A 56,030-nucleotide genomic window follows, 5' to 3' on the forward strand; every position below is an offset into this window, starting at 1 on the left:
TCGCGCGGTTGGAACCCGGACCATCGAGTGGTGTGGCCGTTCCGACACACTAGATGTCGGGAATGCCGAGCAGTTCGCACAGATGGTGCTCCCTCGGTGAGCGACAGGTGACCCACGTCGTACGGAGGTCCCTTCGCCTGCGCGACCAAGTTGGACGATTCATACCGCGGTACTGCAGTGCGGGAACACTTTCTCGCGGGATCTGTTGGTAGTCTGGGACCACCACTGGTCGAACCGAGAACCGTCGGCACGGATAGTCATCAGTATCTCGAGACCGTCAGTTGTGTTGCGGCCAACCGGAGATGTCTGGTCAGTCTCTTGTGTGCACTGCGCTTCCTATACGAATGTCTTCGAGATAGCCCACCAGCGCTCTTCGTCCTTCACGACGACGACGAACAGCCATGACCCATAGTTGGGTGTTCACGCCTGTATCGACCGTGTCACGACACCTCTATGGGATGTGGTGACGGAAATCATTAAGTGATGGTAGAACAGTTACAGGTTTGGAATGGCGACTAATAATAGCCAATCTGAGGGTGGAGAGACGTCGCGAAGTCGCGCGCTAGGTCTCATCGACCGGATGCGAGAAACCCTCGAAGACGGTGAGGTACCGATGCAGATACTGAACGATGAGGCAGTTCATCAACTGGAACTCGAACGGATATTCGGACAGAACTGGGTGTATGTCGGCCACGAGTCCGAGGTTCCCGAACCGGGCGACTACCGCCAACGGACCATCGGTGAGGACCCGTTCATTTTCGTCCGCGGTGAGGACGGCAAGTTCCGGGTCCTGTTCAACAGCTGTCGGCACCGGGGGCGAACGTCTGCCGAGCGGAGAAGGGCAACACGTCTCACTTCCGGTGTCCGTACCACGGCTGGACGTACAAGAACACAGGCGACCTCGTCGGCGTCCCGCAGAAGGCTGCCGGTTTCGACCACCTTGACGCGGAGAAACGCGGCCTCCACGAGGCACCACACGTCGAAGAGTACAAGGGCCTCGTATTCGCCTGTGTTGCCCCGGAGGTGGAGCCGTTGGAGGAATTCCTCGGCGGGGCGACCTGGTTCCTCGATCTGTACTTCGACCTCATCGACATGGAGGTCATCGGCGACCCGCACCGCTGGGAGGTGGAAAACGACTGGAAGACGCCGACCGAGAATTTCTACGGGGACAACTACCACATCCCGATGGGTCACAAGTCAGCCATCGACGCCGGCGTCGGCAGCGATACGGCGACCGGCGAGAAGGAGAGCAACCTCATCGGTGTCGCGGACTGCGACGGTCACGGGTTCAGTTTCTACCAGATCGAGTCCGAGGAAGACAGCTACTGGGGTCACCCACCAGAGGTCGTGGAGACGTTCAACCACGACGCGCTGTCAGACGAACAGCACGAGGTCGCCCGGAAGTCCGGCGTGACGCTGGGAACCATCTTCCCGAACCTTTCGTTCATCTTCTTGGGCGGCCGCGACGACCCAGAGAAGGACTCCGTCGGCACGTTCCTGTTACGGAAGTGGGAGCCCCGCGGCGCAGGCAAGATGGAGGTCGTCAACTGGATTCTCGCCCCGAAAGCCGCGTCCGAGGAGTACAAGGAGCGCGTCTACGAGGTCGGTATGTCGAACTTCAGCCCCTCCGGAAACTTCGAGGTTGACGATGTCGGCATCTGGTACGGCATCGACGACGCCGCGGGCAGCGTCTTTGCTCGCCAGAACGACGACGTGAACACGCTGTTCACGATGGGTCGCGGCGAGGACCCGGCAGCGACTGTCTACGAGGACTGGGTCGGCCCCGGCACGGCGTACCTCGAGGGGGGCATGACTGACGAGAACCAGCTCGATTTCTACCGAACCTGGCACGAGGCCATTACCTCCGACGGGGGGCTGTAGATGAGCGAGACCGTCTCGAACCCGCAGCTCCGGGCCAGGTGCGAGGAGTTCCTATACCACACGGCCGAACTCCTCGACAATCGTCAGCTCTCCGAGTGGCACGATCTCGTGACCGAGGACATCGACTACAGGGTTCCCATCCGCACGACTCGCGAGCGGTCGAACCGCACGGAATTCAGTGACTCCTCGTTCCACATGAAGGAGGACTGGGGAACCCTGGAAGTGCGGACCGAGCGCATGCAGAGCGACTTCGCGTGGTCCGAGGACCCGCCGTCGCGCACCCGCCGTCACGTAAGCAACGTCCGTATTGTCGACGACGATGGCGAGGAGGTCCGACTCAAGAACAACCTCCTCGTCTTCCGGCAGCGGGGCGACGAGACCGAACCGGAAATCCTCTCGATGGAGCGGCACGACACGCTCCGCCGTACCGATGACGGGTTCAAGATCGCCAAACGGCTCGTCCTGCTCGACCACACCATCATCCCGACGAACACGCTCTCCATCATCCTATGACAACCGATACCACAAACGACCCGACGATCACGCTCCGAGCGGACGACCAGGCGGTATCGCTCACGCGGGAACCCACACCGGCCGGCGAGCGCCTCCGCGTCGATTCGAACGGCGACACGACGCGACTCGACGCCCTCGCCCTCGAGAGTCTTACGTGGCAGGACGACGAGTTCTTTGCGGAGTTGACTGGGGAGGAACACACCGCCGGCGAGAACGTGGAGCGAACCGACGAGTCACTCCAGATCGGCAACGAGTACACCGTCGTTCAACTGGCCGTGCTGGACACAGACGCCGGTCCACGACTCGTGATCGACTCGCCCAAGCTAGGCTACTCGTGTCAGCTCTCCGTCGCCGAACTCGCGGCACTGAGCCGACAGGAGATGGACCTGTTTTCCGATCTCCTCCGCACCCCGCTGGGACCCGTTGACGAGGAGGACGAGCATCCGCTGTTTCACCACTAACGTAGCCGGCTGTTTTATCAGTGATCACGTGCACGCTTGATGAACGACACCGTGAGCTCTGCAACCCGTCGTTCGTTGCCCGTGAAAAAATGGTCAGCGGCGATGGGCTCGACCTCGACGAGCGGACTCGCGGTAGCCGTCTCGGCAATCTCCTCCGCTTCGGTCGGCGTGACGTTCCGATCCGAGGAGTGCGGCACGAGCAGGATTGGAATCTTAATGTCGGGCGTCCAATCGACGGTCGCACACTTGCTCTCCGGAGAGCGGTACGACAGGAACGACGCAGCCGTCATCGGGATGTACTCGATCTCATCCCCGACAGGCCGTGGGAGGGCGACGATTTCGTTGCCACGCCCCGCCTCGACGAGGTTCCGAGCTCGCTGGACGAACGTCTCGTACGCCTGGTCTGGATCATCGGAGATCGCCGCGAAGTAGCCTCTGGTTGACCGCTCACGGATGTCGGCGAACGGTGCCGCGAGGACGACAGCATCCACGTCTGGGTCGTTGCGCAGCCCCTGGTAGTATGCGGCTTCGGTCGCACCGAGGCTCCGACCCCAGATGACGATTTCCTCACAGCCCTGTTCGGTCAGTCGTTCGACCGCTCCGCGAATATCGCGATCTACCTCGGCGAAGTCGGACGTCTCGTACAGTTTCCCACTGTTTCGCTTGTTGATCGTGAGACACCGCATGCCCGCCCGGGCGAGCGGGTAGGCGACGGGCGAGATGCCGCCGCCGAGTGCGAACCCCCGAAGACCGTGGAGAAACACGGCCCCGGTCTGTCGCCCATCGAACGTGGTCTGTTCGCTCGTCATCTCGAATCCGTCGAACTGACGGCCGTCCTCGCTTTTGTAGTTGATCGCGCGCAGTTGAATGTCGTCTGGTGTCGGCTTCATTACAGGCATTGGTAAGTCGTGAATAGCGTGGTGATGCTAAATACTGTTGTTTGTCGTCGCTACCAGATTTTCCGTGAGACGTACTCGGCTTTGGGGTCGGTGACGATGTCGAGGACGACGTGCTCGTCGGCCGCGAGCGCTTCTTCGAGCGCCGGGCGGACCTCCGAGGGGTTCTCGACGCGGATTCCCCGGGCGCCGAAGCCGTCGGCAATCGCTGCGATGTTCGTCTGCGGGATGTCCGTTCCAACGGAATCGTAGCCGCTGTTCCGCTGGTAGTTCCAGATCATCCCGTATTTTGAGTCGTTCATCACGATGGTGACGGCGTCGGTGGCCGTCTCAACCGCCGTTGCAAGTTCCATGTTGCACATGAGGAATCCACCGTCACCGATGAGATTGACGACCTGTCTCTCGGGGTCAACGAGTTTCGCCGTGTTCCCGGCCGGAATCGGGAACCCCATCGAGTCGTACAGCCGTGAGTGCTGGAACGAGTTCGGCGCCCGGTACTCGAACGCGTCGTTCGGCCAGGCACCCCCGGCGGCTCCCGCGTCGCCGGTGATAACGATGTCGTCGTCGGCAGCGTCACGAAGCTCGGTCATGATAAGAAGCGGGTGAATCGGCGTCTGGTCGCGAATCTCGTCGAGATACGCGTCCGTGTCGACCGCGACGCGTTCCATCTCCGCGGCGACAGTCTCGCGGTACGAGCTATCGGTCGATCCGTCCCCAGTTTCGATATGTTCTCCCGTGGCTTTGAGAATCCCATCGAGTTCCCCGGCAACAACAGAGTTCGCCTGCGTCTGGGGATGCTCTCGGGCCCCCGCGTGGAAATACACGATCTCCGTGTCGAGACCGGTCCGATCGCCGAGGATGGCTGCTTCGTGCGAACTCGGGCGGACACCAATTGAGAGCACAGCGTCGGCGTCTGCGAGTGCACGGGTCGCCGCGGGGTGGTCCGCCATGCCGACCGTTCCCGCGAACAGTTCGTGGTCGTTCGGGAAGGAGTCCGGATAGTGCCGTGGACAAACCACGGGGCAGTCGAGTTGCTCTGCGATAGTGACCACCTCGTCCCACGCGAACGCTCGCAGAACGCCCTTGCCAACGTACAGGGCGCGGTGCGTCGTGTCGAATAACGGGCTGAGTGCGTCACCAACCGCGTCCGCGGTCGGGGGGGCGTCCTCCTGCCGTGTCAGTCTAAAGGGCGGATCTGTGATGTCGACTTCCTCCATGAGAATCGTTTCGTCGATGCCGATGAAAACCGGTCCCGGTCGCCCGCTCATTGCGATATCGAACGCGCGATCGACGACCTCGGGCAGCAGATCCGGATCGTGGACCTGTGTACTCCACTTTGTGGCTGGCTTGAACGCCTTTTCGAGGAAATGCTGGTCGTCGACGCCGTGGAGCGCTTCGGTTGGAGCGTCTTCCGGAAGGACAGCGCTGATGCAGACCATCGGGGACGCGGCGGTGTAGGCCTGTGCGACACCGGTCAGCGCGTTCGTCCCACCGGGGCCCGCGACGGTAATCGCGACGCCAGGATCGCCTGTGAGACGCCCGTACGTATCAGCCATGACGGCGGCATTGTATTCGTGACGTGCAGTGACGACAGAGACGTCACGCTGGTCGAGACCGTTGACGAGACTAACAGTCTGGTTGCCTGCGAGAGTGTAGACCTCCGAGACGCTGTTATCGACTAGAAGCTGTGCTACAGTATCTCCTCCAGTTGTCATGTATAGCCAACGTTTGGCTTCCATAATAAATGTTTCTTTGGAAAAAACCCCGAAACAAGGATAGCGTCTACACTACTCGCGGGCGAGCCGGCGGGGGACGCACATCAGTCGACGAGGTCGCCGTCCTCGACGACTGTCTCGCCGTCGAGTGTGACCGTACAGCCCTTTTGCGCGATGTCGTAGTGACACGGCGTGTACCGCTCCTGGTGGGTGTTCGGCCCCGTACTCCAGAGCATGTTGCCGGACCAGACACGGCCTTCACTCGCACTGACACCAGTTTCGTCGGGTTTCCGGTCATGGATCGCCATGTTGTAGAACCGTCCGTTCTTGTTGAGTCCCCAGCCGAAGTGGCTCGTCGCGAACACGTCACGGTCGTCGTAGCTCCCCATGTGTCCACGCATCAGTTCGGCGTCGCCACCCTCACCGTTGATTTCGACGATGTAGCTGTCTTCGACGACGCACTCGACCGGCGCATCGTAGTAGTCAGCGAACGGAACAACGTTGTAGTCGCCCGGTCCGATGACTATTGTCCCGTTGACGTTTGTCGGGTAGTTCGACACCATGTTCTGGCCCCAGACGTCCCACTTCCCGGGTTCGTCGACGAACCCGTAGGAAGCAAACGCTGTATCGGGTTCGACCTCCATCGTGAGATCGGTCCCGTGGGACGACGTGATGCGCATCTCGTCGGCAGCAGCAAGTCGCTCGCTCGCTGCTGTCACCCGTGCTTTGACCTCCGCTGCCTCCTCGCTCGTCCAGGGCATCAGGCGCCGAAGCACGAACGGTTCGCGTGCACCGACCCGAAGGATACGCGTCCCCGCGTTTCTGATCGCGGTCCGCTCGGGAACGTGGATGAACCCTTCGAGCGTAAAGTCGAACACCAGATCGGCGGCCTTACACGCTTCGACGGGGCCGCCGGGCAGTCGCAGCGTTCCGCCCTGGCCGGCGGACACCTCGGCGCCGACGGAGTTCCGACCGTACTCCGGAACCTTCACTTCGAACGCGTCCGCTCCGATATCGTGTGCGGCCGCAAAGCTCGCACCAACGAACTCACGCTTGCTCTTGACGTCTGTGACGAGTGCCACAGTCTCATCCTCGGTCACGTTGCAGTGTTCCATCTGCCGACGGAACAGCGGCACTAGTAGGCCTGCTTCTTCCATGTTGCCAGCTGATTGTTTCGGAGCCAGTATGATAACGTTTTCCAATTCTATAAATTTATTGATATATAACTGCGCTTTGGACTACCCTTTCGTTCACAGAAGTCAGAAGAGCCCGTGATAGCCGAATCCTTTTTCAATAGGTGTAACAGTATCAGCAGTATGCCGCGAACAGTAGCCTTGCTCGGATTCGGGACTATCGGTCAGGAAATTGCCCGCGCGATCGACGATGGGACGATCAGTTCGTCTCTGGGTGCTATCTACGACAATCAGCCGGACCGCGTCGAAGAACGGATTCGACAGTTCTCGGTGGAGCCACGGATCGTCACGGAGATGCACCAGTTGACAGCCTCGGCAGACCTCATCGTCGAAGCAGCGGGACAGTCTGCAGTCAAGGAGTACGCCGTATCCGTGCTCGAATCCGGCTGTGACCTCATGCTGCTCAGCGTCGGCGCACTCGCGGATGCCGACCTCTGGAAGCACCTGTCGACGACTGCCGAACGGACCGGAGCGTCGATCTACGCCCCCTCAGGTGCTATTGCGGGAATCGACGCGATCAAAGCCGCTTCTCGTGTCGGTGCACTTGACTCGGTGTCGCTGACAACCATAAAGAACCCGAGCTCATTCGAAGGGGCGCCCTACCTCGACACGCTTGATTATCAAGTCCAGTCGTTGAGCGAGCCGAGGGTCGTATTCGAGGGGACCGCCACCGATGCTGCGGCAGCTTTTCCCTCGAACATCAACGTCGCTGTCATCCTGAGTCTCGCGGGACTCGGAACGGACCGGACGAGGGTTCGCATCGTCGCTGACCCCAACGAAAAAAGTAACGTGCACCAGCTCGACGCTACCGGCAGGACTGGTACGATTGAGACGACAGTTCGAAACGTACCTTCACCGAACAATCCTAAGACGAGCTATCTCGCTCCGGGCTCTGTCATCGAGAAACTGCAGGACTTGGAATCGACTTTCCACATCGGAACATAACGACTCATGTCGGAAGTGATTGTCCCGATGGCACTTGCCCTCGGGACTGCGATTACGTTCGCATTGTCCGCGGTGCTCGTTAGGGTCGGCGTCGAGAAATCCACACCCCTGTCTGCGTTGTTCGTCACACTATCGGTCAACCTCGTCGTACTGTGGACGCTCAGCTGGGTCCGATACGAGGTGTCCTTCGACGTCTGGAACTGGCGGCACTTCGTCATTGCAGGGTTGTTCGCGCCGGTTCTCGGACGTCTCTGCAACTATACCGGTATTCAGCGGCTCGGCGTTAATCTCAGTGTCCCGATTAGCAACGCGAATCCCATGGTCGCCGTCGTCTTGGCGTTCGTCTTTCTCGGTGAAGCGCTCTCTCCATTCGGGCTTGTCGGTGCAGCAGGCGCAATCGCCGGGGGGATGCTTCTCGGGACGGTCCGCGGAGGCGAGAGATACACCGTCAACCGACGCGATTTCGTCTTTCCAGTCCTTGCCGCGATGCTTTTCGGGGGCGCACAGGTACTCCGGAAGGTCGGATTGGACCTCGTCGCCGCTCCGGCAGTAGGGGCTGCGGTCAACACGACAACATCGTGGGCACTCGTGGTCATCTATCTCACGCTCACCGGAAACTACCGGCAGCTCGAGCTACGAAATGGGGTCGGACTCTTCGTGCTCTCGGGCCTTGCATCGAGTACGGGCATCGTCTTCTTGTACATGGCACTCCAGGGTGCACCGGTCGTTCTCGTTGCCCCCATATTGAACGCTTCACCGCTGTTCGCACTCGTGCTCTCGGCTGTATTCACCCGTGAGCTAGAGATGTTCACGCCCCGCGTCACAGTCGGGACCGTACTCGTCGTCGCTGGGATCACTGCACTTGTGCTCGCGAGCTGAGCAGTCGGGTCGTACCCACACTTCGGTCGGATCAGAACAAACTCTACCGAAAACTTCATACCAGTCGGGGGATATCCTGTGAGTCATGGTAGTACAAAACATGGGGCTAGACCATGTCGCTATCAAAGTCCGAGACCTCGAATCGTCAGTGGCGTTCTATCGCGACGTCATGAATATGGGAGTATCAGACCGAATCGGTGATGCGGTCGCGTTCCTGCGAACGCCGGCCGATGCCGAGGATTCACAGCACCATGAACTCAACCTCACACAGATGTCCGAAGAGGAGCTGAGTGTGCTTGAAGAACGTGGTGAGCGTGAACTCGACCTCCACGAGTTCGAACGGGACCTCCACGAGGACGGCCCGCCGATGCTGCCGGCTTCTGGTCCGATATACCATATCGCGTTCGAGGTTCCGAACTATCAAGCGATTGTCAGAGCAGCAGAGGGACTCCGTGAGCGGAACCACCCGATCTACCGAGGACCAGGGCGCCACGGACCGGGGAACAACATCTTCCTGTACTTTCCAGATCCCGACGGCTACCCCATCGAATTGACCGCAGATATGGAAGAGGCACCGGAAGTTGGAGGAAAGAAGCCGAAGCAGTGGCCCCAGACGAAGGAGACTTGGAACGTCTGGTATCACACGCAGGACCTCGACGAACCAGAAGAATAAACCCGCATAGACCGAACCGTCTCTCTTCACACCGTATCTCCGAACCGTTAGTTGGCGCTCAGTCCCGAAGTGAGGCGAGCAAATCGTACGACGCGGGTGCATAACCCATATGAGTTGGTACCAAATCGGCCGACAGGCCGTTTTAACATGCAAAACATTGATTGTCTAGGCTCTTGTGTACTATTCGCATGAGCTCCGAAAAACGGTCGAACATCCCGGTCAAATCGGTTGTGAAGATGTTTTCCATCCTCGATTCCCTTCAGGAGTTAGACAGCGCGGGCCTGAGCACTGTCGCAAAACACGTCGGAATCTCGAAGACGACAGCGTACAACCACCTCGAAACACTCGAACAGCTCGAGTACGTCGTTCGTCAAGATGGCGAGTACCACCTCGGCTTTCGGCTCCTTGACCTCGGTGGGTACGTTCTCTCGAGAGATCCGAGATTGTCGTTGGTCAGGCCGAAAGTCCGTGAGATAGCGATGGAGACGGAAGAACTCTGTCAATTCTTCGTTGAGGAACACGGTCAGGCAATCATCGTGTTCCGTGAAGTCGGTGAAAATGCGATTGAAACCCGCACGCGATTAGGGACGCGACTTTACCTCCACCAAGCCACCGCTGGCAAGGCTATCCTCGCCAACCTCCCTGAGGGTCGGGTTCAAGAGATCATTGACAAACACGGGCTTCCCCAGAAGACCGAGCAGACTATCACGGACATCGACCGACTGTCGGCCGAGCTCGATGAAATACGGAAACGAGGGTACGCTTTCGACCAGGAAGAACACATCAAACGAATGTACGCGATTGGTGTTCCTGTGCGCGACTCGGAGAACTCCGTACTCGGCGCACTGAGCGTCGCCGGTCCGTCACACCGCATCAAGAATGAGGAGAGGGTCGAAGAGATCTCCGAATTATTGCTCGGCGTTGCAAACGAACTTGAGCTTAGCCTCAGTTTGCGATAGTGTGATTTTGTTTTCTAAAACGTTCTTGATTATCTTAAGGTCGTTCGAGAACGTCGGTGCCATCCCACGATTCTGAGGAGGTCCTCGTAATCAGATGATCAACAAATGTGAATCTCCATCACATGAAGTGTTGTTTTACGAAACAAACCGTCGTGTGAGGACAGTACACATGAGTAAAACCGTGATGCAACCATTCCTGCGCTGACACTCCCGTCCGTTGATCAAGGTTACAGAGTGAAGGCACGAATGTCGTCAGTATCTTCCTCCATAACCCACCACGCAAAATAAATTACAAATATAGATGCGTAATGGTCTTCGAATCATGGCAGAAACACACGATCACATTCTGGCAGTGGGTGCATCGAATGGCTGATAGCGTTCCCGACCCGCCGTCGTTCACGAGAGCAAAGCTCTCGTGCAGCCCATCAGAAATCTTCGATTTCTGAGGACGGCGCAGCCAACGCGGGTCGCGGTCAACGAAACCGCTGTCCGGATCAACGGTGATCTGTCTTGTCTGTACTCTACAATATAACTCGACACAAAGTTACTGCTTGGCGTCGACCTCTCCGAACGGCGAGGCACCGGTCCAGCAACTGAATTCCCTCGGCAGCTCACCAAGAAACATGACCTCTCAGACACCGTGTTTCTCGTCGATAGTTATGGTTATCTGACTGCCCTCTATCGATTAGACTTGAGCGAACATCTGGATTACATTGACCAAAACCTCATGGAAGAGTGATTTCATACGCAACACGAGGATTGACCGCTTCCATAACTCGTGGGTCGGCAGTCGAGCTGCCGTCGCCCAGAGTCTTGCACAATTCTCGTACTACTATAACGTCTAACGACCGCATCAAGCGCTAAATGATCGAACACCAGCTGAGGCTGTTAACTAGACAGTGACCTTTCATTTGAATTATCAGTTTCTCTATGCCGTCTGTGAGAAGGATCTATCAACGTACTCGCAGTCGCCGTGGACGACGTATTCACGAGGGGATGCGTCGTCGTCTTCAAGCGGCTTGTATGCCCGAAAGTATCAGTGCCTGATGCTGGTGGACGGGCAGTCGCGACGGGAGCAATTACACTCGTGACGAGGAGTGCAACCACCAGCAGGGACACATCTCGGTCCATACAGTTCGTGGAGTAGCTAACGTGACCCGGTTACCAGGGGACGAGATCAACACACTGCGCCAGCGGGAGGCCCATCATCGACCCGGTGACCGTGTACAGCGGGCCGAGGATGACGAGGATAACAGCGGATTTCATCGCCGACCGCTTGTGGCGTTTGAGTCCCTTCTTTTGCTCTGGGTTGAGAGTGAACATCTCGACGAGAGAGTCCGCCTGCCAGACCACGGCGAGACCGACGATGCCGAGGCCTGTCGTCAGCTGGAAGAAGCCCTCGATCATTCCGGGCAACTGGTCTGCATTGCAGACAGCATTCTGAGCGGCGGCAGGCTGGACAGCAAGGAGACTGAAAAGGATTGTACTGATCGCCAGCTTCCGAATCAGTCTCTTACTCGACGTCGATTCAACTCCTGTACACAATTCAGCTTCAGTTTTCGGGGTGTCGTGTTGGGCCATTTCGATTATATGTTCTGGTTTTGAATGTGCTTGCACTGCGGTCTGTTTCAGGCTGACTCGTCGGATTCACGGATAGGTGCCGTCTGTTGTCCCGGACAAGGATGTGAATCGATACAGACATCTCCGTTATCACAATACAGAATTAGATTTGGTAAGTATTTTCTGATGTATTGACTAGTAAAGTTCGTTATGATATTTCATAGACTACTAACCGATTCTGATTTTCGTTTTAGCAGATCGAGGTATATCGTCCTCTGTTTAACCAACATAGAATCTTTTGAGATTAGTGTTGGTTAATCAAATTTCAACTTATTTACTCACCTATTCGATCTGGATCGGACCGGTTCCCATTTTCGACATTATACGAGCGCACAATCTGTAAGCCCCGGTATAGCCAGTTGGTCAATTTGTTCGGGTCTATTCCTGAGGATTCATTGCCCCGTCTACAATCTCAACTAACTCTGGCATCGAGAGCGGATCTACGTCGACACGGTACCCCTGCGCCGTGTAGAGGATTCCTGCAGTCACGTCCCGGTTAGGGAACCATTCGGCCAACACGTGATAGTACACGCTGAGTTGCTTCCGATACTCGTCCTCGGCGTGCCGTCCGAGGTCGGTCTTGAAGTCGATTATTTCGACAGTATCGGGACGAATGTGAACGAGGTCGACGATTCCCGAGATGGTGACCTGCTCGCCATCGACAGTGAGCGGGAGATACGCACCCTCCTCGACTCGTAGTTCTCCATCGAGAGAGTTCAGGAACGACTTGATGTGCCGTTCGTCGTCGTTCGAGGGCTCGACGTCTCCCTCCAACACGTATCGCTCAGCGAACTCGTGGGTCTGTGTTCCGAACGCGGTTCCTCTCCCGTCGTCGACGTCCTCGAACACATCGTCGCGCATGAGCGTGTGCGGCGAGTGTCCGACCGGGCCGTCCGGCGTCGGCACAGCAATCTGCAAGTGCGCCTGCGTCGTTTCGCTGATATCGTCTTCCTCAACATCAGGTTCCAGTTCCTCGATGTCGACTGGAAGCTTCTCGATGAACGTGTTCGGGCTCTCGCCTGCCGTGAACACGAGGTGGCTCTCAGCCCGTGTCATCGCGACGTAGAGCAAGCGTCGCTCCTCGTCGTATCCACGCGGCAGGCACTTCCGAAGGACGTCACTCCGCCAGTTGTCGTGAATGTGGGGATACCCGTGGTCGTCGGCGTAGAGTTTCCGCTGGCGTAAGCCAATTGGGTCGTCGAACGTGATCGCGTTACTGTTCCCGCCCGACGGTGGGAAGCGGTGTGAGTTCATGTTCGCGAGCACGACAATGGGGTGTTCGAGTCCCTTGGCTGCGTGGATGGTCTGGACCGTCACCGAGTTCATCCCGGCGCTCGCGTGCACCTCGTGGGTGCTTCCGTCCTCGATGCCCCGCTCGATGAACCGGATGAGGTCACCTCGTGTCAGCGTCGTCGCGCTGTGGACGGACTGTATCGTCGTCAGTAGCACGTCGGCATACGCCCCGTCGTAGTCGTACTGGGAGAACACGCGCTGGGCAACCCCACCGACCGTCTCCAGTGTTCCAAGCTCCGACTTGAACGTCTGCATGTTGGCGGGGTATTCCTTACTCTCAAGGACGTGTTTGACTTCGTCGAGCGTGTAGCCAGCTTCCTCGAGGACGACGGCCCAGCCCCGATCCGCGTCGGATTCGAGAATTCGCAGCCACGCCAAGAGAAGCTTCGCCGGGTCAGACCGAAACAGCTCGATGCCGCCCTCGTACGCCATCGGCAACCCGTACTCCTCGGCGACAGACAGAAGTTCCCGGCCGAAGTCACGAGTCCGGGTGAGCACGACGATGTCACCGTATTCCGGCAGACGAAGTTTATCGTCCTCTTCGACTTGATACGCGTCGTTCCCGGCGATCTCCTGTATCTTGGTCAGAACGGCCTCGTGTTCGTCTTCGTGTTGAATCGCCTCGATGCGGGAGTTCTCGTGCGCAGCGTTCGAGGAGAGCGACACGATGCGGTCTCGGACGGCCGCCTCGTCGACGTCGTCCTTGCTTGCAGCGGGTGTGACCAGGCTGTGCTCGGAGAAGTCGAGAATGGCCTGCGTCGACCGGTAGTTCTCGACGAGTTCGATATCGATGATCGGGCGTGTCGCCCATGACACTCGCTCGTGGTCCTCGTTGAGTTCGTCAACGAATCGGTCCAGTCGAGATTCGAACTCGGTGATGTTCTCGACGGCGGCGTACTGGAACGAGTAGATGCTCTGTTTCCAGTCACCGACGACACAGACGTTGTTCGTATCCGCGAGAAGGAGTGCGAGTTTGAACTGGATCTCGCTGGAGTCCTGGAACTCGTCGATCATCACGTACTCGAAGGCGACGTCGTCGCGGAGTCGGTGGTCGTCACAGAGCAGGACGAACGCAAATAGTTGAAGAAAGCTGAAGTTGAGGTAGTTTCGACTGAGCGCGAACTCCAGATACTCGTGATAGACGTCGTGGACGAAGTTCTTGAGGCCCTCTCGCGGTTCGTCAAACGCCAGTCGTGCAACGGCAGCGGGAATTTGCTTCTCTCCCCATCCGCCACGGATCTCATCTTCTTCGGGCGCGTCTGGGAGGTAGCATTTGTCGTTCCCGTAGCCTCCGAGTTTCGAGCGAAGCTTGGACTGCTTGTTCCCGTCGTTCCGGGGCTGATTCAGTTCGTCGAAGATCTCACGGAACGCCTCGAAGTCACCATCCAGGTATCGCTCGCCATTCCGGTACCAGCCATCAACCGTCGGGAAGACGCCTTTCGCCGCGAGTTGATTGATCAATCCGAGGAGTTCGACTGGCTCCTTGACGGCGCGAAAGAAGTCATCGTACTCGGGGTGGTCGTCGCTGAATCGACGGATGAACTCGCGGAACTGCGCCTTCTCGACGTTCTCATCTTCGAGGACGCGTGTGGACCCCGTAATTCGGTCGTCGATGCCGAGGAGCGTCGGGGCCTCGAATCCGTGTTCCATGAGGATGTCGTGACAGAGGCTGTGGAACGTCTGGATCGGCGCGTCAGCGAGTTCACGCATCCCGTAGTCACAGTTGGTGACGATTCGCTCTCGCATCTCCGTCGCCGCGTTGTTGGTGAACGTCACGAGGAGGACGTCCTCCGGCTCGACGTCGTCTTTGTCGACGATCTCTGCGTATCGTCGGGTGACAGTGAACGTCTTCCCCGTCCCCGCGCCGGCGTCGACGACGTGGATGCCCTGTGTACTGTCGATGAGGTCTTGCTGTTGGTCGTTCGGCTCGGTCATCGCGAACCACCCTCCAGGATGCAGTCTCGGTTATCCACGTACCGATAGTTCGGGTCGCCGCCGAGTCCCAGAACCGGGAAGCGCTCGTCACCGGCACGGCGGTCGTTCAACTCCGAAAGGCGATCTCGGACGAACTGCTCGAATACGTCCACGTCGCCAGTGAAATAGTTCTGGTTACGAATACGGAGCAAGTGTCTCAGGGCCTGCTTACAGCCCTTCTTCACGTACTTGTAGTCGCCAACGCTCTCCTTCATCTGTTCCGTCAATAGGCGAGCAAACATGGAGTCCAAGAGTTCACTCTTGTCTCTCGTCTCCGGGAACTCGTGTACGTCCAAGAACTCCGAGTACTCTTCGTACTCCACCTTGGAGAAGGTCTTGTTACAGTCGTTCGCGGCGTCTTCCTGCAGTTCGGTGAAGGTGTCTCGCCTCGCGATGTATCCCTCGTACGTAACGGGATAATACGTCACCGTCGTGAGGCAGTCCTCAAGCGACCCATCCCCAGTTACCACATCGTCGAGCGTTTCGAGGAAGTGGAAGAACGTGAATCGAAGTTCCTCATCCGGGCGCTCAGTACGCTGGTGAGCAAGATACAGCAATGCCTGGAAGTTCGGTTTGTCGCTCGGTGGGTCGAGCGAGGAGTGCTTGACAATGGAGTATGCCGACTTCTTTGAGCCACTCTTGTAGTCGAGGAGTCGAGTCGGGCTGTGAACAAGGTCGATTTTCCCCTTCAATCCGAGGTCGGTGTTCTCAAACCACCGTTCGGTGTGCGACGTATCGATGGGCTGGTCGTAATACTCGGCGAAAAAGTTCTCCCCCCAGCCACTGTCCGGTGTCGTCAAGCCGTCGCCCTGAGGCGGGTTTGCATCGAGGAACTCGACGATGGTCTGGAGACCGACACGGTATTTCGTGAGTCGGACCTCCCGGTCGACGCCGCGGAGGAATGGGTCAACCTCGTCGAGAATGGCTGCGGCGACCTCGTCGAGGGTGTCTGTGCTGATGGCATCCGGATGTGAGACGTAGAACTCTGCGAAGTCGTGGAACAGGTTCCCTTCTTTGAAGTGCTCCTTGTCCGGGTTGTCGACGAGTCGACTGAAGAAGTAATCACGAGGAGAGTTGACGTAGGTGTTCAGACTCGACTGGCTCAGTGCGGTGACATCCTCTGGAGAGACGTCGAGTGGTTCTCTCTCGAACCCGTCCTGCGTCGTTCGAAATGCTCGTGAATGCTGCAGCGAGTTCAGGTCACTGAATCGGTCGAATTCCTCGTCGATCAGCTCTTCGAAATACAGGCAGGGAGTGACAGGCGTCCCACCGGCGGTGTCCTGCACAAGATAGTACTGGTCGACACCGTTCTGCAGGAGGAGTTGGAACTGCCTGATGTTCCGCTCGAATTCCTGGCCTCGGTCGACCCACGGGCGACGAGGCGACGAATGCGTCCACCCTTCGTCGAGGCCGAAATAAAACACGACGGCGCGGTCGACGTGCGCGGCCGATTTCGCATCGGCCAACAGGACACCTTCGTTTTCGCGGTCCACGGGGACTTCGTACGACTGCAGATAGAATTCGAGTCGGTCGACTGCCTGTTCGGTGACGGCCTCGTCGAGGAGGCCAAGCGTCGAGAGTTCGTCTCTGAAGGCGTCGATGGTGGTGTCTGTGACGCCCTCGTATGCGTCGATGGCCTCCTCGAACGTACTGGAACGAATCTCATCACGGAACTCGTGGAGCCAGTCTACTTCCGAACGGTCGAGGTCGAAGAGACGCTTCTCGTCGTGCTCGATATCGATGGGCATCCCGAGCTGGGTGAGGAGTGGTCGAACGTCGCCAACCCGCGTATCTCGGCCAGTGTGCGCACTTCGAAGCAGCTGCAGGAACGCTCGGTGACGCGCATCGTCGGTGAAACCCGGCCCACCGTAGTATGGGATATCTGCGGCTTCCAGCGCCGACTCGATGAGCGATGAGTACTGACTAGCTGCATCGAGAACAACAGCCACGCCTTCGGCGTTTTCGGGGGTAACCGTATCGAGGACGATGTCGACGATTGCGGCCGGCGAATCGAGAATTCGGAACGGTGGATGGTCGAACGACTCTTCGGTGAACGGGTCGACCGTTTCGTAGTCTGGAGGAAGGATCGAGCGTTCGAGTTCGGTGAGCTGCTTGAATCCGACGACAGCCACCGACGTGTCGGCATCGATGCTGTACTCGGTGAGGCGCGTGGACGTCGTGTCCATCTCGGCGATGCAGTCGACAGCGGTGTGCGTTGCCTTCGTCGCGAACTGGTCGTAGTCGAGAACAGCCTCAGCCGTCCCCAGGTACTCCCAGCACTGGAGGATGTTCCCGACCACATAGGACGTCTCCTTCCAGTTGAGATCGGTCGTCTCGATGATTTCGAGAAACGCGAGTCGGTCCTCGGCCTGCTCTCGCCGTCGAGCCGCCAGGCGCCGTGGGGGAATCGCGAACGGCCCGAAGTGGGGTTGGTCGAGACGCCGGTTCAGGGCGCTTGCCATCGGCGCGTCCGGCACGAGCACAAGGTCGAAATCCTTGCATTCCTCGTAGAGAGAATCGAGAGACTTCGCTCGTGTAATTGACACGGACTATCGGACTCGGGTGGGTTTCAAAAATGTGTCGTCGGAACACCCAATTCAGGAATTCGAGCCTCCTCAGAATGATTTAAACAAACCGGCCTATCGACCCAACGGAACGCCCGAAAATGTGTATCGCAATATACGGTTTATTCTCAACGTGCATAATCTCGCCTCAACTAGCGTGGGTTTAGCAGACTCTCTCGGTCAGCCGAGCCCACAAACTGATAAGGTATCCGACTGAAATGCTGAGTAACCCGAATATGCCACTCTTAGAATCGCCATACTGCAGCGCGATTGGGCTTCTAGCCAATTTCTACAGCCCAGTTGCGAACGGTCGAAGCCTGCAGAGATCACTATCATGAGTCGATCAGATGCCGAACAGGAGGGAGAAACCGATGCTGAGCAGGTGCCATCATTCGATGGTGTCCGATGGACCTCGTGTTCGCTCGAGGACTTCACGGACCTGTACTGGGACGAGGTCGCCCCCTGCCTCGAAGCAGAGGATATCGACCCGTCGAGCGAGAAACCCACCCATCAATGGTTTCGAGATCACGATGCACGGTCATTCCTCGCGGCTCTCCGTCGCCATCACGACCGTTCGTTCGGTGAGTTCTGGACCGAGGACCTCGGGCTTGGCGACGGTGAAGAGGGCTACTCATGGGCAACAACGAATGATGCGACAATCGACGCCCTCGAACAGTTCCTGAACCGACGGAAATCACGATACAGTCTTGCGACGTCGTCCGTCGACGCCCTCCGAACGCGACTGAATCTCTACGTCCGTGCCTACCGAGAGGCGAACGGTACAGACGATCTCCTCACACCGATTCAACGAGACCAAGAGAATCCAGCCTACGAAGCCGTTGACGCGGTCTATGCAGCATTCGACTGGTTGAACGAGGGAACCGAACACGAGTACAGTGCCCAGACGCTCCAGCGTGTGCGACGCGTCGTCGACGCTTGGTATCAGCATCTGGTCGGTCGACGGGCCGCCTCGATGAACCCTGCGAGCGGCCTCTACGACGAATTCAAGTGGGAGGTCGAAGATTCTCCGACACCGTCCCTTTCGGCTAGTCATATTCGGAAGCTGATGCAGGCAGCGGGGACGACGAGAGAACAGTTGCTCGTAATGGCGTTGGCTGGCTGGGGACTTCGAGCGAGTGAGGTCGCAGCACTCCACGTCTCGCAGTTCCACCGTGATGTTCCCGAAGACGACGTCCCCTTCGTCACGTTCGAGAGCCGCAAAAACGGGCCCGGTGAGGTGTCTCTCCTGTACGGAATGGATGTTCTTGATTCACGAATCGACGAACTAGCGGAAGACGAAACGTGGACTGGATACCTGTTCCCCTCTTCACAGGGAAAAGCGCCGTACGTGACCCGTGATACAGTCCGTAACTGGTTCCAGAATCTCGCATCGAACGCCGGTCTACCAGACCGAATCGAAGGAGAGCGGCCGAGTCCACAGCTCTGTCGGCGCTTCTGGTACGATACCTATACCGCAGTCCTCGAGGGCGTGCTCGAAGGCGTCGACGAGATCGCGGCAGAGCAGGGTAGTAGCGATCCTCGGGTGGTGATGCAAAATTACCTCTCTGACTCGCGTTCTCGTCGAGTCCGACGTGAGTTCATGCGAGAACAGCTGGACGAAGCCTTCGGAGAGAGGTCGTAGCATCAACCGCCGTCTCTCCAGTTGTCTTTCCCTGGTAGGGATTGAATCATTGAATCAGTGAATCATAGATTCCATGAAGAACTGAGTGCTGGAAGTGAAGAATCCGAGATTGCATGAGTCAGGGAATCAGTGGAAACGTGAAGACGAGAAAAACACTGAATCTATGAGTTCATGAATCCATGAGTCACTGAATCAGTGAGCAATTGAAGCATTGAAATGAGGACTCAGGAACTCGCACTACGGTCAATGAATAATTGAACCAATGAATCAGTGAAATAGTGATTTATAGATTCAATGAATCCATGAGTCAGGGAGTCAAAGACAGAATTTAATAAGTATCGAAATGTAGACACAGTCCGCTAACTGCCCGAATTCAGTATGTTTGGGATCGAGAGAAACGCAACTGAGCGTCTGACGTAAGTTTATGAATCAGTGATTCAATGATCGAGTTATGACCGAGCCACCTCGTGGATGGGGCGTCACGTCATCGACTGGCATCCCCACGATCGCCTTCGGCAATCAGAAAGGCGGGACCGGGAAGACGACAGCGACAATCAACAGCGCAGCAGCGCTCGCCACTCGCGGCCACGGTGTGCTGGCGATCGATATTGATCCCCAAGCAGACCTAACGAAAGGACTCGGGCTGGGTCCAGGCGACAACAACGATTCGTCAAGCCCGAAGAACGATCTTCCAAACGTACTGGTCACCGACGACGCGAACCTCCTCGACGTTCTCGTCAACAATCCGCGGACGCACGATACCAGGCTTTCGGAGATTGTGATTGAGGCCGATGAGTACGACCATCTGAACTTCGACCTGATACCCAGTCACAAGGATATGGGCCTCGCACGAGACTGGATGGACGATGCAAGCGCTCGGCTCTCGTTGAAACTCGCTCTTGATGAGATGGTTGACGACGGACATGACTACGATTTTATTCTGATCGACTGCCCACCGGACCTCTCTGTTCTGACGGATGCGGCGTTCATCGCGGCCCAGAACGTCTTCCTGGCTGCACAGACCCAGGCGACGTCGCGGGATGCGCTTGACGACCTGTGGGACCAGCTGGAGTCCATCGAAGACAACCAGCAGATCGAGATTGCGATCGTGGGACTCCTAGCAAATATGTACCGGGACGACGGCCAGTCACAGAAGTTCCTCAACGCCTTCGACGAGTCCTTCGCGTCGATGGCGCCGATTTTCAAACTCCCGATGCGAGTAGCGATTCAACGCGCGTGGGACAACGGACGAGACATCTTCGAGTGGGAGGACCCGAACGACCAACAGGTGGAGCGTGATGTCTTCCTCGAGATTGCAGAGACGATGGAACGGGCCTTCGACAAGACACAGGTGGAGGTGTAAACATGCCCCGGGGAATGGACGAGCGGTTCGAGGACCCTTCCGATGAAGAGGAGAGCGATGACGCTAGCACCGAGGATATCACGGAGACGTCGACTGAATCAGAAGCGGAAGGTCGCGATACTGGATCTGAGCAGCCGTCGAATCAGCAAAGCGCGACGTCCACGACGGCCACTGAATCGTCTGCGAGTAGTCCAGGAAAGTCAGACAGCGAACCGCTGAACATCCGCGAGGATTGGGATTCAGCCACGATATACGTGGAACCGGAACAGAGTGAGGACATCGAAATCACGTTTACTCGCCTGAAGAAACAGTTGAAACGCGAGGACATCACGCTGGAGAAAAACAAACACTTCTACCGCGGCGTCTTCGAGGTGGCGTTCGGCGAGTACCGAGAGGAAACGAAAGAAAAGATTCGCGAACTCGCAAAGCAAGACGCTGATCAGTGAATCACTGATTTACTAGATTCTGTACATCGGTTGTACTATACGCCGAATTAGCTTTGGTGAAAAATTCGAAAGTAGCGAGTTTATAGTACCATAACAAATTAGAAGCACGAATCGATCAAGAGGGAAGTCATCGGACGTTCACGACATCCGGTATTTTGGACTTTAGCACCCAGTATCAAGCGCTATTACTGATGGATATCTAAGATGGTTGCGAAAAATCCAACGCCACGGAGTGGATCATCTGAGCAGCGCATCCTCAGAGAACTGTTCTTGACCAAGGAAGACGGCTTGGCTCCGGGAACGCATAGCGAAAAGTACGGCCGTGTGTTTCATCGAAACTGTACGTCGCCAATCGATCTAACTGGATACACGCTCTAATCGGTGTCCCGAAACGAACGGTCTGCTAGAAAAAGCACGAATCGGACGTTTTTCCCACAGTTGGTTATTTAATTCGAGAATCATCTCTGCTCGAGGGGGGAGATTGAAGCGCCTGAGCCAAGTCGTGTCCCCAGTTCAGTAGATGTTCGCCTGTGTTATAACGGGTTATGCACTGTACACCCATGGGTAACTCGCCAATCGTGTCACCCGTCGGCAAGCCGAGTGTTGGGAGGCCTGCATGTGTCCACGGGAGGTTCATCACGGGGTCGCCCGTGGAATCGATTCCCTCGGGTGCGGGACCACAGGCAGCAGGCGCAATCCAGATGTCAACATCGGAGTCGTCCATCACCTCCGTCAGATTGTGGCGAGTCTCCACGCGACTGGTTCGACCGACCGCGATTTCACAGGCCGGAACGCTATATCCCTCTTCGATGAGCTCAGCGGTTCGCTCGGCGTACGATTCACTGTACTCTTGATACCACTCGTGGTGCGCCAGTGCGGCGTCAGCAGCAACGAGTCGTTCGTGATACTCGTTGAGCGTCTCGATGTCAGTCAACACCGGTACTTCTGTTATCTCGTATCCGGCGTTCTCCAGTCGGCGACACTGCGCCCGGAAGTGTTCGAGTCCTTCTGTACTGGCCTGCTGGAGATACGGTCCCGTGGGAACCCCGAGAGTCGGGCGCTCTGTACCATCTGGAATCGTCTGCCAGTCTTTGCAAAGCACACCAGCAGCGATGTTGGCCCCCTCTACGTCTTGCGTGAAGAATCCAACGTGGTCGACCGATCGCGAAAGTGGGATGACGCCATCAGCGGAAACCCGACCATAGCTCGGTTTGAAGCCGACGACACCACAGAACGATGCGGGTCTGATTATTGAGCCAATCGTTTGCGTTCCAAGGGCGAGCGGACAGATCCCAGTGGCTACCGCGGCGGCTGACCCGCTGCTTGAGCCCCCCGGTGTGTGGTCCGTGTTGTGGGGGTTCCGAGTGGGACCGGGCTCCGAGTACGCGAACTCGGTCGTCACGGTCTTCCCCAAGACGAGTGCACCAGCGTCTTTGAGCTGTCTTACCACCGTCGCTTCGGCTCCGGTCAACTGCGCTGGTGGGAGAGATGAACCAGCCTTGGTCTCGAAGCCGTTGGCGTGAATAATGTCTTTCACCCCCACTGGAACGCCGAACAACGGTTTGTGAGTCGACGTTCGTGTCTGTTGCGCTTCCGACTCCTCGGCAGCGGACACCAGACGAGACCACCGGTTGGGCTCGGGAAGCAGCGACTTAACCTCAGGTTCGACGGTTTCTGCTCGCATTTGAAGCTCCGCTAAATACTCTTGAACGGTGGGAGAGCCTCGGTGAAACTTTGCGACTGTTTCTGCTAAGTGGTTTGAGTGGATCATCGACTGGTCTTGCGCCACACGTGGATTGGCCCGTGTGTACAAGACGTGTAGGATCAACCGTCCCAGAATGCACGCTGCCTGGCTTCAATCTCGGCAAGAGCCATCGAGAGGACATCACGCCAATCACTGGGATGTGATGAATCATCTCCGGGTGTCGGTGCATCCGGGCCGGGATGGATGTGGTCACGAGCGTTGTGGTCTGATGGATGGCGGTCCCATCGATGATCGAACGTTCCCTCTACGTGATTCTCGTAGTAGTGTAGCGAGAAGTCGCCGTTCTCGAACCAGACAATCTCTACCCGAGCATTTTGAACACTCGATGGGTAGAATCGTGTATCGTACACACAGACCAGCCGTTCAGAGGCGAATTCAGGTTGGTCGACTATCTGAGTAAACCGCTCGTCAGTAGCAAATCTATCTCGGATTAGATCCAAGCGGTCAAAATCAATTGGGGCACTGGAGACCGAGTTAGATTCACTACTCGCATCCTGCCCTGTCATACCGCCGTTCGCTGATCAGCGGCGTCACCCGACTCGGTTGCTAATGCCCGTTCGAGAAGGTCAACCCGTCGGCGAGCCGTCTTCCACGCAGAAACAGCCACCCAAACATCCTCTATCGATTGGTCAGTAGCCGATGCGTGCTTTGAAATAGAGACCGCTTCCGGCGACGCGACATCGAACTCCTCGGCCAAATCATCTACTCGTGCTGCCTCAGCTTTCAAGAGCTCAAGGATTTCCGCTGTCGAATACTCGTCTTGGAGCATCTGGACCCGCCGCCAGTTGAGATATGATTGGTTACGCTCGTACGTGGCCGGCGACTCAGTAACCTGTTTCACGATACCCATCTGTTCGAACCACTCAAGATACTCTCTCGCAGCGTCGACGCCGTGGCCTGCGAGGTCAGCAACTTCGCTGGCGGTCGCTGGATTGCTGAGCCCAAGCACAGCGTCAAAAAAGTCATCTCGCGTCCGCTCCCCACGAACCAGTTCCTCTGGTGAGGTCAGAGCATCGAAATCTGGTGATGTAGTTCGCTCTTCGGCATCAGCCTGTAGTTCAGAGCGCGGTTCTTCCATACTCACACTACGTAATTAGCAGGAATAAGTCTTTCTAGCACGGATTATTCCGTCCACATGATTTGGAAGGAGAATGTATTAACCAACACATATTGGTCTTTTCAGGTTACAACAAGACATCGACGTTGGGAACACCCGGAATAGACCATTATCACACTCGTCGAGAGAGGGGAAGTTACAGTTCTCCCGAAAAGACAAGAGAGTCAACAGCATAGATTTGTTGGTTAAGATTACATCAGACTGTTTCCCGTGAATTCTTTCCTCCAGTGTAACCAGACTCGCAAAATCCCGTATGTCGTCAGACTGAACTCCTTCGGCACAATTTTAGGATTCCTGTCACTTTCGGATACAGGTCGGTTGAAGCAGGATACAGAATTTTCACCACCTTACATCGCAGCGAACTCTTCGCCAGAGTCAGGAAGGTACTCGATGATACTCCGGTGGGCACCGAATTCACTGATGCACGATTCTCTGGGAGAACTACGACGAATTTCTCGCGCAGACCGAGACGGAGATCGACGTGGAGGGGTTCCACGAAACCGGCCTCGCTCGGTTTGTTGTGTTCGACCTCCAGTTCCTGCTCACGGGCCACCGCTTCTACCTCTTCTCCGAGGAACTCGACGTAGTCTCGCCGACGGAGCTGTGCTGTCACACGCTGCTCGTCGACGACGGCAGCCGCCACCGCTCGTACTGTCTCCTCCTGCTCAGCCACGTCGACGTCGACGAGGACGGCCTCCGAGAGCAGGCGGCGAAGTATGGCCTCGAAGACGAAATCGACGCTCTGCTCCGCTACCTCGAGACGCACGGCGAGGTCGACGACGACCGGCTCCCCGACTGGTCCGAGTTCCAGAGGCTGGCGGCTGACTACGAAATCGAACAGTGATCAAGTGCTGACACGGAGCCGATTCTGCAGGAGTTACGCGCCGTCCGGGCGGGGGGCGTTCTCGTACTTGACCATCTTCTCGGGCTTGTCAGCGATAGTGTCGTAGATTTGTTGGAGCGTCTCCTCCGCGGCGAGCAGATTGTGCTCGTCGAGGAAGGTTCGGCCCTCCTCTGTGAGACCGTAGAACTTCCAGGGGTAGCCCTGCCGTCGCTGATCGTCATCGAGGGCGACCTCTTTGACGATACCTGCGTCGATCAGCTTCTGGATGTGTTTGTAGACAGTAGCGTCGCTCACGCTGGGGTTGAGCTCCTCGAGATCGTACATTGAGGGGAGCTGCTCGGGATGCTGGAGGATGTTGTTGATCAGCGCGAACCGCGTCTGTTGGGTAACGAAGTGGACGAGTTCGCGGGATGTCGTGTCGTCGCCGACACTCGAACCAGCGTTCATAACGATGTGTTCAACCGGGCGTAGTAAAGTAGTTTACTTGAGAGTAAACTACCAAATCGACTCATTCTGATGGGTGTGTAGCCGGGCGAGGGGGGCAGGCTCGTTCACCGTTCCCCACTTGATTCCCACTCCGGACGTGGTGTTGGGGACGGGAGGTCGCCAACCACAGTGCGGAGTTCCTCCTCTGTCGTCCACGGGAAGCACCGATTGTGGAGTTCGAATTTGCGGAACTTGTTGAGATGGACCCAGCTGTACGTCGCTGGCTCTGCTCCCTTATTTAGCCGCTCGTCGATCACATCCCAAACCTCCTGTTCGTCGATGCCAAACCCGCTCTCTCGTGCGCGATCAACAAGCGAATCAACCTTTGATTGGACTTCATCCTCCGACAAATCGTCTGCGAACGCAATCTCGAGAGCGGCCTGAATGACGTGCTGTTTCGAGTCAAGGTTCTCGTCAGTCACCCACGCGTAATCGCGCGGGAACACGTACGACTTGTCGAAATATGGCGGGTCATCGATCTCGCCCAATTCAGGAGCCTCCCCACCACTCTCCTTCTCGAATACCCCGACGATGTAGTCGCTGTAGGTCGCGAGCAACGAAAACATAATATCGAACGTATTGAGCCGGTCAGTGGGGAGTTCGAGGAGATCACCCATGATGAACGGATAGGCACCGAGCTGCTTCGTGAGTTCGTTCTGGACGGCGCGGAGCCGGCGGAGATAGGGGTCGCGATAGCTCCCCAGGATAAAATACGATGTCCGCTGACTCCAGAGGTACGGCAATTCGCGCTGTGTGAACCGCCAAATCTCTCGTTTCTCTGCAGGCTCAAGTTCGATGCCCCCGACGGCCTCGTGAACAACGGTCATAATGTCCCCAGCGTCCGGCGGAGGGCTTGGGTCGGTCATTAACTGCCGATTCAAACCACACCTCCTTATCCTTTCTGAATCACTTTGGTTTTTTCTGATTTAACCAACTTGGATGACCCTAACTGTTATAGCGCCCTACCCCGTACCATCACATATGAGCGAAACCGACACTGGCGCGGCCGATGCAGGGCCGTTCGCGGAACAACAGCGGCTGTTCAAGCTGCTGTCCCAGGATACGCGCCATCTCATCATCCAAGAGCTGTTGGGCCACCCCGCACATCTGATGTCGCTCGCCGAACTCGAGTACATGACTGGGAAGAGCCAAGCAGCTATCAAAGATCAGCTGGAGACGTTGATCGACGCCGGGCTCCTCGCACGCTACACGTACGAACCAAGTGAGGGAAAACGTGATCTCCCTTCCCAGTTCTACGGGTTCACGGAGCGGGGCGTCGAGATCCTCCACGACTACAAGTATCTCCGTGGCCTCCCGGTCGCACGCGCCCTCTACGAGAACACGCGGAAGACCGAGAAAATCGAGCGCCACGAATCGGCGCCTCGGCCGGAGATTCCGGATGCTGTCGCGCAAGCCCTCGAGTTTGACGAGCCCGATCTCGGCACCGTCGATGGTGGGACAACCCGATAGTTCGTCGGCGAACCACCGCTTTCAACACTCAAACCTGAAGGATCGTTGATTTCGAACCGTCCTGTGGAGTAGCTCAATCGCTATGCTACGGGGAGGGAAGCCGTGGTCGTGGTCACAGTCACTGTTCTCGTGGTAGCTCGGTGAGTTCTCGCACTCCGAGCACTGTTTCGTGATGATCGGTGCCCAGATCCAGATCGCGCTTTCTCCCTCCTGGACGTGCCGGTCAAAGTCTTCTTGCCATGTCGGATAACCTGCCACGCGGGACGCCTCGGGACACTGGCGCTTGATCAGAGCGTGTTTCGGTGCGAATAGTCGTGGAAACGACTCTGGACATCGAGCCACTCCTAGAACTCCTCGCTGGCCTGCGCGTCGTCGGCGCCGGCGACGAGGTCGTCGACCCACTGTTCGAGGGTGCTGTTCATCTCGTCGGATCGCGTGTCGGTCTCGTCGAAGGAGACCGACGAGTCGCTGGTCGTAGACATTGTTCGTCGAAACGAATTCACGGCGATTCCGGCCACTTCGGAATGCGCCGCACCTCTCAGGGGCGTACAAAAACACCCCACACTGTAACTGACGGGTCTAGCCGCTCTGGTCGGTCACCGATGGGAACTTACGCCTGCTACCACCATCTCTACAAAAAAGAGGCGACTTGGATTGCTCACCGTCGCTACTGGTTCCCGTTCCACTCATCTATGACTACACTCTCGAAACAGTGGATTCAGCACAATCAGGTCGCGATCTACGCGGTCGCCGTCCTCCTCGCGATTGGGGTCGGGCTGGGGCTCCCGAGCGCGAGCTCGGTGCTGGAACCGCTCATCAACCCCGTCCTCGCGGTGCTGTTATACGTCACGTTCCTCGAGATTCCGTTCGTCCGGATTCGGCGGGCCTTCCGGAACGGCCGGTTCATGGCGGCGGCACTCGGGCTGAACTTCCTCGTCGTCCCGGTCGTCGTGTTCGGGCTCACGCGGTTCCTCCCGCAGGAGCCAGTCATCCTCGTGGGGGTGTTCATAGTGTTGTTGACGCCGTGTATCGACTACGTCATCACGTTCACGGAACTCGCGGGCGGTGATGCAGAGCAGATTACGGCTGCGACGCCGGCGCTGATGTTGATTCAACTCCTACTGCTTCCGCTGTACCTCTGGCTGTTCATGGGTCAGCAGGTCGCTGAGTTCATCGAAGCCGGGCCGTTCATCGAGGCATTCGTCATCATCATCGCGCTCCCGTTGACGCTCGCATGGGCGACTGAATACTGGGCGGAACGCTCCGAGCGCGGCGCTCGCTGGCAGGACACGATGGGATGGTTGCCGGTCCCGATGATGGGGACGACGCTGTTCGTCGTCATCGCATCCCAACTACCGCGCGTCCAGGATTCGATCACACAGATTGCCCCGATCGTTCCGGTCTACGTGGCGTTTCTGGTCATTATGCCGCTGCTCGGTCGTCTGGTGGCGGGAGTGCTCGGGATGGAGACTGGTGAGAGTCGGGCGCTCGTGTTCACCTCCGTCACGCGGAACTCGCTGGTCGTCCTTCCGCTGGCGCTCGCACTGCCGTCGGGCTACGAGCTTGCCCCGGCGGTCGTAGTCACCCAGACGCTCGTCGAACTGACGGGGATGGTCGTGCTCACACGAATCGTCCCCGCGTGGTTGGTTCCGGAGGCTCCCGATCAACTCCTTGCTCTTGAGGTTAGACGAAGCGACTGAATTGTACTCAAGACCGCACTGCTGGGTACGAGCCGTGATTACCGGAGTTCGTGGCGTTCGTCACGTGCGTCCTCTATCGAGGGATTCGGTAAGGGAAGACCACTCCGCCAGATCTTGATGTCAAAAAACTCTCACTGAGGATGGCACTGTTCAATTGCGTCGTGGACGGCGTCTCGTCTCCCGACGAACGTGAGGTGATCTCCATGCTGAAGCGTCAGGTCTGGGTCGGGGATCTGTGACTCTCCGTCACGGCTGACGAGTGCGATCAATACCCCATCGGGGAGGTACTCATCGAGTTCTCGAATCGATTTCCCGATCAGGGTATCCGCCGTCACTTCGATCTCTTGGACGTCGCCGCTTCGACCGAGCTCGGTCATCCATTCCGACAGCGCAGGCCGCTGTGTCGATGCTTCAGACATATACGGACATTCCTTATTTGTGTTACCTCACTCTCCAAGGCTCGCAACGTTCACAGCATGTCTCGTTTTATTGAAAGACGTGTCCCAATATTACCCAGCAATACAAGACGGTCGATAGTCTCAGAAGCGATTCGCGTAGGAACCAATGTTGAGTACACCCGCGAACCACTAATTCCGGTATGGGTGATGTCTCGACGACTCTATGAGCCGGGTATCTCCTATCTACTGAGGAATTATTGTCATTCGAGCGGTTCAAATCACACTAGTCAGATCCTGAGATGTACCAGCAATAGCGAGAGGTGTGATATGAAACCGCCTCTTTCCAAAACCGCCCGGGCCGCAGGCGTTCTAGAAACTCTTGATGAGCTATATTGGGCTGGGTTCTGGGGAGCGGCTCTCCGGTTTACCCTTCCGCAGTCTCTCGATTTCGTTCTCAATCTTCTGTAAGTATTGAACGGAACAGTCTCTCTGACCAGTCAACTAACTGTCTCATCGAAGCCAATGGTGCTGAAGGCAACTTTCTCAGAACTGGTCATCCTACTCGTCTTCCTCGTTTAGTGCGAGTTCCCGTTGGACGACGAGCACGGGCCCGAGGAACCGGTCTGCAACCTGGTCGGCCGGCATCCCGAACACGAACGTCACGAGTGACGGGTCCGTTTCACCCATCACGACGGCATCGAACGCCTCTGCTGCGTCGACGATCGCATCGAGGGGCCTCTGATCTCGCTCGACGCGTGTTTCGATCCTTGACTCGTCGACACCGAGATTGCCCAGCCGATCCACCATCCCCTCGAGCAGTGTCCCAATGTCCTCGTCCGTTTCGTCTGCTTCGGCAACGTGATACAGCGTTACCGAGGTGTCCACCGCCCCGAACACGCCGGCGACGACGCGGGCGAGACGGTCGATCCCCACGGTCCCGCGGACGGCAACGAGTACATCGTCGACCGCCCCGGTGGCGTCCGGGACGAGCACAGCCAGGCAGTCGTGTTCGTGAATCGTGCGGTCGATCGTCTTCTGTCCGTCGTGCGTGAAGACGAGCCGCCGTTCGACAGTCGCGCCCGCCTCCTCGAAGATCGTCTCGTAGTCGTCGAGACGGGTCGTGGCGCGCTCCTCGAACTGCATCTGTGCCTGTCCTGGTGCCGTCTGCTCCGGGATGACGTGATACCCCAGGAGGACGACGTGGGCGTTTGCCAAGAGCTCAGGAACGCCCTCGGGGACCGACTCTCCTTCGAGCACGCGAAGCGGAACGAGTATCGATGGGCGATCCGTCATTTCAGATGTCCCCCTTGAGTGTGACGTCCGCAGCATAATAACGATACCAGAGGAACGACACGATCATGATCACGATACCAATACCGATTGACGCCGGTTGCATGAAGGCGATGAGGCCGAAGCTGGCGAGCGCACCGACGCCAGGCAGCACCGGATATCCCGGGACGCGGTAGCTGGGCGAGTACCACTCCGGGTTCCGGCGTCGTAACACGATCAACGCGACGCACATCAGCCCGTACATAATCAGGTGGAGGAACGACGCGACCTCCGCGAGCAGTTCGACCTGTCCGGTCGCCACGAGCGCGAGGATCGGGCCGCCTGCAGCCAACAGCGCGACGTGCGGTGTCCCGTACCTAAGGTTGACCTCACTCGCCTTGCGAGGGAGCAAGGCATCTCGGCTCAACGCATACACCGCTCGCGAGGCGCTCAGTATCGATGCGTTCGCACTCGAGAACGTCGCCAACAGTCCGGCACCTAGAATGGCGACGGCGCCGGGGAGTCCGAGCAAGTTGCGGGCGACTTCGACCATCGCGGTCTCCCCGAACTGGCCAAGCCGGTCTGCCCCGAACGCGCTGGTCGCGACGAAGATCGTCACGACGTAGAACACAGTGACGACGAGCACGGACCCGACCATCGCCAGCGGCAAATTCCGTCCCGGTCGCTTGATCTCACCTGCAACGGTCGCAACCTGAGCGAATCCCAGATATGACGTGAACACGAGTGCGGCCGTCGTCAGTACCGGAAAGTAGCCTCTGGAGAAGAACTGTTCAGGGACGCTGGTCCGACCGAAAACCCCGAAGGCGTCGAGGACGCCATACGAGAGAAACGCCGTGAGGACCACGAGGAGAACCCCGACGACGATGTTCTGGAGCTTGGCCGTATTCTCCGTCCCCCCGATGCTCAAGACAGTCAACGCGGCACCGAACAGTAATCCGATTCCAATAACAGGACTGAACGGGAGTCCGACGCCGAGTTCAGCGAACACGGCACTCGCGTAGTGACCGAGGCCGACGAGATAGAACGCGGAGGCGAACATCAACCCCAACCACAGGCCGAGCCCCACGATTGCACCGTAGGCGGTCCCCATCCCCCGCGAAATGAAGTAATAGCCACCGCCACTCCGAGGCATCGCCGTGGCGAGTTCGGAGGTCGGCAGCGCCACGAGCAACGCGATCAGTCCACCGATAGCAAACGAGACGGTGGCAGCGAGGCCCGCGTTGTTCGCCGCCAATCCCGGGAACACGAAGATGCCCGCCCCGATCATGGTCCCGATGCCGATCGCTAGCCCGCCGACCAGCCCGATGGTCCGCTCGAGTTCGACATCGTCGTCGTGGACCGTCGTATCGTCGGTGACCGCTTCCGGCTCCGCTGCAGGTGCCTCACCGGCGACGTTCTGTCCCCCCGGCTCGACGTCGACGGGCTGTTCGGCCATAGTGACTGTTTTTTCAACAGTCAGTTGAATGTTGCCCCGCGCACGGTGGCGCGGGGAATCCTGCTCTCACGAGGGCAGGCTTCCTGTTTCGATGACGTGACTTGCAGACACAGACTCAAACTGAGTCGTGTCCGTAGCGGTCACAGTCTCCACAGGCGCTGATTCGGGCCATCCCAGCCCTAGTTCAGAAAAGCCCCTCTGCAAAACGTTCATCGCCGCGTTCGCATCTCTATCCGTCTTAAACCCACATGCCGGACACGAATGTTCTCTAACCCAGATGGGCTTTGCTGTCTCAAAACCACACGACGCGCACTCCTTCGTCGTCCCTGGTGCTTCGACCTGTTTGACGTGACAGCCGTACAGGTTGCCTTTGTATTCAAGGAGCGTGATGAACTGTCGCCACGCCGCATCCTGCTTGTTGCGAGCGTTGCCATCATTCTGAAGCATTCCAACGACGTTCAGGTCTTCCACGAATACGGCGTCGTACTCGCGGACGAGCCACGTCGTAATCTTGTGCTGGTAGTCCAGCACCTTCCGACGAATGTGGCGTTTGACCTTGGCGACCTTCTGGCGTTGTTTCTCGTAGTTGTTCGACCCCTTCTCCTTCCGCGAGAGTTTGCGTTGCTCGCGGCGAAGACGCTCGTACTCGTCTTCAAGGTCGAGCCAGTCCACAGTCTTGCCATCGCTGGTGTGGATGTAGTTCTGGATGCCGAGGTCAATCCCGACGCTGTTACTCGTGTCAAGCGAGTCCACGTCGGGTTTCTCGGACAAGTCGGCGTCGTCGGTTTCCAGACCGAAGGAGACGAACCACTCGCCGGTCGTCTCTTTCTTGACCGTGACTTCTTTGATGGTTGCGTGTTCGGGGAGTGGGCGGGAGTACCTGAGTTTCACCCACCCAATCTTGCTGAAGCGGACGTAGGCGTACTTGTCGTGGCCCCTCTTTTCATTGAGGTCGAAACCAGACTGGCTGTACGTCACGCTCCGGTAATCGGTGGGTGCTTGCCGTTTGAGACGACCAACGTTGTACCCGTTCTCTTTCTTCTTACGAAGGTTCGAGAGGTTGCGGTGGAAACGAGCGACGGTAGCTTGTGCGGCTTTCGAGTGCAGTTCACCGAACACCGGCCACTTGCGTTTCCACTCGAGGAGTTTGTTGTTCTGGTCGTACTCACTCGGCTTGTCGTCCTCGGGACTGTTCTCGTAGTCCCAGCGGACGTGGTTGTAGAGTTGGCGATGAACGTCGAGGTGGCGTTCCAGTCGCTCCGCTACCTCGTCGGTGGGGTAGGCGTGGTAGCGGTGACTGTATTCCATCGCTGTCCCTTGATTGGGATTGTTTCGACGTAATGGTTTGTATCACGAATTGTCGGCTTCATCCCCGACCACGATGGGCGGGGTATTCGCGTTGCTGACCAGTATAAAATCGGCGGTGAGTAGAGCTGGATCAGACGACCCCCGCCAGGAACCGGCTGATGTTCTCGTCGGTTCCGGCGACGATGAGTTCGTCCTCACGTTCGATCACAAAGGAGGCTCCGGGGTTGGTGACGGTAGTACTGTTCCGTTCGACGGCGATCACGGTACATCCCGTTCGCTTCCGGATATCTGCCTCACCAAGCGAGTCCCCAACAACACTTGGAGCCTCCGTTCGAACGAGCTTGAGTTGCGTGCTTGGAGACAGGATCTCTTCATGGAGAACGATCGACGCAAGCATTCGACCGCTGACGGCGGCGAGCGAGAGTACGTAGTCTGCCCCGGCTCGATACAGTTTCGACACGTGCTCGCGCTCGTTGGCACGGACGATGATTTCGGTCCCGGGGTTCAACTCTCGAATGGCGAACGTCGCGAAGATCGTCGTCGTATCGTCGGGCAGCGCGAGGACCACAGTGCCTGCGTCCGTGATGTCTGCCTCGAGGAACACCTCCCGATCGGTGACGTTTCCAACCACGTCGACGGAAGAGCTCTCCACGAGGTCGACGGTCGTGTACTCGAACCCGCCTTTGGAGAGTGCGGCCGCGACGGCCTGCCCGACGACGCCCATCCCTGCGACAACGATGTCCCCTCGCCGTCGGCGTCCTTCTGAGAGCGTCATCTCCTTCAACCGATCGAGTTCGGCCTCTCGGCCGGTCACAACGAGGACCTTTCGGGCGTCGAATCGGACATCGGGCGGCGGAGGGCTCTGGGACTCTCCGCGGGACCACATCCCTACGACGGCTACCGCCGTCCGCTCGAAGATGTCACTCCCTTCGAGGGTCTGACCGATCAGTTCACTCCCGCTCTGGACGGGGAACTCTGCGATCTCGAAGTCTTCGTCAGTCTCGACAGCTTCGATCGCCTCATAGTCGAACGTCCCAATCGCTTTGGCTGCGAGGTGATCGCCTAGCAATTGTTTGGGCGAAAGAACATGATCTGCCCCTGCGTACCGATGATAGTCCGCAATATTCGGATCCTCTGCGAGGCTGACCATGTGTACATCTGAATTGATCTGCCGGGCGGAGAGGAGGACGCTCGGGTTCGTTTCGTCGTCGACGTTCGCGATCAGTGCAGTAGCGTCCTCCAGTCGGACACGTTTGAGTGCCTCGTCGGATTCAGGATCTCCAAACATCGCCGTATATCCGTCCGTGTACAGATCAGTTGCCGTCGCTCGGTCACCGTTGACGATGACGTACTCGACGTCGCGCTCAGTGAGCTCGTCGATGAGGACCTCTTCACGAGGCCCATACTGCAGAGGACCACGTGGTCTTCGACGCCAGGGACTGACGAGGGTGCAGTCGATCTGAACGCATCTTCGAAGAGCGGGACGACGAGGACAGGCAGGGCTGCAAAGATGAGCACGAGTCCCGAGAGGGCCATGAGAGAGACGAGGTAGTTCATTTGCGGGCTTGTCCACGGGGCGTCCCCACCGTACCCTACGGTCGTGACGGTCCGGACGACGACTTCGACCGATCGGTACAACGGCTGCGGTCGTCCTTCCCATGTGGCCATCCCATAGTTATACACGAATACGAATCCGGAGAGCACGCTGACAACTATGATGAGGTAGTAGAGGGTCAGACGTGTTCGCCGATTCAGACGACACGATCATAATGGCCATCCCCTGAGAGCAAATCCTCCGGAGAACCACGCAACATCACACTGTCCACGGATCCGACGAGAAAGTTCCGGTCGAACGTGTGGGAGTTCGCACCTGATTGGCTATGTTAGGTAGTTATCTTTTGATTATTTCTGTGAATGAAATTTTTTACACGGTTTGAATCCGGATGAGTAGCTGTTGACCCGCCTCTGTGTCGGTCACAAATACAACATAGTCGGCCCGACTCGGGCGAGCCGGTTGCTTTGAATAAATGAACGCAGCCGAGGTGGAGGGCTTGCTCTGGGTTTCGATCTGCGTCTTGACAGAGGCCGGGAGCGCAATTTGCAGTGTGTCCGTATCGATGCTCGCAGCGAACTCCGTCGCTTCCTCGATGGGCGTCTGCGAATGTGCGGGGGTCTCGCTGGTTAGCACGTTTACCAGTGTCTCCGTGTCGTTGGTGAACAGGACATCTTGGAAGGTGCATGTTCCCAGGACTGCGTCGGGACCTAACTCACACTCGTCGAATGGATTATTAGCTGCTTCGTGGGTCATCGAACCACGAGCCTACGGTGAGGCTCACTGTCCCTGAAAAACAGCAACTGCCACGAAACAGATCGAACTAGGAGGCTCTGTTGAAACCCTCAGGACCTGACAGATGTCGCGTGCTGAATAGAGAGGGAATATCTCGAAAAGATTCATTCCCAGCGGGTGGAAACGGCGAGTACAACTTCTTGTACGTCGCTACCGACAGTCACAACCATGTTCGAGGACGTCCCAGTAGATTCCGACCTTCTCATCGAGGTCGTGAACCGCTCACCGATGATCGCGGCCTTGCGCGAGGGGGCGAAAGATCGGCGCGAGTTAGAACAGAGTCTTGGAATATCGAAGTCGACCGCCCATCGAAACACCAGTTCTCTCGCCGATCGGGGTATCGTCGAGCGAAGGGACGGGGAATACAGTCTCACCGAGTTCGGTGAGGCTGTCGCTGAGGTTGTCGCTGGGTTCGAAGAGGACATGCGAACGACCGTTCGGCTTGCCCCCTTGTTCGAGGCGGCTTCCGACATCCAACCGCCGTGTCCCATCGACGCCTTCTCAGACGCGACGGTCACGACAGCTGACCGAGGTGATCCGTTTGGTCCGCTGGCGCGGTTCGTCTCCCTCGTTCAGGAGACGGAGTCGTTGCGAATGTTCGATTCATACGCCATCGCCCCGACCTACATGGACGAAATCCACGGCCGGATTCTCGATGGGTTGGAGACGAAAGTCGTCGAACGACCGGACGTAGCGGAGGACGTTATGGAAAACTATCCAAAGAAGTGCGTTGAGCTGTGTGCGAGCGAGTTTCTCACGATGCGGATACACGATACTCTCCCCTTCGGACTCGTCATATTTGACACCCACATCGGAATCGGTCTCCGCGACCCTGATACCGGCGCTCCGCGAGCGTTCATCGATACGGACGCACCAGAGGGACGTGCCTGGGCGAAGACCCTCTTCGAATTGTATTGGACCAATGCGATTCAGTTGCCACGGTTCAATCCGAAATCCCTCAAGGAGGCACTTGAGTCCACGTCGTAACGCACTCCCCTCCTCGAACGGATGTGCTGATCTCTGTTCCCGAATCGGTGTTCTAGTAGCTCTCTATCCATCCGGACCGGCGACGTGCTCACCCCGGCGATAGACCTGTGAGACTGGAAGCCCGGCACAGTCGGCGTGCTCGTGGAGAGTTTCCTCCGTCTCGGCTCGGAAGTGACAGAGTGTCCCCGTCACCATGTCATCCTCGTTCGTCATGATCTCGGATTGTACCCATTCGATAGCATCGCCGTCGTCACGGACCGTGTCTAGCGCCGCAATCGACCGCTCACTGGCGCGTTCTCGCTCGGCGTGGGTCACGGGTGGATCGATCTCACGGAGGATTAGATAATCCACCAGTTCTCGTTCGCTCATCATCCCTCCCTCTGCTTGTCCGGTAGGAGTTCCTTGTGATGTCCTGTCGGTGTTGTCATGTCTCGATGAGACATGGAAGACGCTACGTGGCGTTGAAGTTTGTAGTTAATCGACGGGATTTTCCCTCACGATGAGACGCTCCAGTGATGTGAAACGGTTCGGTTTCCAATGAACGGATTGGTGATCAACGGTGTGGGCCCTATCGGTAGCTATTGGATTGAGCGCTGTCGCTCAATCGCCCGAATGGGGGCTTGATGGAACGTTCTGCGGTTTCCTGTCATGCGCGATACGCGCTCTGTATTCAGCACGGCCTCAGCAAACTATCAGCGATTGAGGATTTCAACAGAGTCAACTAGGAGTGGTTCAGGCTCGCCGTCGTACCAGCGCACCGTCGCGAGCGCGCCGTTCCCGACCGTCTCGCCCTGTTCGACCGTCTCCGAATCGTACTGCAGGCCGAACCACAGCGTCCGATAGGCGGTCACCTCGAACGTCGTCGACACCACGAAGAACGCCTCGTGGTGGAGGTAGTCGAAGCGGTCAGCGACGATCTCGTCGAGAGTAAGCCCGGTGGCGCGGGGCTTCGGCTCGACGACGGTCGACGGACGATCCTCGCCGGCGAGGTAGCTGGCGACTTCAGTTACTGAATTGAGGCGCTAAGCCCCCTTTCTCAGCAAGTGCCGGCCGAAGGGAAGGCGGCTAGCAGGGAGGGGAGACAGCGTTCACAAGACGAAGTCTCGTCAACGCCGTACAGTTCTTATACACGTTCGACGTTCGGCCCATAGGTCAACGTCTCGCCAAAATCATTATGCGTGTAGTCTGCATACCGTGCATTACGATGAAACGGAAGACAATCACGATTCGGGAGGACCAAGACGAGTGGATTGAGGACCAACACCTCAACCTCTCGTCGTTCGTCCGCGAGCAGTTGGACGAACTGATCGAGGAACGAGAGTAACGGATGTACTACGCCTACAAATACCACCTCAAACCGTCCGACGCCAACCTCTCACGCTTCCATCCCGGCAATGCTGCAATATAGGCCTTTACTGCAGCCGATCCATCGATCTCATCGTTCCACCGCGCCTTTTGATACTGTTTTTCCCGGGTTTTTCATTCCTGCTCCGTCGGAACCTGGTCTGGCAGTTCGATTTCCCCAAAGTCTCCGTCTACGGTGATGTTCCCCTCTCTGCCTGCTATCGTGGTCACGACTACGACCGGGTCTGACGCTTCAGGTTCAGAAAACAGGTCAAAGTTTAGTCGCATCGTCCCGCCTTGCCAGTGGCGAGCGAAGCCCACCCCAGTCGTCGGGATGGCTGTCCCGAGTGTCTTGCTCAACTCGGAACAACCCCAGCAGGGCTGGAATAGCGTCGGCACCCCACTGGAGTCCCTTGTCTAAACCCGTGAAACGTACCCCCTTGTCGTGGTCTTTACTGTAGTAGGGTGCTCTGATCGCTCGGTTCGCCATCGCGAGTTCGGAAACCCGCTGAGTCGTAAGTGGGCCGGACACACTCACACTCTCCAAATGTAGTATCGAATTATCAATATTCCGTGGCCCTCAGAAGAATGGTAAGCCAGATTCACCTGTTGTGACAGTGCGTCGGTGCTTCACGCAATTTCAATCAACAAGCGAATCGGGTTACGGGACGGAAAATAGTCTCATCTTGCTTCAGAACGCTTTGAGCGGCTATTTAACTAGAAGGTTAAATAGTAGTAGGTCATACGCTCAACCGGATGGTTGAACAAGAGCCAGACGACCTGGACCTCGACGCGGTTTTCCAGGCACTCTCTCATCCAATTCGTCGGTCAATCCTCGAACAGTTGGCCGATGGCCCAGAGAGTGTGAGCGACTTGGCCGAGCCTCACGACGTTTCCCTACCTGCCGTATCCAAGCACCTGCGCGTGCTGGAGGATGCTGGGTTAATCGACGTCGAGAAGGACGGTCTCGTTCGCCGCTGCCACCTCGACGCCGTACCGCTTTCCGCGGCGTTCGGGTGGTTGACACAGTACCGCGTCTTCTGGGAGGATCGGTTAGATGCGCTGGCCAACCATCTGGAAAACGAAGACCAATGACAGACAACGTCAGCGAAGATGACGGATCGTCCACAGAAAACTCGGCGGGCGAAGAACGAAGCATAACCGTAAACCGCGTGATTGAAGCGCCGCCCGAGCGAGTGTACGAGGCGTTTCTCAACCCTGACGACATCGCGGTGTGGTCGCCTCCAGAAGGATTCAGTGCTAACGTTCAGGAGGTCAAACCGGAGGAGGGCGGATCCTTCCGCGTCGAGAACATCGGCGAGGCCGAGGGGATGGAGCAATACTCCCACACGTTCAAAGGCACCTACCAGGAGCTAAAACGCGGTGAGAAGATAGTCTGGACGGACGAGTCGGGAGAGGAGGAAGACTCTAGTACTGTTACGGTCACCTTGAATGCGGTTCCTGACGGGACTGAGGTCACCCTCCGGTTAGATGGTATCTCCGAGGATGTCGCCGAGGGATACGGGGTTGCGGAAGCGTGGGAAGACTCCCTCCGGAAACTCGCCGGTCAGGTGGAGGACTGACCATGTCAGCTGACACCACTAGCGGAGAAGCGCCCACAGAATCCACGACGAGTGAGGACCAAGATTGGGGGAGAGTCGCCCTGTGTGTAGTGGTCGCCATAATCGCGGCCCTCGGTATTCACTACATCCTCTTTGAAGTCGTAATCACGGGCATGAATCTGTCCCCGACCATGCACGCATTCGCAGGAATGGTTCTATTCTTCGTTGCCGGATTTATATCGTTCAGTACGATCTATTGAGCTCTTCGAGGAATATTTTATCAACGTCACCGTCTAGTTAAGTAAAACCACACGAAAAGCGCGTGACGAACCGCAGATGCTGCGGTGACTCCCAAGGCTGTTCGTTAATGATGTTTGAGCTGGATCGACGTTGTCCACGGCACAGTCTAGTTAACAACCTCAGCTGGTGTTCGATTATCTAGCGCTTGATGCGGTCGCTGGAAGTTATCGTAGTACACGAACTGTGCAAGCCACTGAGCGACGGCAGCCCGACTGCCGACCCACGAGTGATGGAAGCGGTCGATCCTCATTTTGAGTGTGTGAAACCACTTTTCGATGAGGTTTCGGTCAACGTATTCCAGATGGCCGCTCAAATCTAATCGAAAGAGGGCAGTCAGATAGCCGTAGCCATCGACAACAAACTCGGTATCTGAGAGATCATGTGTCTCAGTGAACTGCCGAAGAAATTCAGTTGCTGGATCGGTACCCCGCCGTTTGAAGAGATTGACGCCAAGCAGTAACTTTGAGTCGAGGTGTATTGCAGCATGCAACCAAGACAGCTCTCGTTGGTTCGGACAGTTGTCTCGTCGACCGCGACCCGCGTCGGCTGCGCCGTCCTCAGAAATCAAAGATTTCTGATGGGCTGCACGAGAGCTTTGCTCTCGTGAACGACGACGGGTCGGGAATTATATTAGCTATCTGATGTATCCATTACCAAATCGCCTGGTGAGACCGTTTAACGCCAATGAAACGAAGAATCTCTTCTATTTCTCTGAGTGAACAACCGGTCGCGTGGAGACGGACGCCGACGCCCGTCAGGGCGTTCGCTGTCCGCTCACGCTCCCAACGTTCTTTGAAATCCGCCGCGAAACACTCGCCGGGCGGGTCTGCGAACATTGTTCCAACCAAACTCTATGACCTGCTCACTTCTCAAACTGACCTCACTAGACAGTGCCTGGATCCGAAACGTATCACCACCACATAATATTGTTTAATATACTGACCATTATCTGTGATGTTATGCATCTATTCACAGAGGCTATCAGTGCAGTCACACCGGGAAAGAGAGATGTGCTTCCGAGCGCGGAGCGAATCAAGATACTTCATGTGGATGATGAATCCTCGTTCATTGACATGACTTCCACCTTCCTGGAACGCCAAAGTGAGCGGTTCCACATCACGGCTGAAACTGATGCGACCGACGGGCTCACACTTCTTACAAAGGACAACTTCGACTGCATCGTCAGTGACTATCGGATGCCGACGATGAGCGGTCTGGAATTTTTAAAACGGGTCCGGAGCGACTATCCCCGAATTCCGTTCATCCTCTTCACAGGACAAGGGTCCGAAGAGGTCGCCAGCGAGGCAATCTCTCTCGGCGTGACCGATTACTTGCAGAAAGAACGGGGAATCGATCAGTTCACCGTGCTGGCGAATCGCATCGAAAACGCTGTTGCACGAGTCCGAGCGGAGCAGGCGGTCATCGATTACAAACAGCAGCTCGAACTCCGTGACCAGGAGCTAGAACGGATGCTGGCCGCGACTCCGGACGCCGTGATTATCGTCGACGAACGCGGATCGATCCAACAGGCGAACTCGGCCGCTGCGAAGCTGTTCGGTTACTCGCGCCCGGAACTGCTCAGTATGCCGGTCGAACAACTCCTGCCGGAGCCGTACCGTGGTCGCCACGTGTCCCAGCGCGAGGGCTACATGCAGGACCCCGAGCCACGTCCGATGGGTGCCGGTCTGGATTTGTACGCACTCCGGAGTGACGGGGAGACGTTCCCCGTCGAGATCAGCTTGGGTCCCCTCCACATGGAAGACGACACGAGAATCATGGCCACGATCGCAGACATCACCGAGCGCAAACGCCGGGAGGAGGAACTCCAGCGGCAGAACAAACGGCTGGACGAGTTCGCCAGCATCGTCTCGCACGATCTCCGAAGCCCCCTCTCGCTCGCGACGGGGAATCTGGAACTCGTCCGCGCGGAACACGAAAGCGAGGCGGTCGAACGCATCGAGGCGGCACTCGATCGAATGGACGCACTCATCGACGATCTTCTCACGTTTGCCCGGCAGGGTTCACAGGTCATCGACTCGTCTTCGGTCCAGCTGACCGAGGTGGTTGACACGGCGTGGCACACTGCCGGCACCAATACCGCGACGTTACGCGTGTCCGACGATCTTGACACGATCGTCTGTGACGAAAATCGCGTCATCCAGCTGCTGGAGAACCTCTTTCGGAATGCGATCAAGTACGGTGGGTCGGACGTGACGGTCCACGTCGGTCCACTCGACAGTGGCTTTTACATCGCTGACGACGGCCCGGGTGTCCCGTATCCGAGCGAGAGGAGATCTTCGAGGCAGGCTACTCAACCGCCGAGAACGGGACCGGATTTGGGTTGGCGATCGTCGAACAGATCGTCGACGCCCACGAGTGGACGGTTCGGGTGACCGAGAGCGACAGTGGCGGCACACGGTTCGAGATCAAAGGTGTGAAGACGAGTTGATACCACCGGGTGCTGTCCTCGAAGGACTCGCTGTACATCCGACTGTCTGCGTGGCTGGTCCCAACTAGCTCGAATCCAGCGCAGCATACTCCCTGTCCGGTTGAGTACCATTGCGTGACTGTTGAGACCTCCTGTTCGATCGTCCATGGACGAAAATTACTTACTGTTTCCCAGTATTACAGACGGCAATGACCTTTGCTAGCACGATACATATCCTACACGTGGATGACGAGCCCCAATATTCCACGCTTGTCACCAAGTTCCTGACACACAAAGATGACCGATTCGAGGTCGCCACAGAGACGAGTGCGTCCGATGGTCTTGAAAGATTACAACACGATACGTTCGACTGTATCGTTTCAGACTATCAGATGCCAGAAATGGACGGTCTGGAGTTTCTCAGGGCCATCCGAGAGGTGCATCCAAATCTCCCGTTTGTTCTGTTCACTGGGAAAGGAAGCGAAGAGATTGCAAGCGACGCGATCACAGCTGGCGTCACCGATTATCTTCAAAAGAGGCGTGGAGCCGAGCAGTATACGATTTTAGCGAATCGGATCACGAATTTGGTCGATCGATATCAAGCCCTCCGCCAAGTCCATCTTAGCCATCGTGTGATGGAGACGGCCAGCGAGGGGCTTAGTCTCGTCGAGCCCGATGGAACGTTCTCCTATGTGAACCCGGCGTTCTCGCAGCTATTCGGGTATGAGCGTGATGAGCTTCTCGGCACCCATTGGACAGTCCTATATCACAATGAAGAGGCCGAACGGTTGGAACATCAAATCCTCCCAGCCGTTCGGGAGACTGGCTACTGGTCGGGTGAAACGGTCCGCTTAACGAAACAGGGCGACCGGCTGATAACCGATCACCGACTCGCTCACACCGACGCAGACGTCATCGTATGCACGGCGAAAGACGTCACCGAAGAACGGTCTGCTTCAGTCGAGCAACGCACGACCTTCGATCTCTTCGTCGACACCATAAAGGACTACGTGTTCGTTACACTCGACCACGAGGGGTACATTACTCGCTGGAGCGAAGGGGCGGAACAACTCAAGGGATACGAAACAGAGGAGATTCTGGGCGAACATCTATCGAAATTTTTCCCAAACGATAATCAACAGACGGACACTCCCGAGCAGCTTCTAGAAACCGCAAGGAAAGATGGGTCTGTCACGTATCAAGGGTGGCAACTGCGAAAGGACGGCAGTCGATTCTGGGCGGATGTGACGATCTCTGCCAGCTACGATGACAGCGGGACACTCCGGGGTTTGGCGAGGCGGTCCGAGAACCAACCAAACCAACGGCATAAAGGGCCGCATTTTCTCTCGTGGGGACTTTCGATGAGAGGCGGCTTCCCCAGGCCTGCCTGTAGCTGGTTGTTCGAATTCAGGACTTCATGAAATTTCGATCAGGGGAGTGGTCGTGAGAGTCAGCGATCCTTGGGAACGATACCGACTGTAGTTCATCCCAGCGTCTGTCGCGGATCGGTTGGCTATGCGGCGCTGACGTTCGGAGGGTCTCTCCGTCAGCCACCCCACCGGCGACACCGCTCCCGATCGCGTCGGCAAGTGGAACCCCTCCATCACATGACGTGCCGAGAGTCTTCCTCGACCCCATTCAACCGAACTGTTAAATATATCCTCTGCTAAGTATTCAACCGGATGGTTGAACAAGTGCCGGACGATCTCGATCTGGATGCAGTATTCCAAGCTTTGGCCCACCCGATCCGTCGAGAAATTCTCGAACAGGTGGCCGACGGCCCCGAGAGTGTCGGAGAGCTCGCGGAGCCACACGACGTCTCGTTGGCAGCCGTGTCCAAGCACCTGCACGTCCTGGAAGATGCCGGCCTCGTCGAGATGGAGAAGGACGGGCGGGTCCGACGAGCCCACCTCGACGCCGCGCCGCTTTCGGCGGCGTTCGGCTGGTTGACCCGCTACCGCGTCTTCTGGGAGGATCGATTCGACGCTCTAGCAGACCATCTGGAGGACGACGAAGAATGACTACGAGCGACAACAACGGAGAACCGACGACCGACAAGCGGAGCATGACGGTGAGTCGGGTGATCGACGCACCTCCCGAGCGGGTGTACGAGGCATTCCTCGACCCGGAGAAACTCGCCCAGTGGCTCCCCCCGACCGGCTTCAGTGCCGAGGTACACCACTTAGAGCCCGAGGAAGGCGGGACGTTCCGCGCCTCGTTCACCGCGGAGACAGAGGAGTTCGCCGGGTACGGCTCGACTTTCGGCGGAACCTACCGGGAACTCGAACCCGGTGAGCGAATCGTCTACACCGAATCGTTCGACACCGACGAGCCGAGCATGGCCGGCGAGATGACTGTGACGGTCGTCTTCGAGGCAGTTCTCGGAGGGACCGAGATCACCGTTCGCCAGGCAGGAATCCCCGAGGCCGTTCCCCCGGAGGACGCCAATGAAGGGTGGATCGACTCCCTCGAAAACCTCGCGGGCCTGGTGGAGGGAGCATGACCGAAGTCGAGACGACCGACGTCGAGCTAACCATCCGACGCACCTTTGACGCGTCTCGTGAGCGCGTTTGGCGGGCGTTTACTGACCCTGACGAGCTGGAGCAGTGGTTCGTCCCGAGGGCATGACCGCCGAGGTTCGCGCCAACGAACTGCAGCCGGGTGGCGAGATGGTGATTCACTGGACGGACGGGACAAATCGCGTCGAGAACGAGGGGTACTACGTCGAGGTGGTCGAGCACGAGCGCCTCGTCTCAGGCGAGGAAACCGAAGGTGGTGAACTCCGCCTCACCTACGAGTTTCGGGACGTTGCGGACGGTACGGAGGTCGTGGTCACCCAGGAGTTCCCGGATTCGGTGCCCGACGGCGCCGTCGAGGGCTGGTCGAGCATTCTCGACAACCTTCCCGAGGTGCTCGCACAGTCATGACCGAAATCGAATCGGGCGAGACGAAGCTGACGGTCGACCCGGACACGAGGGTGATCGATACCGTTCGGGGCGTCGACGCGCCACGCGAGCAGGTGTTCGAGGCGTACGTCGGTCCCGACCGGATCCCCGACTGGTGGGGACCGAGTCGCTACGAGACCATCGTCGACGAGATGGACGTACGGCCGGGCGGCCAGTGGCGCTTCGTCAGCCGCGATGACAACGGGAACGAGTTCGGCTTCCACGGCGCCTACCACGATGTCGTGGCTCCGCGCGGGCCGTGCAGACGTGGGCGTTCGAGGGCGCGCTGGGACAGGTCTCACTAGAGACGGCCAGGTTCGAGGAAGTAGACGATAGGACGCGAATGACGGTCCAGACCGTCTTCCAGACTGTCGAGGCTCGTGACGCGAACGTGGAGCCGCATATGCTAGAGGGTGCCAGCGAGACGTGGGAGCGACTGGCGGCACTCGTGGAAGACAACGAAAGTGAGGACACGAGATGACGAAACCCGAAACCGAAGAGACGAGATCGAAACGACCGATACGAAACTGACCATTCGGCGCACAGTTGATGCCCGCGCGAGCGCGTCTTCGACGCGTTTACCGACCCCGAGGAGATGGCCAAGTGGTACGGCGGGGGCGTGATGGATGTCGAGATTCACGCACTCGAGGCCGAACCCGGCGGTTCGTTCTCGATCACCATGCGCGACGACGAAGCGTACGACGTCGAGGGCGAGTTCCTCGAAGTGGTGGAAAATGAACAGATCGTCCACACCTGGTACGTCGGCCAAGTCACGGTCGAACTCGCCGACGTCGCAGGGGGAACCGAGATCGTGTTCACTCACGACGGCCTTCCGGACCGGGCGACCACCGACCAGCACACCGAGGGATGGGTCGCGGCAATCGAAGCGCTCGCGACGGCAGTCGAGAAGCGAAAGGGTCGCGAAAGCGACCGACACAAATGACACACGAAACCGAGTTCGACCCGAGCGAGTACGACGTGACCATCACGCGCACGTTCGCCGCGACACGAGAAGCGGTCTGGGACGCGTGGACCGATCCCGACCAGATAGCCCAGTGGTGGGGTCCGAAGCACTTCACGGTCCCACGTTGCGAGCTAGACGTCCGCCCCGGCGGTGAACTCCGAATCGACATGGAGGGACCCGACGGGACCGTGTACCCGAGCGAGGGGGTCTTCGAGGTAGTCGAGGAACCCAAACGACTCGTGCTCATCGCCGCCGCCGGCGAGGACGACGACGGGGACTACCAGTTCGAGGTGCGCCAGACCGTCACGTTCGAGGAGCGGGACGGGGTGACGGTGCTCACTCTCGGGGCGGAGGTCATGGAGGCGACGGCCGATACCGTCAAACACCTCGAAGGGATGGAAGAGGGCTGGAGCCAAAGCTTCGAAAAGCTCGACGACCTCCTCGCCCCGTCCGGAGGTGAACCATGAGTTTCACCGACGCCGGGCTGATCGACGAGTATCGACTGACCGTCGACGCCATCCTCCTTCGTGGGGGAACACCGCTCTACAATCGTCTCGAGGAGGATCACGATCTGCGGCTCCGAGAGACCAAGCCGTACGACACCGGGACTGTACTCCTCCACTATCGGACCATGGACGGCGCCGAACCGAACGGGGAGGAGGGCACATGACGACCAAAGCGACCGACGGGAGCACCCGAGGTGGCCAACGAACGCGCGTCGTCACGGACATGTCCGTCTGGCTCGACGGCTTCGTCGCCGGAGCGAACGACACCGTCGAGCAGCCACGCGGCGACGGCGTACGTCGATTCGACCGTGCGAGCCTGCGGCGAATCGCCCTGACGCGAACGACCGTCGTGGAGGGTCCCGGCGTCACACACCTCCACTTCCGGGCCGACGGCCAAGAGAATCGAACGGAGGACGACGAACGATGACGAACGACACCAGCAACGAAGCAAAGGTCGAATCGACGGAAAACAGCCTGACCATCCGGAGAACCTTCGACGCCCCGCGAGATCGCGTCTGGGAGGCGTGGACGGACCCCAATCAGGTCGACCAGTGGTGGGGCCCGGAGGGCTTCACGACCAGGACCGACGAGATGGACGTCCGGCCGGGTGGCGTCTGGGCGTTCGAGATGGCCAGTTCGGATGGTGAAGTGTATTCGAATCGGATCTGCTACGACGAGGTTGAACGGCCCGAGCGCCTGGCGTACACCCACGGATCGCCCGACGACCCCGAGATGTTCCGGGTAACCGTGACCTTCGACGAGCAGGATGATGACACGACGGAACTCACGATGGAGTCGCGATATCCGTCGGTGGAGGAGCTCGACGACGCTCTGGAGTTTGGTGCCGATGAGGGCGCCGAGCAGACGCTGGGGAGGCTCGCCGAGCACCTACAGGGAGGGACTGATTGAGATGACGACCGTCACCGCGAACATCTCCACCTCGCTCGACGGGTTCGTCTGCGGCCCGAACGACAGTCTCGAGAACCCGCTCGGCGACGGTGGGGAACGCCTCCACGAGTGGGTCTACGACCTCGCGAGCTGGCGCGAGATGCACGGCATGGAGGGCGGGAAGACCGGACGGGATGACAAGATCTTCGCCGAATCGATCGAGAACGTCGGCGCGGTCGTGATGGGCCGGCGGATGTTCGACAACGGCAAGGGCCCGTGGGGAGACGATCCGTTCGAGGGCCACTGGGGTGACGACCCTCCGTTCGGCGTCCCGGTGTTCGTCCTCACTCACCACGCGAGGAAACCGCTCAAACTCGGTGAGACGACGTTCACCTTCGTCACGGACGGAATCGAACGTGTCGTCGAGCGGGCGAAGGAAGCCGCGGGGGACGCGGACGTTTCGGTTGCAGGTGGCGCGAGTGCGATTCAGCAGAGCATCGAGGCAGAACTGCTCGACGAACTAGAGATTCACCTCGTGCCCGCCCTGCTCGGCGACGGAGTTCCACTGTTTGAGCGCTCGGACGTCCACAGTATCGAACTGGAACGAACGCGGGTGGTCGAATCCCCGGCGGTCACTCACCTCCGGTTCCGCGTTCAATCCGTAGGGGTTCGTCGATGAACGAAGATCGACGCCAAACTGGGGCCAGTGCGACCAGTGAACCTCGGGTACCGAACGAACTGGGCCGAAGCGGGCGCGCTGGGCCGGTCGAATCGTGAGCGGAGCGGTCGTGCTATTTCTCCTTTTCAACGCCATCCCCCGTGTGCTGGACCTGCCCTGGGCGGTCGCCGTAATCGCCGATTTCGGGTTTCCGAAATATCTCGTTAGCTGGCTCGGACTCGCACTGCTCACGTGCACGACCCTCTATGTGATTCCGCGAACGGCCATCCTCGGCGCGATACTTCTTACTGGCTACCTGGGTGGTGCCGCGGCAACGAACGTGCGCATGGAGGACCCGTGGTTCCTGCTCCCGGTGTTCGTCGGTGTGATGGTCTGGGGCGGACTGTACCTTCGGAACGACCGGCTCCGAGTACTCCTTCCGCTGCAACCCGGTCAGGAGGCGACATACGAGCGGAAGCTCTATCGGGAGTAATCTGTCAACGCTCATACCCACGTCGCCATCGTGCCGAGGGGAGAGGCGTCGTACGGTAGTGCTGAACCGTCAGCGTCAGTCGACGGCCTCCGAACGAACGGAATCTGCCGTTCTTTACTCATGAATCTGAAAGAGCCGATCATCACCGGCGCAACCACCGTGCTCACCTGGTCTGATGCCCGGTCACGGTCCTTGCCTGCCGAATGGTCGTCCCGATCACCTTCGGGCCTTTCCGGTTCCAGCGGAGGGACCTTAGCGATCAGGTCCCAGTCAGGTAGTCTCCGCCGACGGGCGTTTCTCGTGGGTACTGGAGCCGTCGCTACGGGCGCGTTGGCAGGACAGTCGATCAGCGTTCGAGGTGTTACCGAGGAGGTACTCTGCGACGAGGGGCGAGAGCGCTGCTAGGCCGAGAACCAGTGCGATCCGCCGGATCGTACTGATATCGACGAGCCCGACCTCCACTGAGCGATGGTCTCCGACACCCATCGATGGTCACGAAATCCCGATCGCGTACCAGTCGATCGCTTCGATGCCGGCCGTTTTCGTGGCACCGTCGAACGTGAACACCTCGCAGAATGCGTGGCTGTGTCCGCTTTCGGTCTTCGAAACACCGTTTGCTGCGGCCGAGTACCCGTGAGTGGTGATGGTGTCGACTTTAACCTCTGGGTACTCTTCTGCAAGCATCCCTTCGATCAGCTCCTCGACGTTCTGGTTTTCTTCGACCGTCTCTTCGCCGACGATAGTCCATCTGATGTCGTCGGTCATACTCGAGAGGACACCATCGACGTCCGCTTCCGCAAGAGCGACGTAGACATCCTTGATGAATTCCTTGCGGGGGAACGTCCCAGGCTTGCCTCAATGAGAAGTTCCGTCGTCGTTCGTCCACCTCTGATGTGATGAGCTTCGACGAACCAGACCTGCCTCGTGCATTCGTTTCTTCCGACGCCATGGGGACGCAAACGAGTGATCCTCCGATATGCCTGTGGTCGAATAGGAAGGGTCAGACTACTGAATCACGTGGGGGAGCACGGTCGCTTCGATCTTCTGAAGGTGCTCGGCGATCGTCGATTGACAGCGGTCACACTCCTCGGCGAGTTCCTGATGGGTAACCTGCCGGGGCACTTCGTAGTAGCCCCGCTCGACGGCGAGCCGGAGGATCTCGCGCTGGCGATCGGTGAGGAGCGTATCGATGTCGCCGAGATCCGGTTGGTACTCACCCGTCTCCACCAGATCCACGTCCACGATGTCGGCGAGCGCGTCGAACGTCTCCCTGAGCACGTCGTCCTCCCCGATGATGGTCAAACGCAGGGTACCGTCCATTTGGTGTTCGAACGGTCTGTCGAGCACGATCCGTGACGATCGAAGCTCTTCGAGGAGCGTTCTGGCCGGCTCCGTCGCCTCCTCGTGGAGATAGAGATACACCGGATCGGTTCCGGTGACGTCGTAGCTCAGGACTCCAGGCAGATACCTGATCCCGGATCGAATCTCGTCGGCGTCGCCGTGGAGTTCGTAGAGCCCCACGAACGTGCCGTCGTCGAGCACGTCGACGTGATGGACGCGCTCGCGGGTGACGTTCGCCCGTTCGAGAACGGTCCGGGATTCCGGGTAAAATCCGTCCGGTCCCGGATCAACGACGAGCGTCGCATACCGCATGGTCGTCTCTCGGCTGTAGCAGTTAGCGCAGTCCGTCTTGGGGGATTCCATTGGAGGTACTCGGTTTCGGTATTGGTTTCACGTCGGTCGGGTCTCGGGGGCGCGTCGTACCGCTACGGTACGTGGGGAGTTGCCCCTCGCGTATCGGGCGACCCGTGCTCTCGTATTCGGAAGATTCGCATTTCAACGAACCGATTATAACCGGCAGTAGTGCCATGTGCTCGCTACCCCGATAGCGAGTCGTGGTCTCCGCCCGAGTCAGCGACCGACGGTTCGGTCGCCGACACACCACGTTGCGATGACGCACGATCGTCACCCCAGACACGAAACCATGATAACGCCGAGGATGACACCTACCGGACTGATCGACACGAATCGAATCGATCGACAGACGAACGATGTGGACCAGTACCCGGTCCAAAACATGGAGGGCGCACGGTGACGACGACCGACCCCCATCTGGAAGACCGAGACGAGCAACCATACGTCGGCATCCCTATCGAGGCGTCGCTCTCGGAGTGGGGGCAGGTCAACGCGCTCGTCGGCGAGCTCGTGGCCTGGCTGGAAGACCGCGACGAGACGCTCGCCGGGGCACCGTTCTACCGATACGACGTGATCGGTGACGATACCGACCCGTTCTCACTGGTGGTCGCAATCCCGACTGACCGACAGATCTCCGGTGACGAACGGGTCCAAGCTGGAGCCGTCCCGGAGGGGACGTACGCGGTCACGATCCACGAGGGGCACCCGGACGATCTGGGAGAATCACATGCGGGGCTCCAGGAGTGGGCCGCGGAGCAGGGACACGAACTGGCCAGGAGTGTGGACGGAGACACCGATATCTGGGAGGGCCGTTACGAGCACTACCTGACCGACCCCGACGAGGAGCCCGACCCGACAGAGTGGTCCACCGAGATCGCCTACCTGGTCGAGTAACACGGCGGCCGGATGACTCCACGCGCGGGTACTGTTCTCCAGAATCTCCTCATTCGGCTCCCCGATGGTCGATCCAGATCCCCAGGACGAGTGTGATGGAGAGCCATAAGGCCAGGTTGTCGAAGGCGAGTCCGGCAGCCACTCCGAACCCCAGACCCACCGCAATTCCGGTTCCGGCCGTCAGTTGGGAGCCGTCATCCGATGACATCGTTCTCCAATGAGATTCGAACCACTCCTCAGTCCGATTCATGCGAAGTTGGGCATCACCTCGTCGACGAACAGTTCCCTCGTCCGCCGGTCGTTTCCCGGTACAATCGCGACGAAGGTGTCGAGGCCGATAGTCTCGAACTTAGAGAGAAGCTCGTACGCTTCGGCAGGCGTCCCGACCACACCCCGGTACTCGCTTCGGGGTGTCGGTTCGTCCTCGGTGAGGCCGAACAGTTCCTCGTATGCATCATGGGCTTCGTCGGTCGTTTCACGTAGGACTGTCCAGTTTCCGATCGTCTTCTCGATGGCGTCGTAGTCGGTCCCTAGTTCGTCACAGTGACCGGCGAGGACGTCGAGTTTGGCGGCGTATTCCTTGGGATCACCGTCGGGGACGTTCCAGCGGTCAGCGTATTCGGCGGTCGCCCGGAGGGTGAGTTGCTCGCCACCGCCCCCGATCAGGATCGGAATGTCGCGCTCGGGTCGCGGAGCGCAGTAGAACTCCTCAAGTTGGTAGTACTTGCCACGGTAAGACGCCGGCGGGTCCTGGGTCCACATCGCCCGACAAAGTTCGATCGTTTCGCGCATCTGCCGGCTGCGCGTCGGTGTGTCTGGAAACGCGAGATTCATCGCATCGTACTCGTCCTCGTACCAGCCGGAGCCGATTCCGAGAACCGCCCGTCCCTTCGAAATTGCCTCAAGCGAGGCGATCGCCCGTCCCAGGTACGCCGGGTTACGCCAGTGTGGGCACGTGACGAGCGCGCTCAACTCTATTCGATCCGTGGCCTGTGCGACCGCCGGCAGCGCGGTGTAGGCGTCGAAGAATGGCTCGTCGCGCTGGCCGACGCCGGGAAGTTGCCAGACGTGATCCATGGCCGTGAAGAGGTCGAACCCCTCCGCTTCGAGCCAGCGGGCGCGGTCGACTGTCGCTCCGAAGAGATCTCCTCTGACAGAGCCGTCATCACGGTAGGATGCGTTATGGTAGCCAAAGTCCATACATCTTGGAACGGTGCGGGGCTCTTCGCACTACTGCCGGTATATATCGGCTTGACAAGCGGTGGAGACGACGGTGGTCTGCAAGGAGGGCACGCTATTTCGACTACTTGACATCCGCCCACACCTGAAGACGCGGGAATCCCGGCCGCAGTTGAGATATTGTGGGTTACGACGTGGCCTGTTCTCGCGGTGCGAAGTATCCGCTCTCTACTTTCGATCTCGCGACGGCTTTCACTTTCACTCCGAACGATTGGGTTTGTGAATGAGCGCGGTCGAGTTCGAGGGATTTCTCGGCACGCAAACTTTTATTTCCGAAATTTCTACAGCGAAGGGATGAATTCACTGAAGATCTTGGACGTCGATGACCATGATCTGCGGATGTATATCGCTACGCCAGGAGCTGGCAATCATCCGGGAGTTCTCATGCTACACGCGTGGTGGGGATTCAACGACTGCTTCAGGGACCTCTGTGACCGATTGGCTCGGGAGGGCTTCATCGTGGTGGCACCCGATCTCTATGAGGGCGAGATCGCGTCGACTATCCAAACGGCAGACGCGATGTCGTCAGCCCTCGATACATCGCGAGTGATCGATGACGTTAGCGCCGCGTTCGATTTCACTCGCCAACACGAGAATGTGGCGGGTGGACTCGGTGTGGTGGGAATATCGATGGGAGTCGAATACGCGTTCTGGGTCGTCCAGAGCCGGGCAAATGACGTCGATGCGGCAGTCCTTTTTTACGGAAACGGTGCAGGGAACTTCGAGGAGATCTCCACGACGTTTCTCGGTCATTTCGCTGAGCACGATGAATTCAATAGCCCACGCCACATCAGAGCGCTCCGCGAGCGATTGCAGGCCGGGGACGGATCCGTCACATTCCACACGTACCCCGACACCGAACACTGGTTCATGGAATCGGATCGAGCGGAGTACGACGAGAAAGCAGCTTCGTTGGCCTGGTCACGAACGGTCGAGTTTCTACGCACCGAGTTGTGAATAGCCGCTAGAACCGCACCCCTGGTCCTGATCTGCACTGCAATGGTCCTGAGTACCACACTTAGTAGTGGCCGAGCACCCCCTGTCGACGAGCCCGCCGCTGTGCTCGTATAAACACGTAGTACCCCCGCCTAGGTAGAATGCTGCGACGGCGACCAGTACAGCGAGATCGGACGGTGGGAGCTGCCAGACCTCGATGTTCTGTTGCATAGTCCGTCTGAGGAGGTAACTGCCCTGCGTGAGTGGGAGTATTCGGAGAACCGGGTAGCTACTGACGGGAGCGGCAATGAGTCCGATGAACCCAATGCTCATCAACTGGATGAAGCTCTCGATTCGCTTGTACAGCAGCGCGAGTCCAGCGACCAGGAAGCCAATCCCGACAGCAGGCAGGATCGTCAAGAGCCCGATCACGAGGACGGTATCGATGTCGAGCGCGAGCGGACGACCGCTCGTGAGGAGCATCAGTATGAGCATGAGCACTCCCCACCCGAAGTTCAAGAGGAGGCTCACGGCAGCCCGGACGAGCATGACCCTTCCGAATCCGTACGGCGACATGTACAGCTGCTCCAACGTACCCCACTGCGATTCCAGGGTGATCGTCCACGCGAGGTACCCGAACGCGAGCGAGGCAATCGTCCACAGGAAGAACCCGACGATGATCCCGTCGAACGATTCGAGGATCGTCGGTCCCAGGAACGTCTGTCCGCCGAAGAACAGGATCACGAAGTAGAGGTAGATCGTGACGAGCTGGGACAGACTGTTCACTGGATAGCGACGGAGGAGCGTGAGCTCCTTGACAGCGACCGCTCGCGTGAGGGGTCGGAACGACGGCATCATCGACCCTCCGGTGTCGATCCGATCGGGTTCGATCGATCAGTGAGTTCGAGGAATACGTCCCCAAGGTCAGATCCGAGCGATCGGGCCGAACGAAGCGTCACGTCCGCAGCTTGGAGCGCCGAGATGAGATCGTAGAACTCGCTCCCCGAGGAAAGCGCGACGTCGAACTGGACGTGGTCCGAACTCTGGGTCCAATTGTGCGTTTCGTACGTTCCGTCTAACTCGGCCCGGAGCTGGTCCGGGAAGGGCGGCTCGAGGACCACGCGATAGGATTGGACCTCGAAGAGATCGATGAGGTTGTCGACGCGGTCGTCCGCGATGACTGCCCCCTCGTGCATGACGATGACCCGATCGCAGATCGCTTCCACCAGGTCCATGTCGTGGCTACTCAGGAGGACGGTCATCGCGTCTCGTTCCGCGAGCCGGCGGATTTCGCGGCGAAGCTCGATCGAACTTTCGAGATCCAGTCCGAGCGTCGGCTCATCGAGTACGATGACCTCCGTCCGTCGAGCGAGGGTACAAATCAGCGATACCCGCTGCTTCATGTCTCTCGACAGCGAACTCACCGGTTCGTCTGCCCGCTCGGCGAGGCCAAATTGTTCCATGAGCCGATGGTGTCGACCTCGGGCATCGGTCAGTGTATGGCCGCAGAGCTGAGCGAAGAATTCCAGGTTTTCACGGACGGTCAACCGCCAATAGACGTTCCTGGCGCCCTCCAGCATCGCTCCGACGTGATTGTAGAGGTCATAGCGATTCGCGGCGACGTCTTGACCGGCTACCTGGACGCTCCCGGCCGTCGGGGTGACGAGTCCGAGCAGCATTTTGATCGTCGTCGTTTTTCCAGCCCCATTCGGACCCAGGAGTCCGACGACGGTCCCCGGTTCGACATCGAAGGAAACACCGTCAACCGCGTTGACTCGATCCTCACCCGTTCCGAACGTTTTGGTGAGGTTCTGTGCCGATATGGCGAGCGACGACTCGGAGCCGTGAGACGGCGTCATCGTCCCTCCACGAGATGGAATTGGACATTGTTCAGATTCGAGCCGTTGAGTTGGTACTGGAAGCGGTTCGACCGTCGTCGGTTTCGACAGGATTGACATCTATCTGGTTTCGTGACATCGGAGTTAGAACTACGCAGAGCGTAGTCAATCGGAGCGAGTAGCTGGAATCCCGCTACACCGCGTGGGTTCACGCAGTGCTACGGGGCTGAGAAAACCAAACCAGCTACTCGAGTACCATTAGCTCCTCCTACACGAAAAAGGAGTTAAAGATATCGATCCTCACCCCTCCTGTTGGTATCGGCTGACCTGCCAGGACTCATCGACACCGGCTGCCTCGAACGACCCGCACCTCACACCTCAACGTCTCACCGCGCGGCCGAACTGGACTCGAACTCACCGGCCCGCTCGTAGCGGAGTATCTGGACTCCCGTATTTGACGTCTCGACGTCCGTCAGTTCGAGAGCCTCGGGAATCGTCCCGTCGCCGAACAGTCGCTTCCCGTCCCCGAGGACCAGGGGGAAGATCCAGAGCCGGAACTCGTCGACGAGGTCGTGTGCGAGTAGCGTCTGGATCAGGTTGGCGCTGCCCTGTACCAACATCACGCCCCCACGGTCGTTCTTGAGGTCCTCGACGGCCTCCGCGGCGCCCGCGAGCAGCGTCGAGTTGTGCCATTCGACCGCGTCGAGGGTCCTGGAGGCGACGTACTTGGGCATGCTGTTCAGTTCCGTCGCCAGGGGGTCGTCCGCTGGTTCGAAGTGGGGCCAGTAGGAGGCGAAGATCTCGTACGTCTTCCGGCCGAGCAGCAGCGCGTCGGCCTCGGAGATCTGGTCGTTCACGACCTCCATCCGCTCGTCTTGGTAGTCGTCCATCCATCCCCCGTGCTCGAATTCGCCGTCGCGGTCCTCGTCAGGACTCCCCGGTGCCTGCATCACTCCATCGAGCGTGAGGAACGTTCCAACGACGAGTGTTCCGGTTGACTCGTCCTGGTGGGGTGTCGCTCATCTCTCCATGTACCGTGATGACAGGCGATAACTGTACCCCTGGAGCACTCGGGAGGCCTTCCGAAATGCTGCGACTGTGGGTGACATCTCGTACTACCAGGACTTCACTGACACGACGACGGGGGCTATCACCTTCGAACTCAACGCCCATCAC

General features: G+C 58.2%; 54 protein-coding genes and 12 pseudogenes (1 of these 66 running past the window's edge). 36 read left to right on the forward strand and 30 right to left on the reverse strand.

Translation table 11 applies throughout. The annotated features are described in order from the left end of the window. Positions 1-613: 613 nt before the first annotated feature. The 4 genes and pseudogenes from C2R22_RS26650 to C2R22_RS26655 form a co-directional block, all read left to right on the forward strand. Positions 614-867, forward strand: a pseudogene (locus C2R22_RS26650) (Rieske 2Fe-2S domain-containing protein); the annotation flags it as partial. A gap of 165 nt (positions 868-1,032) precedes the next feature. Next, entirely contained in the window at positions 1,033-1,881 is an 849-nt protein-coding gene (locus tag C2R22_RS21790) for an SRPBCC family protein (protein WP_245903078.1), read from the forward strand. Further along, a complete protein-coding gene (locus C2R22_RS21795; protein WP_103427889.1) occupies positions 1,882-2,394 on the forward strand; it encodes an aromatic-ring-hydroxylating dioxygenase subunit beta in 513 nt (170 codons plus the stop codon). It begins immediately after the preceding gene. Further along, positions 2,391-2,855 carry a hypothetical protein gene (locus tag C2R22_RS26655; protein ID WP_245903057.1) on the forward strand — a complete coding sequence of 155 codons (465 nt, stop codon included), beginning with the start codon at positions 2,391-2,393 and terminating at the stop codon, positions 2,853-2,855. Before C2R22_RS21795 ends, C2R22_RS26655 begins: the two co-directional genes overlap by 4 nt. Before the next feature lie 17 nt (positions 2,856-2,872). On the opposite strand, the gene C2R22_RS21805 is transcribed toward C2R22_RS26655, so the two are convergent. The 3 genes from C2R22_RS21805 to C2R22_RS21815 all read right to left on the reverse strand — a co-directional run bounded on the left by C2R22_RS21805 (position 2,873) and on the right by C2R22_RS21815 (position 6,623). Further along, entirely contained in the window at positions 2,873-3,745 is an 873-nt protein-coding gene (locus C2R22_RS21805) for an alpha/beta hydrolase family protein (protein WP_103427890.1), read from the reverse strand. A gap of 59 nt (positions 3,746-3,804) precedes the next feature. Beyond that, positions 3,805-5,466 (reverse strand): thiamine pyrophosphate-binding protein, encoded by a 1,662-nt coding sequence (locus C2R22_RS21810; protein WP_103427891.1) that lies wholly within the window; start codon positions 5,464-5,466, stop codon positions 3,805-3,807. A 104-nt stretch (positions 5,467-5,570) separates the two neighbouring features. Next, positions 5,571-6,623, reverse strand: coding sequence for a M29 family metallopeptidase (locus C2R22_RS21815; RefSeq protein WP_245903058.1), 1,053 nt, complete (start codon positions 6,621-6,623; stop codon positions 5,571-5,573). Positions 6,624-6,782: 159 nt separating this feature from the next. Here C2R22_RS21815 and C2R22_RS21820 point away from each other — a divergent pair, with 159 nt between their 5' ends. The 5 genes and pseudogenes from C2R22_RS21820 to C2R22_RS26660 form a co-directional block, all read left to right on the forward strand. Continuing rightward, a complete protein-coding gene (locus tag C2R22_RS21820) occupies positions 6,783-7,604 on the forward strand; it encodes an aspartate dehydrogenase (RefSeq protein ID WP_103427893.1) in 822 nt (273 codons plus the stop codon). A 27-nt stretch (positions 7,605-7,631) separates the two neighbouring features. Further along, a complete protein-coding gene (locus C2R22_RS21825; protein WP_245903059.1) occupies positions 7,632-8,483 on the forward strand; it encodes a DMT family transporter in 852 nt (283 codons plus the stop codon). An 85-nt stretch (positions 8,484-8,568) separates the two neighbouring features. Continuing rightward, positions 8,569-9,156, forward strand: a complete 588-nt coding sequence (locus C2R22_RS21830; protein WP_103427895.1) for a VOC family protein — start codon at positions 8,569-8,571, stop codon at positions 9,154-9,156. A 188-nt stretch (positions 9,157-9,344) separates the two neighbouring features. Beyond that, positions 9,345-10,115 carry an IclR family transcriptional regulator gene (locus tag C2R22_RS21835; protein ID WP_103427896.1) on the forward strand — a complete coding sequence of 257 codons (771 nt, stop codon included), beginning with the start codon at positions 9,345-9,347 and terminating at the stop codon, positions 10,113-10,115. A 347-nt stretch (positions 10,116-10,462) separates the two neighbouring features. Continuing rightward, a pseudogene (locus C2R22_RS26660) lies at positions 10,463-10,960 on the forward strand (hypothetical protein); the annotation flags it as partial. 316 nt (positions 10,961-11,276) lie between these two features. Here the strand turns inward: C2R22_RS26660 and C2R22_RS21845 are convergent. From C2R22_RS21845 to C2R22_RS21855, 3 genes are all read right to left on the reverse strand, one after another. Then, positions 11,277-11,696 (reverse strand): hypothetical protein, encoded by a 420-nt coding sequence (locus C2R22_RS21845; protein WP_103427898.1) that lies wholly within the window; start codon positions 11,694-11,696, stop codon positions 11,277-11,279. Between the two features lie 417 nt (positions 11,697-12,113). Beyond that, positions 12,114-14,963, reverse strand: coding sequence for a UvrD-helicase domain-containing protein (locus C2R22_RS21850; protein ID WP_103427899.1), 2,850 nt, complete (start codon positions 14,961-14,963; stop codon positions 12,114-12,116). Continuing rightward, on the reverse strand, positions 14,960-17,548 hold the full coding sequence (locus C2R22_RS21855) for a PD-(D/E)XK nuclease family protein (RefSeq protein ID WP_173862844.1): 2,589 nt from the start codon (positions 17,546-17,548) through the stop codon (positions 14,960-14,962). Before C2R22_RS21855 ends, C2R22_RS21850 begins: the two co-directional genes overlap by 4 nt. Positions 17,549-17,900: 352 nt before the next feature. Between C2R22_RS21855 and C2R22_RS27225 the strand changes: the two genes are divergently transcribed. The 3 genes from C2R22_RS27225 to C2R22_RS21870 all read left to right on the forward strand — a co-directional run bounded on the left by C2R22_RS27225 (position 17,901) and on the right by C2R22_RS21870 (position 21,017). Next, a complete protein-coding gene (locus tag C2R22_RS27225; protein WP_103427901.1) occupies positions 17,901-19,208 on the forward strand; it encodes a tyrosine-type recombinase/integrase in 1,308 nt (435 codons plus the stop codon). A 451-nt stretch (positions 19,209-19,659) separates the two neighbouring features. Beyond that, positions 19,660-20,571: a ParA family protein gene (locus tag C2R22_RS21865; protein WP_103427902.1), complete on the forward strand. Its 912-nt coding sequence runs from the start codon at positions 19,660-19,662 to the stop codon at positions 20,569-20,571. A gap of 14 nt (positions 20,572-20,585) precedes the next feature. Then, complete coding sequence (locus tag C2R22_RS21870) at positions 20,586-21,017, forward strand: hypothetical protein (protein ID WP_103427958.1); 432 nt, start codon at positions 20,586-20,588, stop codon at positions 21,015-21,017. A 442-nt stretch (positions 21,018-21,459) separates the two neighbouring features. Here the strand turns inward: C2R22_RS21870 and C2R22_RS21875 are convergent, their stop codons facing one another. The 3 genes from C2R22_RS21875 to C2R22_RS21885 are packed head-to-tail and all read right to left on the reverse strand — an operon-like array spanning position 21,460 to position 23,860. Continuing rightward, complete coding sequence (locus tag C2R22_RS21875) at positions 21,460-22,788, reverse strand: amidase (RefSeq protein ID WP_103427959.1); 1,329 nt, start codon at positions 22,786-22,788, stop codon at positions 21,460-21,462. A 53-nt stretch (positions 22,789-22,841) separates the two neighbouring features. Then, a complete protein-coding gene (locus C2R22_RS21880; protein ID WP_103427903.1) occupies positions 22,842-23,288 on the reverse strand; it encodes a hypothetical protein in 447 nt (148 codons plus the stop codon). Then, positions 23,285-23,860, reverse strand: a complete 576-nt coding sequence (locus C2R22_RS21885) for a DUF7342 family protein (protein ID WP_103427904.1) — start codon at positions 23,858-23,860, stop codon at positions 23,285-23,287. The genes C2R22_RS21880 and C2R22_RS21885 overlap by 4 nt, the downstream gene beginning before the upstream one ends. 463 nt (positions 23,861-24,323) lie before the next feature. On the opposite strand from C2R22_RS21885, the pseudogene C2R22_RS21890 reads away from it, so the two are divergent. Next, positions 24,324-24,743 (forward strand): annotated as a pseudogene (locus C2R22_RS21890) (transcriptional regulator TrmB); the annotation flags it as partial. 33 nt (positions 24,744-24,776) lie between these two features. On the opposite strand, the gene C2R22_RS21895 reads toward C2R22_RS21890, so the two are convergent. Together C2R22_RS21895 and C2R22_RS21900 are read right to left on the reverse strand one after the other, a co-directional pair. Beyond that, positions 24,777-25,190 carry a helix-turn-helix domain-containing protein gene (locus C2R22_RS21895; RefSeq protein ID WP_103427905.1) on the reverse strand — a complete coding sequence of 138 codons (414 nt, stop codon included), beginning with the start codon at positions 25,188-25,190 and terminating at the stop codon, positions 24,777-24,779. A 104-nt stretch (positions 25,191-25,294) separates the two neighbouring features. Continuing rightward, positions 25,295-26,095 carry a hypothetical protein gene (locus C2R22_RS21900; RefSeq protein WP_103427906.1) on the reverse strand — a complete coding sequence of 267 codons (801 nt, stop codon included), beginning with the start codon at positions 26,093-26,095 and terminating at the stop codon, positions 25,295-25,297. 115 nt (positions 26,096-26,210) lie between these two features. Between C2R22_RS21900 and C2R22_RS21905 the strand changes: the two genes are divergently transcribed. Then, on the forward strand, positions 26,211-26,699 hold the full coding sequence (locus C2R22_RS21905; RefSeq protein ID WP_058365185.1) for a helix-turn-helix domain-containing protein: 489 nt from the start codon (positions 26,211-26,213) through the stop codon (positions 26,697-26,699). A gap of 93 nt (positions 26,700-26,792) precedes the next feature. Here the strand turns inward: C2R22_RS21905 and C2R22_RS21910 are convergent. After that, positions 26,793-27,181: pseudogene (locus tag C2R22_RS21910) on the reverse strand (DUF955 domain-containing protein); the annotation flags it as partial. 210 nt (positions 27,182-27,391) lie between these two features. Here C2R22_RS21910 and C2R22_RS21915 point away from each other — a divergent pair. Continuing rightward, a complete protein-coding gene (locus C2R22_RS21915; protein ID WP_103427907.1) occupies positions 27,392-28,399 on the forward strand; it encodes an arsenic resistance protein in 1,008 nt (335 codons plus the stop codon). Between the two features lie 131 nt (positions 28,400-28,530). Here the strand turns inward: C2R22_RS21915 and C2R22_RS21920 are convergent. The 6 genes and pseudogenes from C2R22_RS21920 to C2R22_RS21945 all read right to left on the reverse strand — a co-directional run. Continuing rightward, positions 28,531-28,800: pseudogene (locus tag C2R22_RS21920) on the reverse strand (TrkA C-terminal domain-containing protein); the annotation flags it as partial. A 555-nt stretch (positions 28,801-29,355) separates the two neighbouring features. Next, entirely contained in the window at positions 29,356-30,090 is a 735-nt protein-coding gene (locus C2R22_RS21925) for a universal stress protein (RefSeq protein WP_103427908.1), read from the reverse strand. Between the two features lies 1 nt (position 30,091). Beyond that, positions 30,092-31,522, reverse strand: a complete 1,431-nt coding sequence (locus tag C2R22_RS21930) for an APC family permease (RefSeq protein ID WP_103427909.1) — start codon at positions 31,520-31,522, stop codon at positions 30,092-30,094. A gap of 66 nt (positions 31,523-31,588) precedes the next feature. Continuing rightward, positions 31,589-32,830: an RNA-guided endonuclease InsQ/TnpB family protein gene (locus tag C2R22_RS21935; RefSeq protein ID WP_103427910.1), complete on the reverse strand. Its 1,242-nt coding sequence runs from the start codon at positions 32,828-32,830 to the stop codon at positions 31,589-31,591. Between the two features lie 130 nt (positions 32,831-32,960). After that, a complete protein-coding gene (locus C2R22_RS21940; RefSeq protein ID WP_245903061.1) occupies positions 32,961-34,490 on the reverse strand; it encodes a potassium channel family protein in 1,530 nt (509 codons plus the stop codon). Between the two features lie 223 nt (positions 34,491-34,713). Then, a pseudogene (locus C2R22_RS21945) lies at positions 34,714-35,138 on the reverse strand (hypothetical protein). 207 nt (positions 35,139-35,345) lie between these two features. Between C2R22_RS21945 and C2R22_RS21950 the strand changes: the two are divergent. Beyond that, positions 35,346-36,164 (forward strand): helix-turn-helix transcriptional regulator, encoded by an 819-nt coding sequence (locus C2R22_RS21950; protein ID WP_103427912.1) that lies wholly within the window; start codon positions 35,346-35,348, stop codon positions 36,162-36,164. A gap of 63 nt (positions 36,165-36,227) precedes the next feature. On the opposite strand, the gene C2R22_RS21955 is transcribed toward C2R22_RS21950, so the two are convergent. The 3 genes and pseudogenes from C2R22_RS21955 to C2R22_RS26670 form a co-directional block, all read right to left on the reverse strand. After that, positions 36,228-36,533 (reverse strand): nickel-binding protein, encoded by a 306-nt coding sequence (locus C2R22_RS21955; RefSeq protein WP_103427960.1) that lies wholly within the window; start codon positions 36,531-36,533, stop codon positions 36,228-36,230. A gap of 365 nt (positions 36,534-36,898) precedes the next feature. Beyond that, positions 36,899-37,165 (reverse strand): annotated as a pseudogene (locus C2R22_RS21960) (DUF6735 family protein); the annotation flags it as partial. Between the two features lie 478 nt (positions 37,166-37,643). Further along, entirely contained in the window at positions 37,644-37,868 is a 225-nt protein-coding gene (locus C2R22_RS26670; protein ID WP_245903062.1) for a hypothetical protein, read from the reverse strand. A gap of 396 nt (positions 37,869-38,264) precedes the next feature. On the opposite strand from C2R22_RS26670, the gene C2R22_RS21970 reads away from it, so the two are divergent. Genes C2R22_RS21970 through C2R22_RS21980 form a run of 3 tightly spaced genes read left to right on the forward strand, consistent with a single transcriptional unit; the run spans position 38,265 to position 39,330 of the window. Beyond that, positions 38,265-38,603 (forward strand): ArsR/SmtB family transcription factor, encoded by a 339-nt coding sequence (locus tag C2R22_RS21970; RefSeq protein WP_103427913.1) that lies wholly within the window; start codon positions 38,265-38,267, stop codon positions 38,601-38,603. Next, on the forward strand, positions 38,600-39,091 hold the full coding sequence (locus C2R22_RS21975; RefSeq protein WP_103427914.1) for an SRPBCC domain-containing protein: 492 nt from the start codon (positions 38,600-38,602) through the stop codon (positions 39,089-39,091). Before C2R22_RS21970 ends, C2R22_RS21975 begins: the two co-directional genes overlap by 4 nt. A gap of 2 nt (positions 39,092-39,093) precedes the next feature. After that, positions 39,094-39,330, forward strand: a complete 237-nt coding sequence (locus C2R22_RS21980; RefSeq protein WP_103427915.1) for a hypothetical protein — start codon at positions 39,094-39,096, stop codon at positions 39,328-39,330. A gap of 146 nt (positions 39,331-39,476) precedes the next feature. On the opposite strand, the pseudogene C2R22_RS21985 reads toward C2R22_RS21980, so the two are convergent. After that, positions 39,477-40,206: pseudogene (locus C2R22_RS21985) on the reverse strand (IS6 family transposase). A 123-nt stretch (positions 40,207-40,329) separates the two neighbouring features. On the opposite strand from C2R22_RS21985, the pseudogene C2R22_RS26675 reads away from it, so the two are divergent. The 15 genes and pseudogenes from C2R22_RS26675 to C2R22_RS22055 form a co-directional block, all read left to right on the forward strand. After that, positions 40,330-41,334 (forward strand): annotated as a pseudogene (locus C2R22_RS26675) (PAS domain S-box protein); the annotation flags it as partial. Positions 41,335-41,663: 329 nt separating this feature from the next. Further along, a complete protein-coding gene (locus C2R22_RS26680; RefSeq protein WP_245903079.1) occupies positions 41,664-41,819 on the forward strand; it encodes an ATP-binding protein in 156 nt (51 codons plus the stop codon). A gap of 221 nt (positions 41,820-42,040) precedes the next feature. Beyond that, complete coding sequence (locus tag C2R22_RS21995) at positions 42,041-43,219, forward strand: PAS domain-containing response regulator (RefSeq protein ID WP_245903063.1); 1,179 nt, start codon at positions 42,041-42,043, stop codon at positions 43,217-43,219. Positions 43,220-43,480: 261 nt separating this feature from the next. Beyond that, entirely contained in the window at positions 43,481-43,819 is a 339-nt protein-coding gene (locus tag C2R22_RS22000) for an ArsR/SmtB family transcription factor (RefSeq protein WP_103427917.1), read from the forward strand. Then, positions 43,816-44,301: an SRPBCC domain-containing protein gene (locus C2R22_RS22005; protein ID WP_103427918.1), complete on the forward strand. Its 486-nt coding sequence runs from the start codon at positions 43,816-43,818 to the stop codon at positions 44,299-44,301. Before C2R22_RS22000 ends, C2R22_RS22005 begins: the two co-directional genes overlap by 4 nt. Further along, positions 44,298-44,426: an SRPBCC domain-containing protein gene (locus tag C2R22_RS27095; protein WP_103427919.1), complete on the forward strand. Its 129-nt coding sequence runs from the start codon at positions 44,298-44,300 to the stop codon at positions 44,424-44,426. Before C2R22_RS22005 ends, C2R22_RS27095 begins: the two co-directional genes overlap by 4 nt. Continuing rightward, positions 44,423-44,725: an SRPBCC family protein gene (locus C2R22_RS22015; protein WP_103427920.1), complete on the forward strand. Its 303-nt coding sequence runs from the start codon at positions 44,423-44,425 to the stop codon at positions 44,723-44,725. The genes C2R22_RS27095 and C2R22_RS22015 overlap by 4 nt, the downstream gene beginning before the upstream one ends. Then, positions 44,722-45,224, forward strand: a pseudogene (locus C2R22_RS22020) (SRPBCC domain-containing protein). Before C2R22_RS22015 ends, C2R22_RS22020 begins: the two are co-directional and overlap by 4 nt. An 81-nt stretch (positions 45,225-45,305) precedes the next feature. Continuing rightward, positions 45,306-45,686: pseudogene (locus C2R22_RS22025) on the forward strand (SRPBCC family protein); the annotation flags it as partial. Next, positions 45,683-46,174 carry an SRPBCC family protein gene (locus tag C2R22_RS22030; protein ID WP_103427922.1) on the forward strand — a complete coding sequence of 164 codons (492 nt, stop codon included), beginning with the start codon at positions 45,683-45,685 and terminating at the stop codon, positions 46,172-46,174. The pseudogene C2R22_RS22025 and the gene C2R22_RS22030, both read left to right, overlap by 4 nt. Continuing rightward, positions 46,171-46,377, forward strand: coding sequence for a hypothetical protein (locus C2R22_RS22035; protein ID WP_103427923.1), 207 nt, complete (start codon positions 46,171-46,173; stop codon positions 46,375-46,377). Before C2R22_RS22030 ends, C2R22_RS22035 begins: the two co-directional genes overlap by 4 nt. Beyond that, positions 46,374-46,640 carry a hypothetical protein gene (locus C2R22_RS22040; protein ID WP_103427924.1) on the forward strand — a complete coding sequence of 89 codons (267 nt, stop codon included), beginning with the start codon at positions 46,374-46,376 and terminating at the stop codon, positions 46,638-46,640. The genes C2R22_RS22035 and C2R22_RS22040 overlap by 4 nt, the downstream gene beginning before the upstream one ends. Next, entirely contained in the window at positions 46,637-47,122 is a 486-nt protein-coding gene (locus tag C2R22_RS22045; RefSeq protein ID WP_103427925.1) for an SRPBCC family protein, read from the forward strand. The genes C2R22_RS22040 and C2R22_RS22045 overlap by 4 nt, the downstream gene beginning before the upstream one ends. Before the next feature lies 1 nt (position 47,123). Continuing rightward, positions 47,124-47,780, forward strand: coding sequence for a dihydrofolate reductase family protein (locus C2R22_RS22050; RefSeq protein WP_103427926.1), 657 nt, complete (start codon positions 47,124-47,126; stop codon positions 47,778-47,780). 94 nt (positions 47,781-47,874) lie between these two features. After that, positions 47,875-48,252, forward strand: coding sequence for a DoxX family protein (locus C2R22_RS22055; protein WP_245903064.1), 378 nt, complete (start codon positions 47,875-47,877; stop codon positions 48,250-48,252). A gap of 492 nt (positions 48,253-48,744) precedes the next feature. On the opposite strand, the gene C2R22_RS22065 is transcribed toward C2R22_RS22055, so the two are convergent. Together C2R22_RS22065 and C2R22_RS22070 are read right to left on the reverse strand one after the other, a co-directional pair. Then, entirely contained in the window at positions 48,745-49,017 is a 273-nt protein-coding gene (locus tag C2R22_RS22065) for a hypothetical protein (RefSeq protein ID WP_103427929.1), read from the reverse strand. 240 nt (positions 49,018-49,257) lie between these two features. After that, positions 49,258-49,956, reverse strand: coding sequence for a helix-turn-helix domain-containing protein (locus tag C2R22_RS22070; protein ID WP_103427930.1), 699 nt, complete (start codon positions 49,954-49,956; stop codon positions 49,258-49,260). Between the two features lie 387 nt (positions 49,957-50,343). Between C2R22_RS22070 and C2R22_RS22075 the strand changes: the two genes are divergently transcribed. Next, a complete protein-coding gene (locus tag C2R22_RS22075) occupies positions 50,344-50,841 on the forward strand; it encodes a GyrI-like domain-containing protein (RefSeq protein ID WP_103427931.1) in 498 nt (165 codons plus the stop codon). A 246-nt stretch (positions 50,842-51,087) separates the two neighbouring features. On the opposite strand, the gene C2R22_RS22085 is transcribed toward C2R22_RS22075, so the two are convergent. After that, positions 51,088-52,041 carry an LLM class flavin-dependent oxidoreductase gene (locus tag C2R22_RS22085; protein ID WP_103427933.1) on the reverse strand — a complete coding sequence of 318 codons (954 nt, stop codon included), beginning with the start codon at positions 52,039-52,041 and terminating at the stop codon, positions 51,088-51,090. Between the two features lie 333 nt (positions 52,042-52,374). Here C2R22_RS22085 and C2R22_RS22090 point away from each other — a divergent pair, with 333 nt between their 5' ends. Then, entirely contained in the window at positions 52,375-53,037 is a 663-nt protein-coding gene (locus tag C2R22_RS22090) for a dienelactone hydrolase family protein (RefSeq protein WP_103427934.1), read from the forward strand. Here the strand turns inward: C2R22_RS22090 and C2R22_RS22095 are convergent. The 5 genes and pseudogenes from C2R22_RS22095 to C2R22_RS25375 all read right to left on the reverse strand — a co-directional run. Beyond that, complete coding sequence (locus C2R22_RS22095; protein WP_245903065.1) at positions 53,020-53,874, reverse strand: ABC transporter permease; 855 nt, start codon at positions 53,872-53,874, stop codon at positions 53,020-53,022. The two genes, C2R22_RS22090 and C2R22_RS22095, sit on opposite strands and share 18 nt — an antisense overlap. Then, complete coding sequence (locus C2R22_RS26685) at positions 53,871-54,278, reverse strand: ATP-binding cassette domain-containing protein (protein ID WP_245903081.1); 408 nt, start codon at positions 54,276-54,278, stop codon at positions 53,871-53,873. The genes C2R22_RS22095 and C2R22_RS26685 overlap by 4 nt, the downstream gene beginning before the upstream one ends. Before the next feature lie 129 nt (positions 54,279-54,407). Further along, positions 54,408-54,974, reverse strand: a pseudogene (locus C2R22_RS26690) (ABC transporter ATP-binding protein); the annotation flags it as partial. 266 nt (positions 54,975-55,240) lie between these two features. After that, positions 55,241-55,804 (reverse strand): dihydrofolate reductase family protein, encoded by a 564-nt coding sequence (locus tag C2R22_RS22105; protein ID WP_103427936.1) that lies wholly within the window; start codon positions 55,802-55,804, stop codon positions 55,241-55,243. Next, positions 55,782-56,030 carry the 3' portion of an SRPBCC family protein gene (locus C2R22_RS25375; protein ID WP_162562616.1) on the reverse strand. 171 nt of this gene lie beyond the right edge of the window, so only the last 249 of its 420 coding nucleotides appear in the window; its start codon lies off the right edge, out of view; the stop codon is at positions 55,782-55,784. Before C2R22_RS25375 ends, C2R22_RS22105 begins: the two co-directional genes overlap by 23 nt.

It is taken from the genome of Salinigranum rubrum (assembly GCF_002906575.1).
Lineage (GTDB): Archaea > Halobacteriota > Halobacteria > Halobacteriales > Haloferacaceae > Salinigranum > Salinigranum rubrum.

Coding starts and splice junctions, on each gene's coding strand:
- C2R22_RS21880 (WP_103427903.1), bottom strand. CDS start 23,288: ATGACAGGGCAGGATGCGAGTAGTGAATCTAACTCGGTCTCCAGTGCC.
- C2R22_RS21830 (WP_103427895.1), top strand. CDS start 8,569: ATGGTAGTACAAAACATGGGGCTAGACCATGTCGCTATCAAAGTCCGA.
- C2R22_RS21975 (WP_103427914.1), top strand. CDS start 38,600: ATGACAGACAACGTCAGCGAAGATGACGGATCGTCCACAGAAAACTCG.
- C2R22_RS22035 (WP_103427923.1), top strand. CDS start 46,171: ATGAGTTTCACCGACGCCGGGCTGATCGACGAGTATCGACTGACCGTC.
- C2R22_RS22065 (WP_103427929.1), bottom strand. CDS start 49,017: ATGACCGACGACATCAGATGGACTATCGTCGGCGAAGAGACGGTCGAA.
- C2R22_RS21875 (WP_103427959.1), bottom strand. CDS start 22,788: ATGATCCACTCAAACCACTTAGCAGAAACAGTCGCAAAGTTTCACCGA.
- C2R22_RS21935 (WP_103427910.1), bottom strand. CDS start 32,830: ATGGAATACAGTCACCGCTACCACGCCTACCCCACCGACGAGGTAGCG.
- C2R22_RS21940 (WP_245903061.1), bottom strand. CDS start 34,490: ATGGGAAGGACGACCGCAGCCGTTGTACCGATCGGTCGAAGTCGTCGT.
- C2R22_RS22045 (WP_103427925.1), top strand. CDS start 46,637: ATGACGAACGACACCAGCAACGAAGCAAAGGTCGAATCGACGGAAAAC.
- C2R22_RS22070 (WP_103427930.1), bottom strand. CDS start 49,956: ATGGAATCCCCCAAGACGGACTGCGCTAACTGCTACAGCCGAGAGACG.
- C2R22_RS22095 (WP_245903065.1), bottom strand. CDS start 53,874: ATGATGCCGTCGTTCCGACCCCTCACGCGAGCGGTCGCTGTCAAGGAG.
- C2R22_RS22105 (WP_103427936.1), bottom strand. CDS start 55,804: ATGCAGGCACCGGGGAGTCCTGACGAGGACCGCGACGGCGAATTCGAG.
- C2R22_RS27095 (WP_103427919.1), top strand. CDS start 44,298: ATGACCGAAGTCGAGACGACCGACGTCGAGCTAACCATCCGACGCACC.
- C2R22_RS21895 (WP_103427905.1), bottom strand. CDS start 25,190: ATGAACGCTGGTTCGAGTGTCGGCGACGACACGACATCCCGCGAACTC.
- C2R22_RS22030 (WP_103427922.1), top strand. CDS start 45,683: ATGACACACGAAACCGAGTTCGACCCGAGCGAGTACGACGTGACCATC.
- C2R22_RS21955 (WP_103427960.1), bottom strand. CDS start 36,533: ATGAGCGAACGAGAACTGGTGGATTATCTAATCCTCCGTGAGATCGAT.
- C2R22_RS22005 (WP_103427918.1), top strand. CDS start 43,816: ATGACTACGAGCGACAACAACGGAGAACCGACGACCGACAAGCGGAGC.
- C2R22_RS26685 (WP_245903081.1), bottom strand. CDS start 54,278: ATGACCGTCCTCCTGAGTAGCCACGACATGGACCTGGTGGAAGCGATC.
- C2R22_RS21845 (WP_103427898.1), bottom strand. CDS start 11,696: ATGGCCCAACACGACACCCCGAAAACTGAAGCTGAATTGTGTACAGGA.
- C2R22_RS21930 (WP_103427909.1), bottom strand. CDS start 31,522: ATGGCCGAACAGCCCGTCGACGTCGAGCCGGGGGGACAGAACGTCGCC.
- C2R22_RS21925 (WP_103427908.1), bottom strand. CDS start 30,090: ATGACGGATCGCCCATCGATACTCGTTCCGCTTCGCGTGCTCGAAGGA.
- C2R22_RS22050 (WP_103427926.1), top strand. CDS start 47,124: ATGACGACCGTCACCGCGAACATCTCCACCTCGCTCGACGGGTTCGTC.
- C2R22_RS21970 (WP_103427913.1), top strand. CDS start 38,265: ATGGTTGAACAAGAGCCAGACGACCTGGACCTCGACGCGGTTTTCCAG.
- C2R22_RS21950 (WP_103427912.1), top strand. CDS start 35,346: ATGTTCGAGGACGTCCCAGTAGATTCCGACCTTCTCATCGAGGTCGTG.
- C2R22_RS22015 (WP_103427920.1), top strand. CDS start 44,423: ATGACCGCCGAGGTTCGCGCCAACGAACTGCAGCCGGGTGGCGAGATG.
- C2R22_RS22090 (WP_103427934.1), top strand. CDS start 52,375: ATGAATTCACTGAAGATCTTGGACGTCGATGACCATGATCTGCGGATG.
- C2R22_RS21825 (WP_245903059.1), top strand. CDS start 7,632: ATGGCACTTGCCCTCGGGACTGCGATTACGTTCGCATTGTCCGCGGTG.
- C2R22_RS22085 (WP_103427933.1), bottom strand. CDS start 52,041: ATGGACTTTGGCTACCATAACGCATCCTACCGTGATGACGGCTCTGTC.
- C2R22_RS22000 (WP_103427917.1), top strand. CDS start 43,481: ATGGTTGAACAAGTGCCGGACGATCTCGATCTGGATGCAGTATTCCAA.
- C2R22_RS21900 (WP_103427906.1), bottom strand. CDS start 26,095: ATGACCGACCCAAGCCCTCCGCCGGACGCTGGGGACATTATGACCGTT.
- C2R22_RS21805 (WP_103427890.1), bottom strand. CDS start 3,745: ATGAAGCCGACACCAGACGACATTCAACTGCGCGCGATCAACTACAAA.
- C2R22_RS21915 (WP_103427907.1), top strand. CDS start 27,392: ATGACTACACTCTCGAAACAGTGGATTCAGCACAATCAGGTCGCGATC.
- C2R22_RS22040 (WP_103427924.1), top strand. CDS start 46,374: ATGACGACCAAAGCGACCGACGGGAGCACCCGAGGTGGCCAACGAACG.
- C2R22_RS21870 (WP_103427958.1), top strand. CDS start 20,586: ATGGACGAGCGGTTCGAGGACCCTTCCGATGAAGAGGAGAGCGATGAC.
- C2R22_RS21820 (WP_103427893.1), top strand. CDS start 6,783: ATGCCGCGAACAGTAGCCTTGCTCGGATTCGGGACTATCGGTCAGGAA.
- C2R22_RS21795 (WP_103427889.1), top strand. CDS start 1,882: ATGAGCGAGACCGTCTCGAACCCGCAGCTCCGGGCCAGGTGCGAGGAG.
- C2R22_RS21850 (WP_103427899.1), bottom strand. CDS start 14,963: ATGACCGAGCCGAACGACCAACAGCAAGACCTCATCGACAGTACACAG.
- C2R22_RS21980 (WP_103427915.1), top strand. CDS start 39,094: ATGTCAGCTGACACCACTAGCGGAGAAGCGCCCACAGAATCCACGACG.
- C2R22_RS21815 (WP_245903058.1), bottom strand. CDS start 6,623: ATGGAAGAAGCAGGCCTACTAGTGCCGCTGTTCCGTCGGCAGATGGAA.
- C2R22_RS21865 (WP_103427902.1), top strand. CDS start 19,660: ATGACCGAGCCACCTCGTGGATGGGGCGTCACGTCATCGACTGGCATC.
- C2R22_RS21810 (WP_103427891.1), bottom strand. CDS start 5,466: ATGACAACTGGAGGAGATACTGTAGCACAGCTTCTAGTCGATAACAGC.
- C2R22_RS21885 (WP_103427904.1), bottom strand. CDS start 23,860: ATGGAAGAACCGCGCTCTGAACTACAGGCTGATGCCGAAGAGCGAACT.
- C2R22_RS21835 (WP_103427896.1), top strand. CDS start 9,345: ATGAGCTCCGAAAAACGGTCGAACATCCCGGTCAAATCGGTTGTGAAG.
- C2R22_RS26655 (WP_245903057.1), top strand. CDS start 2,391: ATGACAACCGATACCACAAACGACCCGACGATCACGCTCCGAGCGGAC.
- C2R22_RS27225 (WP_103427901.1), top strand. CDS start 17,901: ATGAGTCGATCAGATGCCGAACAGGAGGGAGAAACCGATGCTGAGCAG.
- C2R22_RS21905 (WP_058365185.1), top strand. CDS start 26,211: ATGAGCGAAACCGACACTGGCGCGGCCGATGCAGGGCCGTTCGCGGAA.